This window comes from Streptomyces lunalinharesii, from assembly GCF_039532155.1.
Taxonomy (GTDB): domain Bacteria; phylum Actinomycetota; class Actinomycetes; order Streptomycetales; family Streptomycetaceae; genus Streptomyces; species Streptomyces lunalinharesii.
In genome coordinates this window covers 55,882-113,552 of the sequence record NZ_BAAARK010000011.1, presented here as the reverse complement: position 1 = coordinate 113,552, position 57,671 = coordinate 55,882, and the positions used below count along the sequence as shown (strand labels likewise).

Here is a 57,671-nt window from a genome sequence, read left to right as displayed (position 1 = left end):
CGTAGCGCGCCGCGCCCAGTCGCTCCCGGGCCTGTTGCTCGCACAGCGCGTGCGGCTGGTCGAAGTGCCGCGAGCCGAACAGCGGCAGCCCCACCGAGCCCCAGAGCCGGCCCGCCGCGCCCTGGAGCACCGCGGCCTCCGCCGCGTCGCCCTCGCCCAGCGTCACCAGGGCCAGCAGCTCGATCGCCAGCACCGCGCCCAGCAGGTCGTGGAAGGAATGGTCGATCGCCAGCGCCTCCGTGAGCAGTTCGCGGGCCCGACCGCCCTCCCCGCGTGACCACGCCGCGTACCCCAGTACGAACAGGGCGTACGCCAGGGTCCAGCGCTCCCCGTGGTCCCCGCACACCTCCCGGACGTCCTCGCACAACCGCACCGCGTCGTCCAGCTCGCCCTGGAAGGCCACCGCCATCGCCAGCTCGACCTGTCCCATGAGCACGTTGCTGTTGAGCTCGCCGATCTCCCGGTAGCGGTGCAGGGCCCCGCGCAGCAGCGTCTCGGCGCGCGGCATGTCGTCGCAGACCAGCGCCAGGCAGCCGGTGCGGTGCAGCGCGTAGGCGGCGGCCGTGGCGTTGCCGGTCCGTTCGGCCTCCTCGCGGCACTCCTGGAGCATGCCCAGCGCCCCCACCGTGTCGCCCTGGAGCACCGCCACGTAGCCGGCCACCCACAACGCCTTCAGGCGGGCGTCGTCGTGGCCGCCGTCCAGTTCCAGCGCCCGGTCCAGCCAGTACCTGCCTTCGGACAGGCGACCGCAGCCCACCCAGTAGAACCACAGCGTGCCGGCCAGGTACTGGCCGAGGTGGGTGTCCCGGGGGCTCTCCAGGCTGTGTTCCAGCGCGACCCGCAGATTGGGCAGGTCGGCGTCGATCCGGGCGGCGATCTCGGCCTGCCGGGCACTGAACCAGTCCAGCTCGCACCAGGTCGCCAGCCCCAGGTACCAGTCGCGGTGCCGGTGGCGCAGCCGTTCGCCGTCCCCCGCCGCCGCCAGCCAGTCCGAGCCGTACGCCCGCACGGTGTCCAACATCCGGTAGCGCACCCCGGCCGCGGCCTCCTCCCGGACGAGCACCGACTGGGCGACCAACTCGCCGATGACGTCGAGGAGTTCGTCGACCGGAAGCTCCGGTCCCGAGCAGACGTACTCGGCCGCCTCCAGGTCGAACGGCCCGGCGAACACCGACAGCCGCGTCCACAGCAACCGCTCGGCGGGGGTGCACAGCTCGTGGCTCCAGCCGATCGCGGTGCGCAGCGTCCGGTGGCGCGCCGGCGTCCCGCGGGCGGTGCCGATCAGCAGCCGGAAGCGGTCGTCGAGCCGCTGCACCACCTGCTCCAGCGAGAGCGCCCGCAGTCGCCCGGCGGCCAGTTCCAGTGCCAGCGGGATGCCGTCCAGGCGGCGGCACAACTCGCTGACCGCCGGCTCGTCGGCGGGCCCGACGGTGAAGCCGGTCAGCACGGCGGCGGCCCGGTCGGCGAAGAGCGCGGCGGCGTCGGACCCGCCCATCGGCGGCACCGACAGGGTCTGCTCGCCGGGCAGTTCCAGCGGGCGGCGGCCGGCGGCCAGCACCCGCAGCCCGGGGGCCCGCCGCAGCAACTCGGCGGTCAACTCGGCGCAGTCGTCGACCAGGTGCTCGTAGCCGTCGAGGACGAGCAGCGCCTCGCGGTCGGCGAGGTGGGCGCCGAGCGCCGTGCGCACCGGTCGGCCGGAGTGGTCGGCCAGCGCCAGGGCCTCGGCGACCGCGTGGTCCAGCAGGTGTGCCTCGTGCAGCGTGGACACCTCCACCAGCCACACTCCGTCGCAGAAGCGATCCTGCAAGATCGCTGCGCTGTGTCGGGCGAGCCGGGACTTGCCCACGCCGCCCACGCCGATGAGGGTGACGAGCCGGCCGGTGGACAGATGCCGGTCGAGCGCGGCGAGTTCGTCCGCGCGGCCGACGAAGCGGTTCAACTCGGCGGGGAGGTTCCCGCGGGCCCGCGGGCGCGGGGCGGAGCGGCGGGCGGTGGGGCCAGGGCGCGTGAGGCGTCGCATGGCACACGGAGCGTACTCGTGGCGATGCAGACCGTACAATCACCCCTTCCGGTGCCCCGGTCCGGACCGGGAGCACGGTACGGACGGACAGTCACGGCGCGATAAGGTCAAGGTTGCCGTTCGAGCAGGACGAGACCAGACCAGAGCAGACCAGTCGGAGTGTGGTGCCAGCGTGTCCGGTGGAGAGGTGGCCGGGATCCTCGTGGCCGTCTTCTGGGCGATCCTCGTGTCGTTCCTCGCCCTCGTGCTGGTGAGGCTCGCACAGACCCTCAAGGCGACCACGAAGATGGTGACCGAGGTGTCCGAGCAGGCGGTTCCGCTCCTGGCCGACGCGTCCGCGACCGTCCGCTCCGCGCACACCCAGCTCGCCCGCGTCGACGCCATCGCCGCCGACGTGCAAGAGGTCACCGCCAACGCCTCCGCGCTCTCCTCGACCGTCTCCACCGCATTCGGCGGACCGCTGGTCAAGGTCGCGGCGTTCGGCTACGGCGTGCGACGGGCGATCGGCAAGAAGGGCCTGCCCGAGCCGGACCGCACCGTCGTCGGCCGCACCCTGCCCGGCGCCCGCCGCGGCCGGCGCCGCTCCCGTCGCTCCAAGGACTGATCACCGCGATGTTCCGCCGCGCATTCTGGTTCACCACCGGCGCCGCCGCCGGGGTGTGGGCCACCAACAAGGTCCACCAAAAGCTGCGCAAGCTGCAGCCCGACAGCCTCGCCGCGCAGGCCGCGGACAAGGCCGTCGAGACCGGAAACCGGTTGCGTCAATTTGCATTGGACGTACGGGCCGGAATGGCGGACCGTGAAGAGCAACTGCACGACGCCCTCGGGCTCGCGGAGCCCGCCGAGGCGCGCGAGCTGCCCGCACCGCGCCGCGCGGTGCTCCACACGTCGTACCGAACCACGAGAACCCCCGGGCTGACCGGACCGACCGGAAATGAGGACCACTGATGGAGTCGGCTGAAATCCGCCGCCGCTGGCTGCGCTTCTTCGAAGAGCGCGGGCACACCGTCGTGCCGTCGGCGTCGCTCATCGCGGACGACCCGACGCTGCTCCTGGTCCCGGCGGGCATGGTCCCCTTCAAGCCGTACTTCCTCGGCGAGGTCAAGCCCCCGTTCAAGACCGCCACCAGCGTCCAGAAGTGCGTGCGCACGCCGGACATCGAAGAGGTCGGCAAGACCACCCGGCACGGCACGTTCTTCCAGATGTGCGGCAACTTCTCCTTCGGCGACTACTTCAAGGAAGGCGCGATCAAGTACGCCTGGGAGCTGCTGACGTCTCCCGTGGCGGAGGGTGGTTACGGCCTGGAGCCCGAGAAGCTCTGGATCACCGTCTACCTGGACGACGACGAGGCCGAGCGGATCTGGCACGAGGTCGTCGGGGTGCCCAAGGAGCGCATCCAGCGTCTGGGCAAGAAGGAGAACTACTGGTCGATGGGCGTCCCGGGCCCCTGCGGCCCCTGCTCGGAGATCAACTACGACCGGGGCCCCGAGTTCGGCGTCGAGGGCGGCCCGGCCGTCAACGACGAGCGCTACGTGGAGATCTGGAACCTGGTCTTCATGCAGTACGAGCGCGGCGCCGGCATCGGCAAGGAAGACTTCGAGATCCTCGGTGACCTGCCGTCGCAGAACATCGACACGGGCCTCGGTCTCGAACGTCTCGCCATGATCCTGCAAGGCGTCCAGAACATGTACGAGACCGACACCCTCCGGGTGGTCATCGACAAGGCCGGTGAACTGACCGGCGTCCGCTACGGTGCCGCCGCCGACTCCGACGTCTCGCTGCGCGTGGTCGCCGACCACATGCGCACCTCCACGATGCTCATCGGCGACGGCGTCACCCCCGGCAACGAGGGCCGCGGCTACGTCCTGCGCCGCATCATGCGTCGCGCCATCCGCAACATGCGGCTGCTGGGCGCCACCGGCCCGGTCGTCGCCGACCTGCTCGACGTGGTCATCCGGGCGATGGGGCAGCAGTACCCGGAGCTCCTGGAGGACCGCAAGCGGATCGAGACGGTCGCCCTCGCCGAGGAGGTCGCCTTCCTCAAGACGCTGAAGGCCGGCACCAACATCCTCGACACCGCGGTGACCGACACCAAGGCCGGCGGCGGCACGGTGCTCTCCGGCGACAAGGCGTTCCTGCTCCACGACACCTGGGGCTTCCCGATCGACCTCACCCTCGAAATGGCCGCCGAGCAGGGCCTGTCGGTGGACGAGGACGGCTTCCGCCGCCTGATGAAGGAGCAGCGGGACCGCGCCAAGGCCGACGCCCAGGCCAAGAAGCACGGCCACGCCGACATGTCGGCGTACCGCGAGATCGCCGACAGCTCCGGCTCCTCGATCTTCACCGGCTACACCGACACCGAGGGCGAGTCCGCCGTCGTCGGCCTGGTGGTCAACGGCGCCTCGGCGCCGGCCGCCCACGAGGGCGACGAGGTCGAGGTCGTGCTGGACCGCACCCCGTTCTACGCCGAGGGCGGCGGCCAACTCGCCGACACCGGCCGGATCAAGCTGGACAGCGGCGCCGTCGTCGAGGTGCGCGACGTCCAGCAGCCGGTCCCCGGCGTCATCGTCCACAAGGGCGTGGTGCAGGTCGGTGAGGTGGTGCTCGGCTCCGCCGCGTACGCCGTCATCGACATCCAGCGCCGCCGGGCCATCGCCCGGGCCCACAGCGCCACCCACCTCACCCACCAGGCGCTGCGCGACGCCCTGGGTCCGACCGCCGCCCAGGCCGGTTCGGAGAACTCCCCGGGCCGCTTCCGCTTCGACTTCGGTTCGCCGGCCGCCGTGCCGGGCTCGGTCCTCACCGACGTCGAGCAGAAGATCAACGACGTCCTGTCCCGTGAACTCGACGTGCACGCCGAGGTCATGAGCATGGACGAGGCCAAGAAGCAGGGCGCCATCGCCGAGTTCGGCGAGAAGTACGGCGAGCGGGTCCGCGTGGTCACCATCGGGGACTTCTCCAAGGAGCTGTGCGGCGGCACGCACGTGCACAACACCGCCCAGCTGGGCCTGGTGAAGCTGCTCGGCGAGTCCTCCATCGGCTCCGGCGTGCGCCGCGTCGAGGCGCTGGTCGGCGTCGACGCGTACCGCTTCCTGGCCCGCGAGCACACGGTCGTCTCGCAGCTCACCGAACTCGTCAAGGGTCGTCCGGAGGAGCTGCCCGAGAAGATCTCCGGGGTCCTGGCCAAGCTGAAGGACGCCGAGAAGGAGATCGAGAAGTTCCGCGCGGAGAAGGTGCTGCAGGCCGCGGCCGGCCTGGCCGAGGGCGCCAAGGACGTCCGCGGGGTGGCCCTGGTCGCCGCCCAGGTCCAGGACGGCACCTCCGCCGACGACCTGCGCAAGCTGGTCCTCGACGTGCGGGGCCGGATCCAGGGTGACCGCGCCGTGGTCGTGGCCCTCTTCACCGTGGCGGGCGGCCGCCCGCTGACCGTCATCGCCACCAATGAGGCCGCCCGCGAGCGCGGCATCAAGGCCGGCGACCTGGTCCGCACCGCTGCCAAGACGCTCGGCGGTGGTGGCGGCGGCAAGCCGGACGTCGCCCAGGGCGGCGGTCAGAACGCTGCCGCGGTGCCCGAGGCCGTCGGGGCCGTCGAGCGCCTCGTGGCCGAGGCGGCCTGACGCCCGTGAGTGAGATGCGACGCGGCCGCCGCATCGCCGTGGATGTCGGGGACGCCCGGATCGGGGTCGCCTCGTGCGACCCCGACGGGGTCCTCGCCACCCCCGTCGAGACCGTGCCGGGGCGGGACGTCCCGGCGGCGCACCGACGGCTCAAGGCGATCGTCGAGGAGTACGAGCCGCTCGAAGTGGTGGTCGGCCTGCCCCGCTCCCTCAGTGGGGGAGAGGGGCCGGCCGCGGCCAAGGTCCGGGCCTTCGCCCAGGAACTCGCCCGGAACGTCGCCCCCGTCGGGGTCCGCTTGGTCGACGAGCGGATGTCGACGGTCACCGCGACCCACGGGCTGCGGGCCTCCGGCGTCCGCAGCAAGAAGGGCCGCTCGGTGGTGGACCAGGCCGCCGCGGTGGTCATCCTCCAGAGCGCACTGGAAACCGAACGCACGTCCGGGCGGCCGCCTGGGGAGCACGTCGAAGTGGTCATCTGATCGCGGTACGGTAACGTTCCGCGCGTTGTGGCGGCGGTTCGAACAGCCGCGCGTGCAAGTAGAGGCGGATCGGTATGTCAGGCGCCACCCGGACGGTGCGCCCCGCCTCTCGGCTCTAGGGGATCGATGACCGAGTATGGCCGGGGCTACGGCTCCGAACCGTGGCATCCCGACGACCCGCTCTACGGAGACCGTGGTCCGTACGGAGGCCAGGAGCAGCAGCCGCAGTGGGGCGGACAGCAGCCCACCGGGTATCCCCAGCAGCAGTACCCCCAGCACCCGCAGCACGACCGGCACCCGCAGCAGCAGTACCCGCAGCACGACCAGCACCCCCAGCATCCTCAGCAGCAGTACCCGCAACAGCAGCAGTACCCCGCGGGCCACGGCGGCTGGGACGGCAACCAGCCGCCGGGCGGTGGGCCGGCGTACGACCCGTACGACCCCTACGGGCAGCAGCAGCCGGCCGACCCGTACCTGCAGCCGGGCCAGGAGTACCCGCCCCCGCATCAGACCGGCCAGAACTACGCGGGTCAGGGGCACGACTACTACGGTGCGCCGGACGGCTACGGTCTCCACGAGACCCACCAGATGCCGGCCCAACCACCCGCCCCGCAACACCACGGGATGTCGGAGCAGGCGCCGACCGACCCGCACCAGCAGCAGTACGGGCAGCCGCCGCACCCGCACCGTCCGGGCGACTACCCGCCGGGGTCCGTCCCGCACCAGCACCCGCCGGCCGGGGCGCCCTTCGAGGAGCCGGCCCCCGAGGGCGACGACTGGCGGGCGACGCCGGACGCCGACGAACCGGAGCCGCGCAAGCGGGAACCGGACCACCCGTTCTTCGCCGACGAACCGGACTCCGCGGACGACGGCTACGACGACGAGGACGGCGGCCGATCGGGCCGCGAGCGCCGGGGTCGGAAGAACAAGAACAAGAAGCGCCGCAGCGGTACCGCCTGCCTGGTCGTGACCCTGGCGCTGGCCGGTGTCGTCGGCGGCGTCGGGTACTTCGGCTACGACTTCATCATGCGCCACTTCTCCTCGCCCCCCGACTACGAGGGCGAGGGCGGCGGGGCCGTGCAGGTCGACATCCCCGACGGCTCCACCATCTTGCAGATGGGCCTGATCCTGAAGCGCGAGGGCGTGGTCAAGAGCGCCGACGCGTTCTCCGAAGCGGCGGTCGACAGCAAGAAGGACAAGCTCCTCCAGCCCGGTTCGTACTCGCTGCGCAAGCAGATGTCCGCGGCCTCGGCCGTGGCCCTGATGTCGGATCCGCGCAGTCGCAACGGCCTGACGGTCCAAGAGGGGCTACGGGCCGGCGCCGTCTACACGCTGATCGACAAGAAGCTCAAGCTCGCGGCGGGCACCACCAAGGAGATCGCGCACAGCCAGGCGAAGAACCTCGGACTGCCGTCCTGGGCCGACGACTCCCCGAAGATCAAGGACCCGCTGGAGGGCTTCCTCTACCCCTCGACGTACAGCGTCGGCGATCACGCCAAACCCGCCGACGTGCTCCGGCAAATGGTCTCGCGGGCCACTCAGGAATACCAGAAGTACGATCTCGAATCGAACGCCAAGAAATTCCATCTGGATTCTCCGCTGCAGCTCATCACCGTCGCGAGCCTCACCCAGGCCGAGGGCATGACGCACGATGACTTCCGGAAGATGGCGGCCGTCGTCTACAACCGACTGGCGCCGACCAACACGGCCACGAACCAGAAGCTGGAATTCGACTCGACGTTCAACTACCTCAAGAACCAGAGCAAGATCAATATCAGTACGCAGGAGATCCGGCACTACGACGATCCCTACAACACGTACTTCTACCGGGGACTTCCGCCCGGTCCGATCGGAAATCCCGGCGCGGACGCGCTCAAGGCCACGATCAACCCGGACAACTCCGATAAGTGGCTCTACTTCATCTCGGTGGACGGCAAGAAGACGGACTTCACCACCAACTACGCCGCCCACGAGAAGCTCGTCCAGGAATTCAACAAGCGGCAACAAGAGCAGAAGCAGAACGGAAACTGAAGGCCAGCCGGTGTCCCACAGTCCTGAGCACAAGAAGGCGGCGGTCCTCGGATCGCCCATCGCGCACTCCCTCTCGCCGGTGCTGCACCGCGCCGCCTACGACGAACTCGGGCTGACCGGCTGGGAGTACGGCCGGCACGAGGTCGACGAGGCGGGGCTCCCCGGGTTCCTGGCGGGGCTCGGCCCGGAATGGGCCGGCCTGTCGCTGACCATGCCGCTCAAGCGCGCGGTGATCGGGCTGCTGGACGAGATCAGCCCCACCGCGGCCTCCGTCGAGGCGGTCAACACCGTCGTGTTCACCCCCGACGGGCGCCGGCGCGGCGACAACACCGACATCCCGGGCATGCTCGCCGCGCTGCACGAACGCGGCGTCCAGCAGGTCGAGCGGGCCGCCGTGCTCGGCGCCGGCGCCACCGCCTCCTCGGCGCTGGCCGCGCTCGCCCGGATCTGCACCGGCGAGGTCACCGCGTACGTCCGCAGCGCGGCACGGGCCGACGAGATGCGCGGCTGGGGCGAGCGCCTCGGGGTCCCGGTCCGCACCGCCCCCTGGGACGAGGCCGCCGCGGCCTTCACGGCCCCGCTGGTCATCGCGACCACCCCGGCGGGCAGCACCGACCCGCTCGCCGCCGCCGTCCCCGACCGGCCCGGCACCCTCTTCGACGTGCTCTACGAGCCCTGGCCGACCGCGCTGGCCACCGCCTGGGCCGACCGCGGCGGCGCCGTCGTCGGCGGCCTGGACCTCCTGGTCCACCAGGCCGTCCTCCAGGTCGAGCAGATGACCGGGCGGGCGCCGGCGCCGCTGGCCGCGATGCGCCGGGCCGGCGAGACGGCCCTCGCGACCCGCTGAACGGCCCCCTCCGCCCGCTGGGTGGTCCCCGCGGTCCGCACCCTGGACGGCGCGCCGCCCGACCCGCGCGGCGTGGGAGGATCAGAGGAGACCGTACGCGGATGAGCAGCACATGAGCAGTACTGAGGAGCACCGTTGAGCAGGTTGCGCTGGCTGACGGCGGGGGAGTCGCACGGCCCCGCACTCGTGGCGACGCTGGAGGGCCTTCCCGCCGGCGTGCCGATCACCACGGAGATGGTGGCGGACGCCCTGGCCCGCCGCCGGCTCGGCTACGGCCGCGGTGCCCGGATGAAGTTCGAGCAGGACGAGGTCACCTTCCTCGGCGGTGTGCGGCACGGCCGTTCAATGGGTTCCCCCGTGGCGATCATGGTCGGCAACACCGAGTGGCCCAAGTGGGAACAGGTCATGGCCGCCGACCCGGTGGACGAGGCGGAGCTGGCCGAGCTGGCCCGCAACGCCCCGTTGACCCGCCCCCGCCCCGGCCACGCCGACCTCGCCGGCATGCAGAAGTACGGCTTCGACGAGGCCCGCCCGATCCTGGAGCGCGCCTCCGCCCGCGAGACCGCGGCCCGGGTCGCCCTGGGCGCCGTCGCCCGCTCCTTCCTGAAGGAGACGGCCGGCATCGAGATCGTCTCGCACGTCGTCGAGCTGGCCGCGGCCAAGGCCCCGTACGGCGTCTACCCCACGCCCGCCGACGTCGAGAAGCTGGACGCCGACCCGGTGCGCTGCCTGGACGCGGACGCGTCGAAGGCGATGGTCGCCGAGATCGACCAGGCCCACAAGGACGGCGACACGCTCGGCGGCGTCGTGGAGGTCCTCGCCTACGGCGTGCCGGTCGGCCTCGGCTCGCACGTCCACTGGGACCGCCGGTTGGACGCCCGGCTGGCCGCCGCCCTCATGGGCATCCAGGCCATCAAGGGCGTCGAGGTCGGCGACGGCTTCGACCTGGCGCGGGTGCCCGGCTCGAAGGCGCACGACGAGATCCTCGCCACCGACGACGGCATCAAGCGCGCCTCCGGTCGCTCCGGCGGCACCGAGGGCGGCCTGACCACGGGTGAACTCCTGCGCGTGCGGGCCGCGATGAAGCCGATCGCGACCGTGCCGCGGGCGCTGGCGACGATCGACGTCGCCACCGGCGAGGCCGCCAAGGCGCACCACCAGCGCTCCGACGTGTGCGCGGTGCCGGCCGCCGGCATCGTCGCCGAGGCGATGGTGGCGCTGGTGCTGGCCGACGCGGTGGTGGAGAAGTTCGGCGGCGACAGCGTGCCGGAGACCCGCCGCAACGTCCGCAGCTTCCTCGACAACCTGGCGATCAAGTGACCGCGCCCGTCGTCGTCCTGGTCGGCCCGCCCGGGGCCGGCAAGTCCACCGTGGGCGCGCTGCTGGCCGACCGGCTGGACGTCGGCTACCGCGACACCGACGCCGACATCGTCGCCACCGCCGGCAAGCCGATCGCCGAGATCTTCATCGACGAGGGCGAGCCGCACTTTCGCGCGCTGGAGCGGGCGGCGGTCCGCGCCGCCCTCGACACGCACCCCGGGGTGCTCGCCCTCGGCGGCGGCGCGATCATGGACGACGCCACCCGGCAGCTGCTGACCGGCCGGCCGGTGGTCTTCCTGGACGTCGAACTCGCCGACGCCATCAAGCGGGTGGGGCTGGACGCGCCCCGTCCGCTGCTCGCGGTCAACCCGCGCAAGCAGTGGCGCGAACTGATGGAGCGGCGCCGCCCGCTCTACACCGAGGTCGCCCGGGCCGTGATCGCCACCGGGGGCCGCACCCCCGAGGACGTCGCCGACGCGATCGTGGACGCTTTGGAGCTACGGCCGGCCGCGGACGCCGTGCGGCCCGCCGGCAGGGAGGAACAGGCATGACGGAGCAGGCCACCCGCATCCAGGTCGGCGGTACCGCCGGCACCGATCCGTACGAGGTCCTCGTCGGACGGCAGCTGCTGGGCGAACTCCCCGGCCTGATCGGCACCGCGGCCAAGCGCGTCGCCGTGCTGCACCCGGAGGCGCTGGCCGCCACCGGCGAGGCGCTGCGCGAGGACCTGGCCGCCCAGGGCTACGAGGCGATCGCCATCCAGCTGCCCAACGCCGAGGAGGCCAAGACCGCCGAGGTCGCCGCCTACTGCTGGAAGGCGCTGGGCCAGACCGGCTTCACCCGCACCGACGTGATCGTCGGCGTGGGCGGCGGCGCCACCACCGACCTGGCCGGCTTCGTCGCCGCGACCTGGCTGCGCGGGGTGCGCTGGATCGCCGTCCCGACCACCGTGCTGGGCATGGTGGACGCCGCCGTCGGCGGCAAGACCGGCATCAACACCGCCGAGGGCAAGAACCTCGTCGGCGCCTTCCACCCGCCGGCCGGGGTGCTCTGCGACCTGGCCGCCCTGGACACCCTCCCGGTCCACGACTACGTCTCCGGACTGGCCGAGGTCATCAAGGCCGGTTTCATCGCCGACCCGGCGATCCTGGAGCTGATCGAGGGGGACCCGGAGGGCGCCAAGCGGCCCGACGGCCCGCACACCTCCGAGCTGATCGAGCGGGCGATCCGGGTCAAGGCCGACGTGGTCTCCGCGGACCTCAAGGAGTCCGGTCTGCGGGAGATCCTCAACTACGGCCACACCCTGGCGCACGCCATCGAGAAGAACGAGCGCTACAACTGGCGGCACGGCGCCGCGGTCTCCGTCGGCATGGTCTTCGCCGCCGAACTCGGCCGGATCGCCGGCCGGTTGGACGACGCCACCGCCGACCGGCACCGCGCCGTCCTGGCCTCTGTCGGGCTGCCCCTGACCTACCGCGGCGACCAGTGGCCCAAGCTGCTGGAGACCATGAGGGTCGACAAGAAGTCCCGCGGCGACCGGCTCCGCTTCATCGTCCTGGACGGCCTGGCGAAGCCGACCGTCCTGGAGGGCCCGGACCCGGCGATGCTGCTCGCCGCGCACGCGGAGATCGCCTCGTGAGTCGCAGGGTGCTGGTCCTCAACGGCCCCAACCTCGGTCGGTTGGGCTCCCGCGAGCCGGACGTCTACGGCGCCACCTCCTACGCCGGGCTGGTCGCCGAGTGCGCCCGGCTCGGCAAGGAGCTGGGCTTCGCGGCGGAGGTGCGGGAGACCAACGACGAGGGCGAGATGGTCCGCTGGCTGCACGAGGCCGCCGACGGCTCGATCCCGGTGGTCATCAACCCCGGGGCCTTCACGCACTACTCGTACGCGATGCGGGACGCGGCGGCCCAGCGCACCGCCCCGCTGATCGAGGTGCACATCTCCAACCCGTACGCCCGCGAGGAGTTCCGCCACACCTCCGTCATCGCGGCCGTCGCCAGCGGCACCGTCGCCGGTTTCGGCATCGGCTCGTACCGCCTGGCGCTCCGTGCCCTCGCCGAGGAACTGGACGGCTGATCGGCACGGTCGCCACCCGCCCGTACCCTCGGCCGTTCATTCGACGTGCGCCGGGGGTAGGGAGACCTCCTGGCAGCTGCCGGGGGAGTACGGTTCACCGCAGCACCACCCGGCGGTGGGACGGCAACGACCCGTACCCGCCCCGCAGTTGTCGTCACGGCGCACCGGGCCACCCCGCCCGGTGCGCCGCCCCGCACCACGTCGACCGCACGAGACGGAGAGCCACCGGATGCAGTACGCAGTGGGGGCTCCGCTGCCACCGCCCCGCGGCCCGCTTCACCCCCAAGGCGCCGGCACGACCATGAACTGGACGCCGCACCCCGGCCAGCCCCAGCCGCCCGGCGCGCCGCACACCCCCGCGGCCCCGCCCCCGCCGCCCGCCCCGCCGGCACACCCCGCCCCGGGCCAGGGCTGGCACGCCCCCGCTCCGCAGCAGGCCCCGCCCGCCCCGCACAGCAACGACATCACCGGCCACGTCCAGCTGCCCCCCGGCGCCCCCGTCGCGCTGCCCAGTCCGCCGCCCGGCAACGCCGCCCCGGACGCCGCGCACGCCGCCGTCGCGGTGCTGCTGATCGGCCCGGCCGGCGCCGGCAAGACCAGCGTCGCCCGGCACTGGGCCGACAGCCGGCGGGTGCCGACCGCGCACATCAGCCTCGACGACGTCCGCGAGTGGGTCCGGTCCGGCTTCGCCGACCCGCAGGCCGGCTGGAACGACAACTCCGAGGCGCAGTACCGCCTGGCCCGCCGCACCTGCGGCTTCGCCGCGCGCAACTTCCTCGCCAACGGCATCTCCTGCATCCTCGACGACGCGGTTTTCCCGGACCGCCCGGTCGTCGGCCTCGGCGGCTGGAAGCGCCACGTCGGCCCCGGCCTGCTGCCGATCGTGCTGCTCCCGGGCCTGGAGGTCGTCCTGGAGCGCAACGCCCGCCGCAGCGGCAACCGCCGGCTCTCCGACGAGGAGGTGGCCCGCATCCACGGCCGGATGGCCGGCTGGTACGGCTCCGGGCTGCCGATCGTCGACAACTCCCAGCACGACGTCGCCACCACCGTGCGGGCGCTCGACGAGGTCGTCGCCCGCAGCCTCGCCAGTCCGCCCAGCTGGTAGCCGCCCCGTCCCCCGGCCGGCCGCCTCGAACGGCCGGCCCGGGAGAGCGGTCGTACGCTGACGGTATGTCCGAGTTGTACGCGGTTCGACGCACGCAGCTGCGCGACCGCTGCGCCGCAACCGGAAGCACCGCCGCACTGATCTCGCGCCCCGCCAACGTCCGCTACCTCACCGGCTGCGCCCCGCCCGGCGCGGCCCTGCTGCTGGGCCCCGGCGACGACGTCCTGGTCTGCGGCCGGCCGCTCACCGGTGACCCCACCGAGGGGCGTCCGTCCGACGACGTACGGGTCTCGGTGCTGCCCACCCGGGGCGGCGACCCCGTGGTGACCGCCGCCGGCCTGGCCGCCAAGGCGGGTGCGCAGGCCCTCGCGGTGGAGGAGCACCACCTCACCGTCACCCGGCACCGGGCGCTGTCCCAGATCACCCCCCGGATGCGCCTCGCCGACCTGGCCTGCGCCGTCGAGGCGCAGCGGCTGGTGAAGGACGACGACGAGATCGCCTGTCTGCGGATCGCCGCCGAGATCAGCGACCAGGCGCTGGGCGAACTCCTGGAGTCGATCCTGGTCGGCCGCACCGAACGGCACCTCGCGCTGGAACTGGAGCGCCGCCTGGTCGACCACGGCGCCGACGGACCGGCCTTCCCCACCTCGGTCGCCACCGGCCCGAACTCCGGGCGCGCCGGCCACCTGCCCACCGACCGCCGGGTCGAGGAGGGCGACTTCCTCACCGTCGGCCTGGGCGCGAACTACCGCGGCTACCGCTGCGAGATCGGCCGGACCTTCGTCATCGGCACCACCCCGGCGGACTGGCAGATCGACCTCTACGACCTGGTCTTCGCAGCCCAGAAGGCCGGTCGTGAGGCGCTGGCGCCGGGCGTGGAGTGCCACGAGGTGGACCGGACGACCCGCCAGATCCTGGAGCGGGCGGGGCACGGTGAGGGCCTCGGACCATGGACCGGGCACGGTGTCGGACTGGAAATCGACGAGGACCCTCAGTTGTCACCCGGCGCCATGGGTAAACTGGACGCTTGCGTGCCGGTCACCGTCGAGCCGGGGGTTCACATCCCGGGCCGTGGGGGTGTCCGCATCGATGACACCCTCGTCGTCCGCCCCGAGGCGGACGGCGGACCCGAGCTACTCACGATCACGACCAAGGAGCTGCTCGCCCTGTGAGCCACTGGGCTCGCTGCGGGCGGTTCCTCGGTTTCCACCACCTGTAGTCCAGGAGATTCCGCAACCGTGGCTTCCACGAACGACCTCAAGAACGGCATGGTGCTCAAGCTCGAAGGCGGCCAGCTCTGGTCCGTCGTCGAGTTCCAGCACGTCAAGCCCGGTAAGGGCCCGGCCTTCGTCCGTACCAAGCTCAAGCACGTGCTCTCCGGCAAGGTGGTGGACAAGACCTTCAACGCCGGCACCAAGGTCGAGACGGCCAACGTCGACAAGCGCGGCATGCAGTTCTCGTACATGGACGGCGACTACTTCGTCTTCATGGACATGGACACCTACGACCAGCTGCACATCGACCGCCAGACCGTCGGTGACGCCGCCAACTTCCTGCTCGAGGGCTTCGAGGCCGTCGTCGCGCAGAACGAGGGCCAGGTCCTCTACGTCGAGCTGCCGGCCGCCGTCGAGCTGGTCATCAAGGAGACCGAGCCCGGCCTCCAGGGCGACCGCTCCACCGGCGGCACCAAGCCCGCCACGCTGGAGACGGACTACGAGATCCAGGTCCCGCTCTTCATCACCACCGGTGAGAAGATCAAGGTCGACACCCGTACCGGCGACTACCTCGGCCGGGTGAACAGCTAACCGTGGCTGCCCGCACCAAGGCCCGTAAGCGCGCCTTCCAGATCCTCTTCGAGGCCGACCAGCGCGGTGCCGACGTGCAGTCCGTGCTCGCGGACTGGATGCGCCTCGCCCGGACCGACCCCCGCCAGCCGCCGGTGCACGAGTACACCCTGGAACTGGTCGAGGGGTACGCGGAGCACGTCGCCCGTATCGACGAGCTGATCTCCACCTACTCCGTGGACTGGGACCTGGACCGGATGCCGGCGGCCGACCGCTCCATCATCCGGCTCGGGGCCTACGAACTGCTCTGGGTCGACGGCACGCCGGACGCGGTGGCGATCGACGAGGCCGTTCAGCTGGCCAAGGAGTTCTCCACGGACGACTCGCCGTCGTTCGTCAACGGCCTGCTCGCCCGGTTCAAGGAGCTCAAGCCGGGGCTGCGCCGGGAAGAGACCCGCTGATCCGGCCGCGCGGCCGCTGACCGGCGGAAGTACCGAGGCACGGAACGGGCCCGGAGCGATGCACATCGCTCCGGGCCCGTTGCCGTCGGCATCTGGTTACACGGCCGTGCGGCGGCCCAGCCGCCCGTCCACCGGCCGGTGACCGTGGCACCGTCCCCCTAACGCCGACCGCCGCCCCGGGCAGCCCGGAGCGGCGGTACGTTTCTGCGTGTGGAGCGCGGGCTTCGGGCCCGTCAGATCTCGTCGTGCTGCACGGCACGGCGGGCGTCCGCGTCCAGCACGCCCCAGCTGATCAGCTGCTCGGTGAGCACCGAGGGCGACTGGTCGTAGATCACTGCGAGCGTGCGGAGGTCGTCCTGACGGATCGAGAGGACCTTGCCGTTGTAGTCACCGCGCTGGCTCTGGATGGTGGCGGCGTAGCGCTGGAGCGGGCCGGCCTTCTCCTGCGGGACGTGCGCCAGACGCTCCAGGTCCAGCACGAGCTTCGGCGGCGGCTCGGCGGCGCCGCCCGGTGTGGTGCCCGGCAGCAGCTCCTGCACCGGCACGCCGTAGAAGTCCGCCAGTTCGGCGAGGCGCTGTACGGTCACGGCGCGGTCGCCGCGCTCGTACGACCCCACGACCACGGCCTTCCAGCGGCCCTGGGACTTCTCCTCGACGCCATGGAGAGAGAGGCCCTGCTGGGTACGGATGGCGCGGAGCTTGGCCCCGAGCTGTTTAGCGTATTCGCTGGACATAAAGCTCCCCAGACGGCTGTATCGACATGCGGCTCCGCCGCGTGGCTGGTAACTCACTGTGAGGTTACGCAGCGTAATCTGACTTCGTCAAGCCGAATGGGCCAGACCCTCACCCGTCAGGGGGGCGTGCGGGTCCCGAAGGGCCTCCTGATAGCCTGAACCCCGTAATTCCGACGTCCTTTAAAGTCCGTCCCGTGAGGCGGAGAAGGAGGTCCGTTTCGTATGGACGCACGTAGTTCCGCATCAGCGAATCAAGCTCCCGCCAGGCCGGTGCTCGAAGGCCCCGACATCGCGCGGATGCTGACCCGTATCGCTCACGAAATCGTCGAGCGCGCCAAGGGCGCCAACGACGTGGTGCTGCTGGGAATCCCCACCCGCGGCGTCTTCCTCGCCCGGCGACTGGCCGCCAAGCTCGAAGAGATCACCGGCAGCGCCATTCCGGTCGGCTCGCTCGACATCACGATGTACCGCGACGACCTGCGCCTGGGCCCGGCCCGCACGCTGGCCCGCACCGAGATCCCCGCCGACGGCATCGAGGGCCGCCTCGTCCTCCTCGTCGACGACGTCCTCTTCTCCGGGCGCACCATCCGTGCCGCGCTGGACGCCCTGGGTGACATCGGCCGTCCGCGCGCCGTACAGCTCGCCGTCCTGGTCGACCGCGGCCACCGCGAGTTGCCGATCCGCGCCGACTACGTGGGCAAGAACCTCCCCACGTCGCTGCGCGAGGCGGTCAAGGTCCAGTTGACCGAGGAGGACGGGCGCGACGCCGTGCTGCTCGGCATGGGCTCCACGCCGTCCCGCCCCGGCTCCGAGGCTGCGGCTTCGACGGCCCCGGCGGGCGAGCCGACAGCCCCGGCCGGCGAGCGCTAGCGCACGCGCGTACGGACCCGGTGACCCCGGGCCCGCACCCATGCCTGCTCAACGGACATTCCCGTACACCTCCCTCACTCCCGGAGAAAACCGGATGAAGCGCCACCTCATCTCGGCCGCCGATCTCACGCGGGACGACGCCGTGCTCATCCTCGACACCGCCGAGGAAATGGCCCGGGTCGCCGACCGGCCGATCAAGAAACTGCCCGCCCTGCGCGGACGGACCGTCTGCAACCTCTTCTTCGAGGACTCGACCCGCACCCGGATCTCCTTCGAGGCCGCCGAGAAGCGGCTCTCCGCGGACGTCATCAACTTCGCCGCCAAGGGCTCCAGCGTCTCCAAGGGCGAATCGCTCAAGGACACCGCCCAGACCCTGGAGGCGATGGGCGTGGACGCCGTCGTCATCCGGCACGGTGCGTCCGGCGCCCCGTACCGGCTGGCCACCTCCGGCTGGATCGACGCCCCCGTGATCAACGCCGGTGACGGCACCCACCAGCACCCCACTCAGGCCCTGCTGGACGCCTTCACCATGCGGCGCCGGCTCGTCGGCCCGGACGCCGGGCTCGGCCGGGACCTCGACGGGAAGCGGATCACCCTCGTCGGCGACGTGTTGCACAGCCGCGTCGCCCGCTCCAACGTCGACCTCCTGCACACCCTGGGCGCCGAGGTCACCCTGGTCGCGCCGCCCACCCTGGTGCCGGTCGGCGTCGAGAGCTGGCCGTGCGAGGTCTCCTACGACCTCGACGCCGTGCTGCCCAAGTCCGACGCCGTGATGATGCTGCGGGTGCAGCGCGAGCGGATGAACGCCGCCTTCTTCCCGACCGAGCGCGAGTACTCGCGGCGCTACGGCCTGGACGCCGACCGGATGGGCCGGATGCCCGGGCACGCCATCGTGATGCACCCCGGTCCGATGGTCCGCGGCATGGAGATCACCGCCGAGGTCGCCGACTCCGACCGCTGCACGGCCGTGGAACAGGTCGCCAACGGCGTCTCCGTCCGCATGGCCGTCCTCTACCTGCTGCTCGGCGGCAACGAGCCCGCCGTCACCCACCCCCGTACCGAGGAGAAGTAACACCATGAGCAAGATCCTGATCCGCGGTGCGAAGGTGCTCGGCGGCGCCCCGCAGGACGTGTTGATCGACGGGGAGTTCATCGAGGCGGTCGGCACCGACCTGTCGGCCGAGGGCGCCGAGGTCGTCGAGGCCGCCGGGAAGGTCCTGCTGCCGGGCCTGGTCGACCTCCACACCCACCTGCGCGAGCCGGGCCGGGAGGACTCCGAGACGGTCCTGACCGGCACCAGGGCGGCGGCCAGCGGCGGCTACACCGCGGTGTTCGCCATGGCCAACACCTTCCCGGTGGCCGACACCGCCGGCGTCGTCGAGCAGGTCTACCGGCTGGGCAAGGAGCACGGCTACTGCGACGTCCAGCCGATCGGTGCCGTCACCGTCGGCCTGGAGGGCAAGAAGCTCGCCGAGCTGGGCGCGATGCACGAGTCGGCGGCCGGCGTCACGGTCTTCTCCGACGACGGCAAGTGCGTCGACGACGCGGTGATCATGCGTCGGGCCCTGGAGTACGTGAAGGCGTTCGGCGGGGTCGTCGCCCAGCACGCCCAGGAGCCGCGGCTGACCGAGGGCGCCCAGATGAACGAGGGCGTCGTCTCGGCCGAGCTGGGGCTCGGCGGCTGGCCGGCGGTGGCCGAGGAGTCGATCATCGCCCGGGACGTGCTGCTCGCCGAGCACGTGGGCTCCCGGGTCCACATCTGCCACCTCTCCACCGCGGGCAGCGTCGAGATCGTCCGCTGGGCCAAGTCCCGCGGCATCGACGTGACCGCCGAGGTCACCCCGCACCACCTGCTCCTCACCGACGAGCTGGTGCGCAGCTACAACCCGGTCTACAAGGTCAACCCGCCGCTGCGCACCGAGCGCGACGTGCTGGCGCTGCGCGAGGCCCTGGCTGACGGCACGATCGACATCGTCGCCACCGACCACGCCCCGCACCCGCACGAGGACAAGGACTGCGAGTGGGCCGCGGCGGCCATGGGCATGGTGGGCCTGGAGACCGCGCTGTCGGTCGTCCAGCACACCATGGTCGAGACCGGGCTGCTGGACTGGGCCGGCGTCGCCGACCGGATGTCCGCCACCCCGGCGCGGATCGGGCAGCTGGCCGGCCACGGCCGCCCCGTCTCAGCCGGCGAGCCCGCCAACCTCACGCTGGTCGATTCCGCTTACCGTGGAGAGGTGGACCCCGCCGGTTTCGCCTCCCGCAGCCGCAACACCCCCTACGAGGGCCGTGAGCTGCCGGGACGCGTCACCCACACCTTCCTGCGGGGCCGCGCAACGCTCGTCGACGGGAATCTGGCGTGACTTCTTCACTCATCCACTTGGCTGCGGCACCGCACTCCGCCCCGGTCACCGACTGGGCCGGACGGATCGCCTGGGTGGTCGGTCTGCTGGTCTTCGTCGTCTTCGTCTACTGGCTGATGCGCCAGGGCTGGAAGTGGCGCGGCACCCTCCAGGGCGACCTGCCCGAGCTGGCGTCCGCCCCCGCCGACGCGGGCGAGGCCCGGCTGTCCCTCACCGGCCGCTACCACGGCTCGACCACCGCCGGACAGTGGCTCGACCGGATCGTCGCCCGCGGTCTGGGCACCCGCAGCCGGGTCGAAATGGCCCTCACCGACCGGGGCCTGGACGTCGTGCGGCCGGGCGCCACGGACTTCTTCGTACCGGCCGCCGCCCTGCGCGGCGCCCGCCTGGACAAGGGCATCGCCGGCAAGGTCCTGCCCGAGGGCGGCCTGCTCATCGTCACCTGGGAACACGGCGGCAAGCAGATCGACTCCGGCTTCCGCTCCGACCGGGCGGCCGAGCACCCCGCCTGGGTCGAGGCCATCAACCAGCTCAGCAGCACCGAGCACACCACCGAGCACACCGAAACGGAAGGCGCACGATGACGACCTCCACCAAGGGGACCGCCAAAATCCCCGCCGTACTCGTCCTGGAGGACGGCCGCACCTTCCGCGGCCGTGCCTACGGGGCCGTGGGGGAGACCTTCGGCGAAGCGGTGTTCTCCACCGGCATGACCGGCTACCAGGAGACGCTGACCGACCCCTCGTACCACCGTCAGGTCGTCGTCATGACCGCCCCGCACGTCGGCAACACCGGCGTGAACGACGAGGACGCCGAGTCCGCGCGGATCTGGGTCGCCGGTTACGTCGTCCGTGACCCCGCCCGCGTCCCGTCCAACTGGCGCTCCCGGCGCTCCCTCGACGAGGAGCTGCGCCAGCAGGGCGTCGTCGGCATCAGCGGCGTCGACACCCGGGCGCTCACCCGCCACCTGCGCGAGCGCGGTGCGATGCGGGTCGGCATCTTCTCCGGCAACGCGCTGCCCGACGAGGGCACGATGCTCGCCGAGGTGCGCCAGCAGCCCGAGATGCAGGGCGCCGACCTCTCCGCGCAGGTCGCCACCAAGGAGGCGTACGTCGTCCCGGCGATCGGTGCGAAGAAGTTCACCGTCGCCGCCGTCGACCTGGGCATCAAGGGCATGACCCCGCAGCGGATGGCCGAGCGCGGCATCGAGGTGCACGTCCTGCCGGCCACCGCGACCGCCGAGGACGTGTACGCGGTCGAGCCCGACGGCGTGTTCTTCTCCAACGGGCCGGGCGACCCGGCCACCGCCGACCACGCGGTCGGCGTGATGCGCGAGGTGCTCTCCCGAAAGACCCCGCTGTTCGGCATCTGCTTCGGCAACCAGATCCTGGGCCGGGCGCTGGGCTTCGGCACGTACAAGCTCAAGTACGGGCACCGCGGCATCAACCAGCCCGTGCAGGACCGGACGACCGGCAAGGTCGAGGTCACCGCGCACAACCACGGCTTCGCCGTCGACGCGCCCCTGGACAAGGTCTCCGACACCCCCTTCGGCCGCGCCGAGGTCTCCCACGTCTGCCTCAACGACGACGTGGTGGAGGGGCTCCAGCTCCTCGACCAGCCGGCGTTCAGTGTCCAGTACCACCCCGAGGCCGCCGCCGGCCCGCACGATGCCGCGTACCTCTTCGACCGGTTCGTCGCGCTCATGCGAGACAACAACCAGCACAGCGTTTCCCTGATGGAGGGCCAGCGTGCCTAAGCGCACCGATATCCAGTCCGTCCTGGTCATCGGCTCCGGCCCGATCGTCATCGGTCAGGCCGCCGAGTTCGACTACTCCGGCACCCAGGCTTGCCGGGTCCTCAAGTCCGAGGGCCTGCGCGTCATCCTGGTCAACTCCAACCCGGCCACGATCATGACCGACCCGGAGATCGCCGACGCGACGTACGTCGAGCCGATCACCCCGGAGTTCGTCGAGAAGATCATCGCCAAGGAGCGTCCCGACGCCCTGCTGCCGACCCTCGGCGGCCAGACGGCGCTCAACACCGCCATCTCGCTGGACGAGGCCGGCACCCTCGCCAAGTACGGCGTCGAGCTGATCGGCGCCAACGTGGAGGCGATCCACAAGGGCGAGGACCGCGACCTGTTCAAGGACGTCGTCAAGGCGGTCAACGCCAAGATCGGCCACGGCGAGTCCGCCCGCTCGGTGATCTGCCACTCCATGGACGACGTCCTGGCGGGCGTCGAGGAGCTCGGCGGCTACCCGGTCGTCGTCCGCCCGTCCTTCACCATGGGCGGCGCCGGCTCCGGCTTCGCCCACGACGAGGAGGAGCTGCGCCGGATCGCCGGCCAGGGCCTGACGCTCTCGCCGACCACCGAGGTGCTCCTGGAGGAGTCCATCCTCGGCTGGAAGGAGTACGAGCTGGAGCTGATGCGCGACAAGCACGACAACGTCGTGGTGGTCTGCTCCATCGAGAACTTCGACCCGATGGGCGTGCACACCGGTGACTCGATCACCGTCGCCCCGTCGATGACCCTCACCGACCGCGAGTACCAGGTCCTGCGGGACATCGGCATCGCGGTGATCCGCGAGGTCGGGGTGGACACCGGCGGCTGCAACATCCAGTTCGCGGTCAACCCCGACGACGGCCGGGTCATCGTCATCGAGATGAACCCCCGGGTCTCCCGCTCCTCCGCCCTGGCCTCCAAGGCCACAGGCTTCCCGATCGCGAAGATCGCCGCGAAGCTGGCCGTCGGCTACACCCTCGACGAGATCCCGAACGACATCACCCGGGAGACCCCGGCGTCGTTCGAGCCGACCCTCGACTACGTCGTCGTCAAGGTGCCGCGGTTCGCCTTCGAGAAGTTCCCGGCCGCCGACGCCACGCTGACCACCACCATGAAGTCGGTCGGCGAGGCGATGGCCATCGGCCGCAACTTCACCGAGGCGCTCAACAAGGCGCTGCGGTCGCTGGAGAAGAAGGGCAGCCAGTTCGCCTTCACCGGCGAGCCGGGCGACAAGGCCGAGCTGCTGGAGCGGGCCAAGGTCCCCACCGACGGGCGGATCAACACCGTCATGGCGGCGATCCGGGCCGGCGCCACCCCGCAGGAGGTCTTCGACGCCACGAAGATCGACCCGTGGTTCGTCGACCAGCTCTTCCTGATCAAGGAGACCGCGGACGAGATCGCGGCCGTCGACACGCTCGAACCCGACGTCCTTGCGGAAGCAAAGCGCCACGGCTTCTCCGACGCCCAGATCGCGGCCATCCGCGGCCTGCGCGAGGACGTCGTCCGCGAGGTCCGGCACGCGCTCGGCCTGCGCCCCGTCTACAAGACGGTCGACACCTGCGCGGCCGAGTTCGCGGCCCGGACCCCGTACTTCTACTCGTCCTACGACGAGGAGAGTGAGGTCGCGCCCCGCGAGAAGCCCGCGGTGATCATCCTCGGCTCCGGCCCCAACCGCATCGGCCAGGGCATCGAGTTCGACTACTCCTGCGTCCACGCCTCGTTCGCGCTCAGCGACGCCGGCTACGAGACCGTGATGGTCAACTGCAACCCGGAGACCGTCTCCACCGACTACGACACCTCCGACCGCCTGTACTTCGAGCCGCTCACGCTCGAGGACGTGCTGGAGATCGTGCACGCCGAGTCCCAGGCGGGCCCGGTCGCCGGCGTCATCGTCCAGCTCGGCGGCCAGACCCCGCTGGGCCTGGCCCAGGCCCTCAAGGACAACGGCGTGCCGGTCGTCGGCACCTCGCCCGAGGCGATCGACCTCGCCGAGGAGCGCGGCGCGTTCGGCCGGGTGCTGACCGAGGCCGGGCTGCCGGCCCCGAAGTACGGCACCGCCTTCTCCTTCGAGGAGGCCAAGAACATCGCCGCCGAGATCGGCTACCCGGTCATGGTCCGCCCGTCCTACGTGCTGGGCGGCCGCGGCATGGAGATCGTCTACGACGAGCCCTCGCTGGCCGGGTACCTGGAGCGGCACGCCGGCCTGATCGAGCAGCACCCGGTCCTCATCGACCGGTTCCTCGACGACGCCATCGAGATCGACGTGGACGCCCTCTACGACGGCCACGAGCTCTACCTCGGCGGCGTCATGGAGCACATCGAGGAGGCCGGCATCCACTCCGGCGACTCCGCCTGCGCGCTGCCCCCGATCACCCTCGGCGGCTTCGACATCAAGCGGCTGCGCGCCTCCACGGAGGCCATCGCCAAGGGCGTCGGCGTCCGCGGCCTGATCAACATCCAGTTCGCGATGGCCGGGGACATCCTCTACGTCCTCGAAGCCAACCCGCGCGCCTCGCGGACCGTGCCGTTCACCTCGAAGGCCACCGCGGTCCCGCTGGCCAAGGCCGCCGCCCGGATCTCGCTGGGCGCCACCATCGCCGAACTCCGTGCCGAGGGCATGCTGCCCAAGACCGGGGACGGCGGCACGCTGCCGCTGGACGCGCCGATCTCCGTCAAGGAGGCGGTCATGCCCTGGTCGCGCTTCCGGGACGCCTCGGGCCGCGGCGTGGACACCGTCCTCGGCCCGGAGATGCGCTCCACCGGCGAGGTCATGGGCATCGACTCGGTCTTCGGCACGGCGTACGCCAAGTCGCAGGCCGGCGCCTACGGGGCGCTGCCCACCAAGGGCCGCGCGTTCGTCTCCGTCGCCAACCGCGACAAGCGCTCGATGATCTTCCCGGCCCGCGAGCTGGTCGCCCACGGCTTCGAGCTGCTGGCCACCTCCGGCACCGCCGAGGTGCTGCGCCGCAACGGCATCAAGGCCACCGTGGTGCGCAAGCAGTCCGAGGGCGAGGGCCCGAACGGCGAGAAGACCATCGTCCAGCTGATCCACGACGGCCAGGTCGACCTGATCGTCAACACCCCCTACGGGACCGGCGGTCGGCTCGACGGCTACGACATCCGCACGGCCTCCGTGGCCCGCGGCATCCCCTGCCTGACGACGGTCCAGGCACTGGCCGCCGCCGTCCAGGGCATCGAGGCGGTGTCCCGCGGCGATGTCGGGGTGCGCTCCCTCCAGGAGCACGCCCGACATCTGACCGCGGCCCGCGAGGAGTAGGCCCGAGAGGGGGACACCGGCCGGTGTCCCCCTCTTCATGAGCCCACCGAACCCCTCGCGCAAAGGTCCGTCCACCATGTACCGCCTGTTCTTCCAGCTGATCTTCCAGCGCATGGACCCCGAGAAGGCCCACCACACGGCCTTCCGCTGGATCCGCCTGGCCGCGCGCACCCCGGTGCTGCGCACCTTCGTCGCGGCCGCCCTCGCCCCCCGCCACGAGGAACTGCGCACCGAGGCCCTGGGCCGCCGGATGCACGGCCCGTTCGGCCTGGCCGCCGGCTTCGACAAGAACGCCGTCGCCATCGACGGCATGGCCATGCTCGGCTTCGACCACGTCGAGATCGGCACGGTCACCGCCCAGCCGCAGCCCGGCAACCCCAAGAAGCGGCTGTTCCGGCTGGTGCCGGACCGGGCGCTGATCAACCGCATGGGCTTCAACAACGACGGCTCGGCGGCGGTCGCCGCCCGGCTGGCCGCCCGCAACCCCGTCTTCCGGACCACGGTCGGCGTCAACATCGGCAAGACCAAGGTCGTGCCGGAGGCCGAGGCGGTCGCCGACTACGTCGCCTCAACCGAGCGCCTGGCCCGGCACGCCGACTACCTGGTCGTCAACGTCTCCTCACCGAACACGCCGGGGCTGCGCAACCTCCAGGCCACGGACCACCTGCGGCCGCTGCTCACCGCGGTCCGCGAGGCCGCCGACCGCACGGTGACCGACCGCCGGGTCCCGCTGCTGGTCAAGATCGCCCCCGACCTCGCCGACGAGGACGTGGACGCGGTCGCCGACCTCGCCTTGGAACTGGGCCTGGACGGCATCATCGCCACCAACACCACCATCGCCCGCGAGGGCCTCGGCCTGACCTCCGACCCGAAGCTGGTCGCCGAGACCGGCGGCCTGTCCGGCGCCCCGGTCAAGGAGCGCTCCCTGGAGGTCCTGCGCCGCCTGTACGCCCGCGTGGGCGACCGGATCACCCTGATCGGCGTCGGCGGCATCGAGACCGCCGACGACGCCTGGCAGCGCATCCTCGCCGGCGCCACGCTCGTCCAGGGCTACAGCGCCTTCATCTACCAGGGCCCGTTCTGGTGCCGGGCGATCCACAAGGGCCTCGCCGCGCGCCTGCGCAACAGCCCGTACGCCACCCTCGCCGACGCGGTCGGCGCCGACCACACGAAGGTGACCGGATGAGCCTCGAACCCTTCGGCGCCCGCCTGCGCCGCGCCATGGACGAGCGCGGCCCGCTCTGCGTCGGCATCGACCCGCACGCCTCGCTGCTGGCCGACTGGGGCCTGAACGACGACGTGGCCGGCCTGGCCCGGTTCACCCGGACCGTGGTGGAGGCGCTCGGCGAACAGGTCGCGGTCTTCAAGCCGCAGTCGGCCTTCTTCGAGCGGTTCGGTTCGCGCGGCGTCGCCGTGCTGGAGACCGCCGTCGAGGAGGCGCGGGAGCGCGGTGCCCTGATCCTCATGGACGCCAAGCGCGGCGACATCGGTTCCACGATGGGCGCCTACGCCGAGGCGTTCCTGCGCCCGGACTCGCCGCTGTTCTCCGACGCGCTGACGGTCTCCCCCTATCTCGGCTTCGGCTCGCTGAAGCCCGCCGTGGAGCTGGCGCGGGAGAGCGGCGCCGGCCTCTTCGTGCTCGGCCTGACCTCGAACCCGGAGGGCGCGGAGGTCCAACGGGCGGTCCGCGAGGACGGCCGCACCGTCGCCGCCACCGTGCTCGGCCACCTCGCCGCCGAGAATGCCGGTGCGGAGCCGCTGGGGTCGTTCGGCGCGGTCGTCGGCGCCACGCTCGGCGATCTCTCCGCCTTCGACCTGGCGATCAACGGCCCACTGCTGGCCCCCGGCATCGGTGCGCAGGGCGCCACCCCCGCCGACCTGCCCACCGTCTTCGGCGGGGCGGTTCGCAACGTGGTGCCGAGCGTCAGTCGGGGCGTGCTCAAGCACGGACCGGACACCGGCGCGCTGCGCGCCGCGGCGGCCCGCTGTGCCGACGAAGTGCGTGCAGCCCTCACGTAACGCGGTCATTTGGTCCCGAAATGTCCTGGTCGGCTGAGTCTGACCAGGACTTTTCGTCTGTTCTCGCTGACTCCAGCGCGATCGGCCGCTAGTCTCCGTCGAGAGCACTGCACGTAAGCGCGTTGCTCGTTGCTCCGCTGATGCGGGGCGACTAGGTTCCACACCGGTCCGTATCCGACAGTTCGACATCCGAGGTGACGTAGGCGTGGCTCTTCCGCCCCTTACCCCTGAACAGCGCGCTGCCGCGCTCGAAAAGGCCGCCGCGGCTCGCCGGGAGCGCGCCGAGGTCAAGAATCGGCTCAAGCACTCCGGAGCCTCCCTCCACGAGGTCATCCAGCAGGGCCAGAAAAACGATGTCATCGGCAAGATGAAGGTCTCCGCCCTTCTGGAGTCCCTGCCGGGCGTGGGCAAGGTCCGCGCCAAGCAGATCATGGAGCGGCTCGGCATTTCCGAGAGCCGCCGGGTGCGTGGTCTGGGCTCCAACCAGATCGCATCCCTGGAGCGTGAGTTCGGCAGCACGGGTTCCTGAGTTTCTCGGCACTGCCGGGAAGCTGGAATAATCGCTGCATGAGTTCTGCAGTCTCCCGGGGGAGCACCCCCGTCTCCCCGGCCAGACAACCGCGCCTGACCGTGCTCTCCGGCCCTTCGGGGGTCGGCAAGAGCACGGTCGTCGCGCATCTGCGCAAGGTCCATCCGGAAATCTGGCTCTCGGTCTCGGCCACCACCCGCAAGCCGCGCCCCGGGGAGCGCCACGGCGTTCAGTACTTCTTCGTCGAGGACGAGGAATTCGACAAGCTGATCGCCAACGGTGAGCTGCTGGAATGGGCCGAGTTCGCCGGCAACCGCTACGGCACCCCGCGCCAGGCGGTGCTGGACCGGCTGGCGGCCGGCGAGCCGGTCCTCCTGGAGATCGATCTGCAGGGCGCCCGTCAGGTGCGCGAGTCCATGCCGGAGGCGCACCTGGTCTTCCTGGCCCCGCCGAGCTGGGACGAGCTGGTCCGCCGGCTCACCGGCCGCGGCACGGAGGCCCCGGAGGTCATCGAGCGGCGCCTGGAGGCGGCCCGGATCGAGCTCGCGGCGGAGAAGGAGTTCGACGTGACGCTCGTCAACACCTCCGTCGAGGACGTCAGCCGTGAGCTGCTAGCCTTGATGCTGCGCCGCCCTGAAGACCGGACCTCCGGCGACTGACTCCGGTCCCGACCGCGGCGCCAAGGATTTCGGCGCCTGTGCGCCCCCACCTGCTTCATCCCCTTTCGGAAGGTAGAGCGTGTCCTCTTCCATCACCGCACCCGAGGGCATCATCAACCCGCCCATTGATGAGCTGCTCGAGGCCACCGACTCGAAGTACAGCCTTGTGATCTACGCCGCCAAGCGCGCGCGCCAGATCAACGCGTACTACTCCCAGCTCGGCGAGGGCCTGCTGGAGTACGTCGGCCCGCTGGTCGACACCCACGTGCACGAGAAGCCGCTGTCGATCGCGCTCCGCGAGATCAACGCCGGTCTGCTGACCTCGGAGGCCATCGAGGGCCCGGTCGGCCAGTAAGCGGCACTGTTGCCCTCACCAAGGGCCCGGCAGGTGATTCTCCCGACGCGAAGTCGGGGGTGCCTGCCGGGCCCTTGGTGCGTCACGAGGGCATAGGTTGAGGGACATGCGTGCGGTCCGAGGCTCGGGGAGCGGGGAAACGATGGACAAGCGGGAGCGGCCCAGGGTCGTCCTGGGGGTCAGTGGCGGGATCGCCGCCTACAAGGCGTGCGAGCTGCTGCGCCGGCTCACGGAGTCCGGCCACGACGTGCGCGTGGTGCCGACCGCCTCGGCCCTGCACTTCGTCGGCGAGGCCACCTGGTCGGCGCTGTCCGGCAACCCGGCCGGCACCGAGGTCTGGGAGTCCGTCCACGAGGTCCCGCACGTCCGCATCGGCCAGGCCGCCGACCTCGTCGTGGTCGCCCCGGCCACCGCGGACATGCTGGCCAAGGCGGCCCACGGCCTCGCCGACGACCTGCTGACCAACACCCTGCTCACTGCCCGCTGCCCGGTGGTCTTCGCGCCCGCGATGCACACCGAGATGTGGGAGAACCCCGCCACCCAGGAGAACGTCGCCACGCTGCGGCGCCGCGGCGCGCTGGTCATCGAGCCCGCCGTGGGCCGGCTCACCGGCGTCGACACCGGCAAGGGCCGCTTCCCGGACCCGGTGGAGATCTTCGACCTGTGCCGCCAGGTGCTGGCCCGGGGAGCCGAGGGCCTGACGCAGGACCTCACCGGCCGGCACGTCGTGGTCAGCGCGGGCGGCACCCGGGAGCCGCTGGACCCGGTGCGCTTCCTGGGCAACCGCTCGTCCGGCAAGCAGGGCTACGCCCTCGCCCGGACCGCCGCCGCCCGGGGCGCCCGGGTCACGCTGGTCGCCGGTGACACCGCGCTGCCCGACCCGGCCGGCGTGGACGTGGTCCACATCGGCACCGCCCGGCAGCTGCGCGAGGCCGTGCTGAAGGCCGCGGCGGACGCCGACGCGGTGGTGATGGCCGCCGCGGTGGCCGATTTCCGGCCCGCCGTCTACGCCACCGGCAAGATCAAGAAGCGGGAGGGGCAGGAGCCGGAACCCGTCACCCTGGTACGGAATCCGGACATCCTTGCGGAGCTTTCCGCGGACCGGGCCCGCCCCAACCAGCTGGTCGTCGGTTTCGCCGCCGAGACCGACGACGTCCTCGCCAACGGCCGGGCCAAGCTCGCCCGCAAGGGCTGCGATCTCCTGGTCGTCAATGAGGTCGGTGAGCACAAGACCTTCGGTTCGGCCGAGAACGAGGCCGTGATCCTGGCCACGGACGGCACCGAGACCCCCGTGCCCCACGGTCCGAAGGAAGCCCTCGCCGACACCGTGTGGGACCTGGTCATCGCCCGTTTGGACCAGCCCCGATCCTGATCGGTCCCCCCGCTTCAGGAGCCCCGGATCGGGGCGCCGAGGCTCCTCGCCGGCCCCTCAAAATCGGCGTGCCCCCTTGACCCGGCTGATTCTCAAGGTGATCGTCGCTACCGTGAGGCACTGGTGTCCCAGGTCACGGGGGTTCCATAAATCGAGACTGGGTGCCCGAGCGCCACGTTCGACCGATAAACTGGCAGTGGATTTGGCCGAGCGCAGCTCTCGGCCGTTCCGCTAAATGATCAGCCAGCAGCCGCTGCAACCCCAGGGAGCGATGTGTCCCGCCGCCTGTTTACCTCGGAATCCGTCACCGAGGGCCACCCCGACAAGATCGCTGACCAGATCAGCGACACCATTCTCGACGCACTCCTCAAGGAGGACCCGACTTCCCGGGTCGCCGTGGAGACGTTGATCACCACCGGCCTGGTGCACGTGGCCGGCGAGGTGACGACCAAGGCGTACGCCGACATCCCCAACCTCGTCCGGAACAAGATCCTGGAGATCGGCTACGACTCCTCGAAGAAGGGCTTCGACGGCGCCTCCTGCGGCGTCTCGGTGTCCATCGGGGCCCAGTCGCCGGACATCGCCCAGGGTGTCGACACCGCTTATGAGAACCGCGTCGAAGGCGACGACGACGAGCTGGACCGGCAGGGCGCGGGCGACCAGGGCCTGATGTTCGGGTTCGCCTGCGACGAGACCCCCGAGCTGATGCCGCTCCCGATCTACCTGGCGCACCGCCTCTCGCGCCGGCTGTCGGAGGTCCGCAAGAACGGGACCATCCCCTACCTCCGTCCCGACGGCAAGACCCAGGTGACCGTCGAGTACGACGGCAACAAGGCCGTCCGCCTCGACACCGTGGTGGTCTCCTCCCAGCACGCCAGCGACATCGACCTGGACTCGCTGCTCGCGCCCGACATCCGCGAGTTCGTCGTCGAGCACGTCCTCAACCAGCTGGTCGAGGACGGCATCAAGCTGGACACCGACGACTACCGCCTGCTGGTCAACCCGACCGGGCGGTTCGAGATCGGTGGCCCGATGGGCGACGCCGGACTGACCGGCCGCAAGATCATCATCGACACCTACGGCGGCATGGCCCGCCACGGTGGCGGTGCGTTCTCCGGCAAGGACCCGTCCAAGGTCGACCGCTCCGCGGCGTACGCGATGCGCTGGGTGGCGAAGAACGTCGTCGCCGCCGGCCTCGCCTCGCGCTGCGAGGTCCAGGTCGCCTACGCGATCGGCAAGGCCGAGCCGGTCGGTCTCTTCGTGGAGACCTTCGGCACCAACGCGGTCGACACCGAGAAGATCGAGCAGGCCATCGGCGAGGTCTTCGACCTCCGCCCGGCTGCGATCATCCGCGACCTCGACCTGCTCCGCCCGATCTACTCCCAGACCGCCGCCTACGGCCACTTCGGCCGTGAGCTGGAGGACTTCACCTGGGAGCGCACCGACCGGGTGGACGCCCTCCGCAAGGCCGCGGGCCTGTAAAAGAAGGCACCGCACCGCCAGGGCTTTCCCCCGAGGGCCCCGGACCGCTGGACGGTCCGGGGCCCTCGGGCTTTCCCGGGCGCCGGCCGCTGTCGGTGCCGTCTGCTAAGACTGGATGCTGTGAGCAGGGAGAACGGGCGGGATCCGGGGGAGCAGGGCGAGCAGCTGGCCCTGATCCGGGAAGCCGTGCGGGAGACGAAGGCGGAGCGGGCCAAGCCGCGCACGTGGCGGGGGGCCGCGTTGGCGCCGGAGCTGCCGGTGGCGCGGGTCCTGGTGGACAAGGGCCTGGTCCACCTCGACCGGTTCTTCGACTACGCGGTGCCGGCCGCGATGGACGCCGAGGCCCGGCCCGGGGTGCGGGTCCGGGTGCGGTTCGGTGCGGGGGAGAAGGGCGGTCGGCGCGAGGGTGGCCGACTGGTCAGCGGCTTCATCGTGGAGCGGGTGGCCGAGAGCGAGTTCCGGGGGGTGTTGGCGCCGATCGCTCAGGTGCTCTCCCCGGAGCCGGTGCTGACCGCGGAGCTGCTGGCGCTGTGCCGGGCGGTCGCCGACCGCTATGCCGGGTCGCTGGCGGACGTGGTGCAGCTGGCGGTGCCGCCGCGCCGGTCCCGGGTCGAGGCCGAGTCGTCGCCCGCCCCGCTGCCGCCCAACGCCCCACCGGATCCCGGGAGTTGGGAGCGCTACGGGGCCGGTCCCGGTTTCCTGACGGCGCTGGCGCAGGGGGACGCGCCGCGGGCGGTGTGGACGGCGCTGCCCGGACCGACCTGGCCCGACGAACTGGCGCGGGCGGCGGCCGCGGCGCTCGCCGGCGGGCGCGGGGCCCTGGTGGTGGTGCCCGACGGCCGCGCCGCGGCCCGGGTGGACGCGGCGCTCGGCGCCCTGGTCGGGCCCGGCCGGCACGTGGTGCTGACGGCCGAGTGCGGCCCCGAGGAGCGGTACCGGCGCTGGTTGGCGGTCAGCCGGGGCTCGGTGCGCGCGGTGGTCGGGACGCGGGCCGCGATGTTCGCACCGGTGGCCGGCCTGGGGCTGGTCGCGCTCTGGGACGACGGCGACGGCAGCCACAGCGATCCGCACGCCCCCCAGCCGCACGCCCGGGAAGTGCTCCTGCAACGTGCGGTCGGCGAGCGGGCCGGATTCCTGCTCGGCGGGCTGAGCTGCACGGTCGAGGCGGCGCAGCTGGTCGAGACCGGCTGGGCCCGGCCGCTGGCCGCCGACCGGGAACGGGTGCGGGCCGCCGCCCCTCTGGTGCGCACGATCGGCGACGGCGACGAGGCCCGGGACGCCGCGGCGCGTGCCGCCCGGCTGCCGTCGATGGCCTGGCAGTTGGTGCGGGACGGCCTCACCCGCGGTCCGGTGCTGGTGCAGGTGCCGCGGCGCGGTTACGCCCCCCGGCTGGCCTGCGAACGGTGCCGGGAACCAGCCCGCTGTCGGGCCTGCGCCGGCCCGTTGGAGGCGCGCGCCGCGGGCGACTTGGCCTGTGCCTGGTGCGGCCGCGAGGAGTCGGACTGGATGTGCGCGGAGTGCGGCGGGGCCCGGCTGCGGGCGCAGGTCGTCGGGGCCCGACGGACGGCGGAGGAGCTGGGCCGCGCCTTCCCGGCGGTTCCGGTGCGCACGTCGGGGCGCGACCACGTCCTGGCGTCGGTGCCCGCCACCCCGGCGCTGGTGGTGAGCACGCCCGGCGCCGAACCGGTCGCCGAGGGCCAGGGTTACGCCGCCGCGCTGCTGCTGGACGGCTGGGCGCTGCTGGGCCGGCCGGACCTGCGGGCCGGGGAGGAGGCGCTGCGCCGCTGGCTGGGGGCGGCCGCCCTGGTCCGTGGCCAGGCGGCGGGCGGGGCGGTCGCGGTGATCGCCGAGCCGACGTTGCGGCCGGTGCAGGCGCTGGTGCGCTGGGACCCGGTCGGCCACGCGGTGCGCGAGTTGGCGGAGCGGGCGGAGCTGGGGTTCCCGCCGGTGTCGCGGATGGCTGCGGTGGCGGGGCGGTCCGACGACGTGGCCGGTCTGCTGCGGGCTGCCGAACTCCCCGCGGGGGCCGAGGTGCTGGGCCCGGTGCCGCTGCCGGTGCCGGATCCCGGGCGACCGCGGCGGCCGGGGGATCCTCCCCCGGGCGAGGTGTGGGAGCGCGCGCTGGTCCGGGTGCGTCCTGGGCAGGGCGCCGCGCTGGCGGCGGCGCTGAAGGCCGCGCGGGCGGCCCGGCTGGTCAAGCGGGAGGGCGAGGCGGTGCGGGTGCGGATCGATCCGCCGGACCTGGGCTGATCCGGTCCGCGGGGCCCGTGCTGCTGGGCCGTTCGGGGCGCGGGCCGGGTGCCCGCGTGTCGGCGGTGCGCGTCGCCCCGGGACCGTGGTCGGCGGGCGGTCCCGGGTTCCGGGGCGGGGCGACGTCGGGGGAGTCCGGGGAGCGGCGTCAGCCGTTGCGGGGGCCGGGGAAGGCGCCGGGGCGGGCCTCTTCACGGGAGGCGGCGGAGGGCTGGGTGGGCATGGTGCGGGCGGCCGGGACGGCCGGCGTGCCGGTCAGGCCGCCGGCCATGCTGATCGCGCGGGCGGCCGGGGCGTCGGAGGGGCGCACCGCGCTCTCGCCGGCGTCGCCGGACTGCTGGGCGGTGGCCCGCCGGGCGCCGTAACGGCGGTGCACCGCCTGCTTGGTGACGCCGAGTGCGGAGCCCACCGCGTCCCAGGAGAAGCCCAGCGAGCGGTCGAAGTCGACGGCCGCGGTGACTAGCGTTTCGACGCTGTCGCGCAGCTCTTGGGCGAGCCGCACAGTGGGGGCGGGCGCCCGTCCGTAGACGACGAAGCCCGCGGAGGGGCCCGTGCGGCGCGGTCGGTAGACGTTGCCGAGCTGTGCGGTGAGCGTGCGCAGGGCGTCCACCTGCCGGCGGACCCGCTCGATGTCCCGCACCAGGAGATGCAGGCTGGCGCGCGCCTGGGCGTCGTGGGTTGCGTGGTCGGCCATGAGCAAGCCTCTCGAACCGGCGTGGAAAGGATGGGTGAAAGCGTTCGGGCCGCCAAAGCGGCCCGGAAGCGGTCAATGCTGTTTGACCAACGCGCCAGGAGCGGCTCTGGTCACGGTGCAGGGGCGTACGAGCGTGTGCGCGGGGCGCGGGTGACTTCGCACGCCCCCCGGTGTTCCGGCCCATGACCTGCGTCAAGGCCCCTAGACTGGTGTGTCGTTCCGCAGCGTGTGAGAGGTAGTCCGTCACCCATGAGGCTTGTCTTCGCCGGCACCCCCGAGGTCGCCGTACCCGCCCTCGATGCCCTGATCGCCTCGGACCGGCACGAGGTGGTGGCCGTCGTGACCCGGCCCGACGCGCCGGCCGGGCGGGGCCGCCGGTTGGTGGCCAGCCCGGTCGCGGAGCGCGCGGAGGAGGCGGGCATCGAGGTGCTCAAGCCCGTCAAGCCGCGGGACGAGGACTTCCTGGCCCGGCTGCGCGAGATCGCGCCGGACTGCGCTCCGGTGGTCGCCTACGGGGCGCTGCTGCCCCAGGTGGCGCTGGACGTGCCGACCCACGGCTGGGTCAACCTGCACTTCTCGCTGCTGCCGGCGTGGCGGGGCGCGGCGCCCGTCCAGCACGCGGTGCTGGCCGGGGACGAGATCACCGGCGCCACCACCTTCCAGATCGAACGCGGGCTGGACTCCGGCCCGGTGTACGGGGTGCTCACCGAGGAGGTCCGGCCGACGGACACCAGCGGGGACCTGCTGACCCGGCTGGCGTTCGCCGGTTCCGGGCTGCTCGTCGCCACGATGGACGGCATCGAGGACGGCAGCCTCAAGCCGGTGCCGCAGCCGGCGGAGGGGGTCACCCTGGCCCCGAAGATCGAGGTCGCGGACGCCCGGATCGACTGGACCGCTCCGGCCCTGCGGGTGGACCGGGTGGTCCGCGGTTGTGCGCCGGCGCCCGGTGCCTGGACGGTCTTCCGCGGCGAGCGGCTCAAGGTGATGGCGGCCGCCCCGGTCGCCGGGTACGACGGGTCTGCCCTGCCGGCGGGCGAACTCGCCGTCACCAAGAAGTCGGTGCACGTGGGCACCGGCAGCCACCCCGTGCAGCTGCTCTGGGTTCAGCCGCAGGGCAAGAAGCCGATGCAGGCGGCGGACTGGGCGCGCGGGGTGCGGATCGCCGACGGGGAGCAGCTGGGCGACTGACCGGCGGACGGCGCGTGCGCGGGCGCGGGCCGGCCGCGTGCATGGCGCGGGTGCGGGCCCGCGTAGGCTGGGGAGCATCCCCGTCCCGTACATCCGGAGCACCTTTTCTGTGAGTCAGCAGCCGCCGCGTCGCCACGGCACCCGCAAGCCCTACCGCCGCCCGATGAAGGACCCGGTCCGGGTCCTCGCGTTCGAGGCACTGCGGGCGGTGGACGAGCGGGACGCCTACGCCAACCTCGTCCTGCCACCGCTGCTGCGCAAGGCGCGGGCGGCCGGCGACTTCGACGCCCGGGACGCGGCGCTGGCCACCGAGCTGGTCTACGGGTCGCTGCGCCGCCAGGGCACCTACGACGCGATCCTGGCGCAGTGCGTGGACCGGCCGCTGCGCGAGGTGGACCCGCCGGTGCTCGACGTGCTGACGCTCGGTGCGCACCAACTGCTCGGTACCCGGATCCCGCCGCACGCCGCGGTCAGTGCCACCGTCGACCTGGCCCGGGTGGTGCTGGGTGACGGCCGGGCGAAGTTCGTCAACGCGGTGCTGCGCAAGCTCACCGCGCACGACCTGGACGGTTGGCTGGAGCGGGTCGCGCCGGAGTACGACGAGGACCCCGAGGACCACCTGGGTGTCGTCCACGCCCATCCGCGCTGGGTCGTCTCCGCGCTCTGGGACGCCCTCGGCGGTGGCCGTGCGGGCATCGAGGATTTGTTGGCGGCCGACAACGAGCGCCCCGAGGTGACGCTGGTGGCACGGCCCGGTCGGTCCACCGCCGAGGAGCTGCTGGCCGCCGCCGGCGAGGACGGTGCGCTGCCCGGCCGGTGGTCGCCGTACGCGGTCCGGTTGGCCGAGGGCGGCGAGCCGGGTGCGTTGGACGCGGTGCGCGAGGGGCGCGCCGGTGTGCAGGACGAGGGCAGCCAGCTGGTCGCGCTGGCGTTGGCCGCCGCGCCGCTGGACGGCCCGGACCGCACGTGGCTGGACGGCTGCGCGGGCCCGGGCGGCAAGGCGGCGCTGCTGGGCGCGTTGGCGGCGCAGCGGGGCGCGGCGCTGGTGGCGTCGGAGAAGCAGCCGCATCGGGCGCGGTTGGTGGCCCGGTCGCTGGACGGCAACCCCGGTCCGTACGCGGTGATCGCCGCCGACGGCACCCGTCCGGCGTGGCGGCCGGGGGCCTTCGACCGGGTGCTGGTGGACGTGCCGTGCACCGGTCTGGGTGCGCTGCGCCGTCGGCCCGAGGCGCGTTGGCGGCGCCGCCCGGAGGACCTGGACGGCTTCGCGCCGCTCCAGCGGGAGCTGCTGCGGCAGGCGCTGGTGGCGGTGCGGGTCGGCGGCGTGGTGGGCTACGCGACCTGCTCGCCGCATCCGGCGGAGACCCGGGCCGTGGTGGAGGACGTCCTGAAGGGCCGCGGGGGCCCGGCGGCCGAGGCCGAGTGGATCGACGCACGCCCGCTGATGGCGGGCGTGCTCGCGCTCGGCGACGGGCCGGACGTCCAGCTGTGGCCGCACCTGCACGGGACCGACGCGATGTACCTGGCGCTGCTGCGCCGGACCGCCTGACGTGCGGGCGGCCGCGCTGGCGTCGTGAGTGGTCTCCTGCCCGCCGACGTGGCCGAGGTGCTCGTGCGCTGATCGGTGGCGACGACCCCGTGCACGTGGCGCTGCGGGACCAGCTGCCTCGGCTGCGCGTGTACGGGCGGTGCGAGTGCGGGTGCGGCACGGCCTACTTCGGGGTCGACGACACCGCGGTCCGGGCGGCGCCGTCCGGACCGGGTACGAAGGTGGTGGCCTCGGCCACGATCCGGACCGCATTCGGCGAGTTCCCCGGCGAGGTGGTGCTCTTCGCCCAGGCCGGCTACCTGTCGTGGCTGGAGGTCTGCTCCTGGAGCGACGACATCGAGGTGACGCGGACCTGGCCCGACGGGCGCTGCGCGGCTGACGTCGTTCAGCGGGTGGCGTCGAAGGCGCGCACCACCTGCGGCAGGGCCTTGAGGACGGTCGTGGAGTGGTCGAGCTGCCCGACGTCGGTGAGTCGTTGGTCGGCCCCGTGGGACGTCAGCTGTCGTTGGCAGTGCAGGGAGTTGGCGAAGGCGACGTCCTTGTCGCCCTTGGCGTGGAAGAGGCGGACCGGGACTTCGGGCCGCCAGTCACAGGTGTTGTCCATCACCCGCAGCTTCCGTTGCAGCGTCCCCGTGGGGTTGCGCACCTTGTTGAGGAACGCCTCGGTGAACAGGCGCTTCGAGGTCGGGGGCAGTGCGGCGGCGATCTGCGACGCCTGGTGGTCGCCGTCGAAGAGCGTCTCCACCGTCTTGTCGTAGGGCGCGCGGAACGCCTGGTCGGTCGTGGCGTAGAGGCCGTACATCCGGTTCCAGGCGGTGACGAAGTAGGCGAGGTAGAGCGAGGATCGGGCGACCTTGTCGGCCGCCGCGGCGGCTTCGAAGCCGCTCAGGTCGAACGGGCCGGCGATCGGGGCCAGTAGACCGGGACGGAAATGCTGATCGACGCCCTGTTGCAGGGCCCGGCCGACCAGCATCGTGGCGGGTCCGCCCTGGGAGAACCCGCTGACCAGCACGCGTTCGTCGAGGTCGTGACCGTCCCGCTGGGCGAAGCTGCGGGCCGCCCGCAGCGCGTCCACCGAGGCGTTGACGGTGGCCTCCGGGTCGCCGTACGGATGGATGCCGGGGCCCTTTCCGAGGCCGAGGTAGTCCGGTGCGGAGACGGCGTGGCCGGTCGAGGCGAACAGCAACGCCGTGGTGCGGTCGGGGGACGCGTCGTTCACCGAGGCCACCTCTCCCCGGTACACCTCCGTGCCGTGCAGCCAGGACACCACCCGGAGGTCGCGGTCGTCGTTCTTCGGCAGCGCGACCAGCTCGCTGGCCGTGGTGGGTTTCCCCGTGCCGTCCAGGGTGCGGTACACGATCCGGTGGGCGCGCACGCCGAAGCGGGCCCGGGCCGGGTCGATGCCGGCCTTCGTCAGGCGGGCCACGACCTCGTGGGCGTCCAGGTCCGCCACGGGGGTCGCCGAGACCACCGCACCGCGTGCCGCGGGTGGCCGGGACCCGGCCGGTGCGGCGGGGGTGGCGGGGGCGTCGGAGCGCTGACGGCCGTCGCCGCACCCTGCCGCCGCCAGTACGGTCACGGCGCAGACGAGGGCGAGGGCAACGGGCTTGGTCGATCTCTTGCGGAGTCGGGAAACGTTCATGTCGGCACTCTGTCGTTCCCGGCAGGCCCGGCGCATTGGGACCAACACCCGCTTCCGCAGGGGGATTTCCCCACCTTCGATCGTGGGGCGGGCCGGGCGGCGTCAGCCGGGGCGGGGGAGGCCGTCAGGGGTGCCACGACGTGCCGAAGGTGCGGCGAAGGACGTGGCGGGGAGGCGGAAGGGTGGTGGAAGGGTGGCACGCGCTGCGCGTGAAAACCGCGTCAATTTCAGTCAACTGCGCTGTCAGGGCGCGGTGGAAACGACAACCGGCCGGCTGGCCGTTGGTCGTGGCCTTCGTGACGTCCGGGGCGGCAGAGGTGAAATGACTTTTTCGTTTCGGTGGTTCCGCTGCGGCCCCGGGGGACCGGAACCGCGGTCTCGCGGAAGGTGCGGGCGGGCGTCCCGTTCGTCGTGCGGATTGGCCGGTGCGTGCAGGATGACCTGGCGTTCTTGCGGCCTTCGGCCCGTGGTCGTCCGCGCCCTCGTTCTCGCGCTGCGGCGCGACGGTGGTGGTCCGGAGTAGACCCGACGGGCGTGATCCTGACGGCTAGGGGCATTCATGACGGTTCCCTGGACGTGCTTTTGCCCATTCGTTGCTGCCCTTTGAGGCAACTCTGATGAGCTGTCGCAGATATGACCAGGGGGAATGCGCATGGCGATCGAGCTGCCGGACGAGGTGGTGACGTTCCTTCAGTTCATCGGGGTGAACTGGCCGAGCGTCAATGAGGACAAGGTCCGTGAATTCGCGTCCCACGTAAGGGATTTCGCGCAGAAGCTGGACGAGACGCACAAGGACTCGACGTCGACGGTCCACCAGCTGGCCGAGGTGTACCAGGGGGCGTCGTACGACGCGTTGCTGGCCAAGTGGGGGCAGCTGTCGGACGGCCACATGAAGGAGCTGGTCAACGCCTGCCAGACGGTGGCGACCGCGCTGGACCTCGCGGCGGACACGATCGTGGCGATGAAGGTCGAGGCGATCGCCGAACTCGTGGTGCTGGCCATCACGTTCGTGGCCGACCAGGCCGCTGCGGTGCTGACGTTCGGGATCGCGGAGGCGGCCGAGGCCCTGGTCATCGCGGCCGGCAAGAAGCTCATCAGCTTCCTTGAGGACCAATTGGAGCAGTACGTCATCGGCCAGGTCATCGAGGCCGCGATCAACCCCCTGGTGGAGGTGGTCGGCAAGGCGGTGAGCGGGATGGTCTTCCAGGCCGCCGAGTCCGCGCTCGGCGTCTCCGGCGGCGGGGGCGGCGGGGGCGGTGCGGGGGAGGGCTTCTCCATCCATCCGGAGGAGTTGCACAAGCGCGCCGAGGTGTTGCGCGGACATGCGCAGACGGTGGCGTCGCACGCCGCCGACTTCGAATCGAAGGCTGCGGGGGTGAGTTTCGAGTGAGCAACCGGATCGTCAAGGCGCTGGAGGACGGCGCCCAGAAGCTGGGCAAGACCATTGCCAAGGACGCGAGCAAGGCCGTCCAGGACCTGTACCACGATGCCGGGGGCCGGCTGAAGAAGGTCGCCACCAACCACGCCGAGAACGACGCCAAGCACGCCTCCGAACTCGACAAGCTCCTCAAGGGCGGCAAGGAGGACATGCCGCGCGCCCCGCACACCACGGGGGGCGGCGGCCGCTCCGGCGGCCCCAAGTCGCCCGGTGGCCGCGGCCGAGGACGTCAGCAGACGGACAACCCGCGCGAAGCCGGTCGCCCGAAGGACTCCGTGTGCCAGGGCGGCGAGCCGGTCGACATGGCGACGGGGCGGATGTTCATCGAGCAGACGGACGTGTCGCTCCCCGGCGCGCTGGCCCTGCTGTTCACGCGCTCCTTCGAGTCGGGCTACCTGGCCGGACGGTGGATGGGGCCGCGCTGGGCCTGCACCTTCGACGAGCGGTTGGAGATCGACGAGGACGGCGTGGTCCACCTGAGCGCCGACCGCACGGCGCAGGCGTACCCGCACCCGACCGCCGACGAACCCACCCAGGCGTCCGCCGGTGCCCGCCTCGACCTCGACGTCGACGAGGTGACCGGCGACTACTGCCTGACGGACGTCACCACCGGCCTGGTCCGCGAGTTCACCTGCCGGCCCGACGGCGAGACGGCCCTGCTGACCGCGATCCGCGACCAGGCGGACCATCGCGTCGACTTCGCCTACGACGCCGACGGGACCCCGTCGAGCATGACCCACTCCGGCGGCTACCGCCTCCTGGTCACCACCGACGCGGGCCGGATCACCGCGCTGCACCTGGCCGGGGCGGGCGAGGACGGCGAGGACGTCCTGCTGACCCGCTACGGCTACGTCGACGGCCACCTGACCGAGGTCTACAACTCCTCCGGCCGGCCGCTGGTCTTCGCCAACGACGCCCAGGGCCGCATCCTGTCCTGGACCGACCGCAACGGCACCCGCTACCTCTACACCTACGACGCGCTCGACCGGGTCGTGGAGGAGGGCGGGGCGGACGGTTCGCTCAAGTTCCGCTTCGCGTACGGCGAGCCCGACCCGGTCACCGGCCTCAAGGTCCACTCCGAGACCGACGCGCTCGGCCACACCACCCGCTACGAGATCAACGAGCACGCCCAGGTCGTCGCCGAGACCGACCCGCTCGGCAACACCACGCGCTTCGAGCGGGACGCGTTCGACAACCTGGTGTCCCGGACCGACCCGCTCGGGCGCACGACCCGTTTCGAGTACGACGAGACGGGCAGTCCCGTCGCCGTCACCCGCCCGGACGGCGAGCGGTCCACCGCCAGCTACTTCGGTGCGGCGAACCTCCCGACGCTGGTCACCAGGCCGGGCGGGGTGACCTGGCGGCAGACCTTCGACGAAGCCGGGCGACGCACCTCGCACACCGACCCCAACGGCACCACCACGCGCTACGGCTACGACGCGTCGGGGCACCTGGCGTCCGTCACCGACGCCCTCGGCCACTCCACCCGGATCCGCTGCAACGCGGCCGGCCTGCCCGTCGAGGTCACCGACCGGGCCGGCGCCACCAGCCGCTACGAGCGCGACGCCTTCGGCCGGGTCATCGCCATCACCGACCAGTTGGGCAGCGTCACCCGGCTGACCTGGAGCGTCGAGGGAAGCCTCACGTCGTACGCGGCTCCGGACGGCAGCACCGAGTCGTGGGCCTACGACGACGAGGGCAACCTCCTCGTGCACACCGATCCGCTCGGCCGGCGCACCACCTTCGCGTACACGCCGTTCGAGACCCTCGCGGCCCGCACCCACTCCGACGGCACCCGCCTCACCTTCAGCTACGACGCCAACATGCAGCTCGTCGGCGTCACCAACACGCTGGGCCAGACCTGGGAGTACGTCTACGACGCCGCCGGTCAGCTGACAGCCGAGACCGACTTCCACGGGCGCAGCGTCAGCTACCGGCTGGACGCCGCGGGCCAGTTGGTCTCCCGGACCAACCCGCTGGGCCAAGAGGTCGCGTTCCGCTACGACGTCCTCGGCCAGTTGGTGGAGAAGGACGCCGCGGGGGCCGTCACCAGCTACGCCTACGACCCCGCCGGTCACCTGCGCCGCGCCAGCAGCCCCGACGTGGAACTGCTCCGCACCGTCGACGCCGTCGGCAACCTGGTCAGCGAGACCGTCGACGGCCGCACCCTCACCCACACCCGCGACGGCCTCGGCCGACGCACCGGGCGGACGACCCCGGGCGGCCACTCCAGTTCCTGGACCTACGACCGGGCCGATCGCCGCACGTCCCTGACCACCTCGGCCGGCCGGCTGGAGTTCGCCTACGACGCCGCCGGCCGCGAGATCGAGCGCACGTTGGGCGAACGCCTCACGCTGGCCAACTCCTGGGACGCCGAGCACCGCCTCACCGGCCAGGTCGTCCGCTCCCCGGGGTCGGTGCTCCAGCGCCGGAGCTACACCTACCGTGCCGACGGCATTCTCACCGGCGTCGACGACCAGCTCAACGGGCCCCGTTCCTTCGACATCGACCCGGGCGGCCGCGTCACCGCCGTGCAGGCCGCCGAGTGGACCGAGCGGTACGCCTACGACCCCGCAGGCAACCTCACCGAGGCGAACTGGCCCGCGTCCGGCTCCCGCGAGGCGGCGGTCGGCACCCGGACGTACGAGGGCACGCAGCTCACCTCCGCCGGCCGGGTCCGCTACGAGTACGACGCCGCCGGGCGCACCACGCTCCGCCAGGTCACCCGCCTGTCGAAGAAGCCGGCCACGTGGCGCTACGCCTGGGACGCGGAGGACCGCCTCGTCCACGTCACCACCCCCGACGGCGCCCACTGGCGGTACCGCTACGACCCGTTCGGCCGGCGCACCTCCAAGGAGCGGCTGGGCGCGGACGGGAGCAGCGTGGAGGAGCGCACGCACTTCACGTGGGACGGCCCGAACCTCGCCGAACAGACGACGCACGCGCCCTCCCTGCCCGGCCCGTACACCATGAGCTGGGACCACCGGGGGCTGCACCCGCTCGCCCAGACCGAGACCATCACGCGGAGCGCGACGGCCGAGGCGCCGCAGGACGAGATCGACCGTCGGTTCTTCGCCATCGTCACCGACCTCGTCGGCACCCCGACCGAACTCGTCGACACGGCCACCGACGCGATCGCCTGGCGGACGGTGCCCACCCTGTGGGGCAACACCAGTTGGGCGGCGGACAGCACCACCAACACCCCGCTGCGCTTCCCCGGCCAGTACTTCGACCGCGAGACGGGCCTGCACTACAACCTCAACCGCTACTACGACCCCGAGACCGCCCGCTACGTCACCCCCGACCCGCTTGGTCTCAGTCCCGCTCCCAACCCCGACGCCTACGTGCACAACCCCCACACGTGGTGCGACCCGCTCGGCCTCAAGCCGTCCGGGAGCGACGGGCCCAAGAAGGAGCTGATGGACCTGGGGAAGCAGCGGGTCCAGCACGTGAGCGACAACCTGCCCGAGGGGCAGGATGCGCCGGGCGCCTACGCCGTGGGCAAGGACCGGACCACCGGTAAGATCTACTACGGCGACAGCGGTTCCGACACGGGTCACGAGCAGGCGGTGACCGACGCGATGCCCAAGGAGTCCCACCACCCGACCGGCCGCCCGCCGGGGATGTGCGCCGAGCCGCGGATGTTCACCAACGCGATCAAGGACGGCGCCGATCCCAAGAACGTCGACCTGGTGACGGTCAACCCCAAGGGAAAGAAGTTCAAGATGTGCGCCAACTGCCAGACGTGGGTGCCCGACTTCGGAGGAGAGGTCCTGACGGGGTGAGCGAGAACACCGCCCGGCCCGGGCTCGAAGAACTGCGGGACTCCCTCGCGGACCGGGCGCGCTTCGAGATCCACCCGTCGGACGTCGAGCAGGCGCGGCAGCGGTACGAGGAGGAGGGGTTCGAGTTCACCGCGGGCCTGCGGGAATTCCTCCAGACCTACGGCGAGTTCACCGTCACCTGGTCCTACCGCTTCGGCGAGACGTTCCTGACGACCTCGGCCGAGGAGACGATGGACTCGGCGCACTCGCTGCCGCGGAGCATCGGGATCTTCGGCAAGCGGATCGGTTCTCCGGTCCTGCTCGTCGGCACGGCCTTCGATACGCAGGAGGCCGTCCTGCTGGCCGACGACGGCGACGTCTACCTGGCCGGCGACGCCGGAATCCAGCGGGTCGCCAACGGCTTCGGCGACGCGGTCCGGGCGCTCGTCGAGGGCGCGTGGGACAAGACGTTCTTCTGAGTCGGCGTCCGCCCCGGCGACCACCGGGGCGGACCGCGTCGGCGGAGTCCGCGAAGTCCACGGGTCGTGCCCGGCGCGCGGTGGCCGGTTCTCGTGATAGGAGGGCCGGACCGCCCGGGGAGCGGGCCGGTGCACGAGATATCTTGATGTCGAGCAATGTTGATATCTTGATGTCGAGCAATATTTGAGACGTGGATGGAGCGGAGTACCCGGTGACTGACTCGACCATCATTTACACCCACACTGACGAGGCCCCGGCCCTGGCGACGTACTCGTTCCTGCCGGTGGTGGAGGCGTACGCCTCGACGGCCGGGGTGACGCTGGAGACCCGCGACATCTCGCTGTCCGGCCGGATCATCGCCAGTTTCCCGGAGCGCCTGAAGGAGGACCAGCGGATCGCCGACGCCCTCGCGGAGCTCGGCGAGCTGGCCAAGACGCCCGGCGCGAACATCATCAAGCTGCCGAACATCTCGGCCTCCATCCCGCAGCTGAAGGCGGCCGTCGCCGAGCTCCAGGAGCAGGGCTACGCGCTGCCGGACTACCCGGACGACCCGAAGACCGACGAGGAGCGCGACGTCCGCGCCCGCTACGACAAGGTCAAGGGCAGCGCCGTCAACCCCGTGCTGCGCGAGGGCAACTCGGACCGCCGCGCGCCCGCGTCGGTCAAGAACTACGCCAAGGCGCACCCGCACCGCATGGGTGCCTGGTCCGCCGACTCCAAGACCAACGTCGCGACCATGGGCGCCGACGACTTCCGCTCGACCGAGAAGTCCGCGGTGATCGCCGCGGACGGTGCGGTCCGCATCGAGCTGGCCGGCGACGACGGCACCACCACCGTGCTGCGCGCGTCGGTGCCGGTCCTGGCCGGTGAGGTCGTGGACGCCTCCGTGATGCGGGTCGGTCCGCTGCGCGAGTTCCTGGCCGCGCAGGTCGCGAAGGCCAAGGCCGAGGGCGTGCTGTTCTCCGTGCACCTGAAGGCCACGATGATGAAGGTCTCCGACCCGATCGTCTTCGGCCACGTCGTGCGCGCCTTCTTCCCGAAGACCTTCGCGCAGTACGGCGAGGCGCTGGCGACCGCCGGGCTGACCCCGAACGACGGCCTCGGCGGCATCTACAAGGGCCTTGAGGCCCTGCCGAACGGCGCCGAGATCAAGGCGTCCTTCGACGCCGAGCTGGCCGCCGGTCCGGAGCTGGCGATGGTCGACTCCGACCGCGGCATCACCAACCTGCACGTCCCCAGCGACGTCATCGTGGACGCGTCGATGCCGGCCATGATCCGCACCTCCGGCCACATGTGGGGCCCGGACGGCCAGGAGGCCGACACCCTCGCGGTGCTCCCCGACAGCAGCTACGCCGGCGTCTACCAGGCCGTCCTCGACGACTGCCGGGCGCACGGCGCGTTCGACCCGGCCACCATGGGCTCGGTGCCGAACGTCGGCCTGATGGCGCAGAAGGCCGAGGAGTACGGCAGCCACGACAAGACCTTCGAGATCCCGGCCACCGGCACGGTGCGGGTCCTCGACGGTGCGGGCAACGCCGTCCTGGAGCAGACCGTGGGCGCCGGCGACATCTTCCGGATGTGCCAGACCAAGGACGCGCCGATCAAGGACTGGGTCAAGCTCGCCGTCACCCGCGCCCGCGCCACCGGTGACCCGGCGGTGTTCTGGCTCGACGCGACCCGCGCGCACGACGCCCAGCTGATCGAGAAGGTCAAGGCGTACCTGCCGGAGCACGACACCGAGGGCCTGGACATCAAGATCCTCGCCCCGGTCGAGGCGACCGCCTTCTCCCTGGAGCGGATCCGCCGCGGCGAGAACACCATCTCGGTCACCGGCAACGTCCTGCGCGACTACCTGACCGACCTGTTCCCGATCCTGGAGCTGGGCACCAGCGCCAAGATGCTCTCGGTCGTCCCGCTGATGAACGGCGGCGGCCTGTTCGAGACCGGCGCCGGTGGCTCCGCGCCCAAGCACGTCCAGCAGCTGGTCAAGGAGAACTACCTGCGCTGGGACAGCCTCGGCGAGTTCCTCGCGCTCGCGGTGAGCTTCGAGCACCTGGCGACGACCACCGGCAACGCCCGCGCCCAGGTCCTCGCCGACACCCTGGACCGCGCGACCGGCTCGTTCCTGAACGAGAACAAGTCGCCGAGCCGCAAGCTGGGTGGCATCGACAACCGCGGCAGCCACTTCTACCTGGCGCTGTACTGGGCCCAGGAGCTGGCCAAGCAGACCGATGACGCGCAGCTCGCGGAGGCGTTCGGTCCGCTGGCCAAGACGCTGGCCGAGCAGGAGCAGGCCATCGTCGACGAGCTGATCGCGGTGCAGGGCTCCCCGGTCGACATCGGTGGCTACTACCGCCCCGACGCGGCCAAGGCGTCCGCGGTGATGCGTCCGTCGAAGACGCTGAACCAGGCGCTCGCGACCCTCAAGGGCTGAGCACCGCACAGCGAGCACCACGTCCGCCCCGGCCGGGCCGCGCGTCCGGCCGGGGCGGTCCGGTGCGCGCCCGCGGGCGGGGTGACGGGGCTCTCGCCGCCCGGGCGCGGTCGGCCCGCGCACGGACCGCCATACTGGGGGCATGGCCTTGATCAACCCCAGCATCCTGTCCGCCGACTTCGCCCGCCTCGCCGAGGAGGCGAAGGCCGTCGAGGGCGCCGACTGGCTCCACGTCGACGTGATGGACAACCACTTCGTCCCCAATCTCACCCTCGGCGTGCCGATCGTCGAGTCGTTGAGCAAGGCGACGGACACCCCCCTCGACCTGCACCTGATGATCGAGGACCCGGACCGCTGGGCGCCGCAGTACGTGGAGGCCGGGGCCGGTTCGGTCACCTTCCACGCGGAGGCGGCCGGGGCGCCGGTGCGGCTGGCGCGGGAGATCCGGGCCAAGGGTGCGCGGGCGTCGATGGCGCTCAAGCCGGCCACCCCGATCGAGCCGTTCGAGGACCTGTTGCCCGAGCTGGACATGCTCCTGATCATGACCGTCGAGCCCGGCTTCGGCGGTCAGGCGTTCCTGGACATCATGCTGCCGAAGATCCGTCGCACCCGGGAGCTGATCTCGCGCCACGGCCTGCAGATGTGGCTCCAGGTGGACGGCGGCGTCTCCGCGGAGACCATCGAGCGGTGCGCGGAGGCCGGCGCCGACGTGTTCGTCGCGGGGTCCGCGGTCTACGGCGCCGACGATCCCGCCAAGGCCGTCCGCGACCTGCGGGAGAAGGCCGAGGCGGCGACGGCCGTGAGTTGGGGCTGCGCCCACTGAGCGGGGCGGACCGCTCCGTACGGGGACCGGAAGCAGTGCGTCCGCTGTGCCCCGTGCCCTTGGTTGACCTGGCGGCCACCGAGCGTTCACGCCCGGCGTGCCGCTCGTGGTCCCCGTACACCTCGGGTTTCTGAAAGGATGAGCAAAGACTCGATCAGATGCGCAAAAGGGGAGAATTTCGTGGTAGCCAGCCGCCCGCAGTCCGGAATGGGCCCCGCCGAGCTGGTGCAGGCTGCGGCCATGGCCCGCCGCTTCTATCTCGAGGGCAAGTCCAAGATCCAGATCGCGGAGGAGTTCGGCGTCAGCCGCTTCAAGGTCGCCCGCGTCCTGGAGACGGCCCTGGAGCGTGATCTCGTACGGATCGAGATCCGGGTGCCCTCCGAACTCGACGCGGAGCGCTCCGACGCCCTGCGCGCCCGCTACGGCCTGCGGCACGCGGTCGTCGTCGAATCGCCCGCGGACGCCTCCGAGGACGCCGCCGACCCGGAGAACCTCGGCGAGGTGGCCGCCGACCTGCTCGGCGAACTCGTCGCCGAGGGCGACGTGCTGGGCCTGGCCTGGGGCCGCTCGACGATCCACATGGCCGCCGCCCTGCACCAGCTGCCGCCGTGCACGGTCGTGCAGTTGACCGGGGTCTACGACGCCGGCACCGCCGACCGCGGCTCGGTCGAGGCGGTCCGCCGCGCGGCCGACGTCTCCGGCGGCGAGGCGCACCCGATCTACGCGCCCATGCTGCTGCCCGACTCGGCGACCGCCGCCGCGCTGCGCGGCCAGACCGGCATCGCCCGCGCCTTCGAGTACTTCGACAAGGTCACCGTCGCCTGCGTCTCCATCGGCTCGTGGGAGCCGGGCGTCTCGACCGTCTACGACATGCTGTCCGAGGAGGAGCGCGAGCACTACGCCTCGCTGGGCGCGGCCGCCGAGATGTCCGCGCACCTCTTCGACGCCGAGGGCCGGCGGATCGGCCGGGACCTGGGCGAGCGGTGCATCACCGTCGAGGCGGACCGGCTGCGCCGCATCCCCGAGGTGGTGGCGATCGCCGGCGGCCGTCGCAAGGCCGCGGCCATCGGCGCGGTGCTGCGCTCCGGACTGGTGACGAGCCTGGTGACGGACACCGCCGCCGCCGACCACCTGCTGCTGGAGACCGGCCCCGGTCCGCGGCCGGCCCTGGACCGGGCGGACCCCGACGGCAAGTGAGCGGGCCCGGCGCGTTCGTCGGCGGGCAGCCGGCGCGTGGCTGTGACAGCATCGGCGCATGCTGATCCACACCGCCCCGCGCCGGGCCGCCGCCGTCCTCGGCGCGCTGCTCGCCGGGCTGCTTCTCGTCCTGACCGGTTGTTCCACCGGCGGTGACGGCAAAGGGAGTTCGGCCGGCACGCACCGGCCGTCCGCGACCAGTACGGCCGGCGGCCGGTCGTCCGGCGACGGCGCCGCACCGGGCTGGGCGAAGGGCCTGCCGACCGTGCCGGCGGGCCGGCTGCCCGCCGAGGCGCGGCACACCCTGAAGCTGATCGACGCCGGCGGGCCGTTCCCGTACCCCAAGGACGGCACCGTCTTCGGCAACTACGAGAAGCAGCTGCCGAAGGAGTCGCGCGGCTACTACCACGAGTACACGGTCGACACCCCGGGTGCCCGCAACCGTGGTGCCCGCCGCCTGATCACCGGCAAGCACCACGAGTTCTTCTACACCGACGACCACTACAAGAGCTTCAAGGCGGTGCTCCGGTGAGCCCCGAGGTGCCCCCGGCGCTGGCCGCGGTCCTCGACGGGCGGACGCCCGCGGGGGTGCTGCCCTGGCCCGCCGACCGTCCGATCGCCGACGCGCTGGCCGCCGCCCGCGACGCGGGGTGGACCGGTGCCGCGCTCGACCTCGCCGGCGTCACCGACAAGGCCGACTTCCTCCAGCGGTGCGCGGCGGCCCTGGACTTCCCCGCGTACTTCGGCCACAACTGGGACGCGCTGGCCGACTGCCTCACCGATCTGTCCTGGTGCCCCCCGGCGCGCGGCCGGCTGCTGGTCATCACCGGCTGGCAGGGGTACGCGGCCGCCGTGCCGGAGGACTGGGGCGTGGTGGAGGGCGTGCTGGCGGACGCCGTCGGGCACTGGCGGGACACCGACACCGGCCTCGTGGTGATCATGGCCGGCGGGCGGGGACGGCAGGGGGCGTAGGGCGGTGCCGCCCCCTGTGGGGGCGGCGCTCTGCGACGTTCCGCGTGCGGCGCGTGAGGTGGCGGTCCGGTGGGTGGACGGCGGGTTGGCGGATCACACACACGGCTCGCGCGCCCGTAGGACTATCACATGAGTCCTGGTCAGGGCCCGTATCCTGGCGGTATGCGATTCCTCAATCCGAAGAACGGCGCCCTCGAAGAGAGTTCTTCGGTGCCCTACGACCTGACCTACGACGATGTGTTCATGGTGCCCAGCCGCTCGGCGGTGGGCTCCCGCCAGGCCGTGGACCTCGCCTCGCGCGACGGCTCCGGCACGACCATCCCGCTCGTGGTCGCCAACATGACGGCGATCGCCGGCCGCCGCATGGCCGAGACCGTGGCCCGCCGCGGTGGTCTGGTCGTCATCCCCCAGGACATCCCGATCGACGTCGTCACCGACGTCGTCACCTGGGTCAAGCAGCGCCACCTGGTGCTGGACACGCCGATCGTGCTGTCCCCCGTCTCGACCGTGGCGGACGCGCTGTCGCTGCTGCCGAAGCGGGCGCACGGCGCGGGCATCGTCGTCGAGGGCGGCCGCCCGATCGGCGTCGTCACCGAGCACGACCTGGCCGGCGTGGACCGCTTCACCCAGGTGTCCGAGGTCATGTCCAAGGACCTGCTGGTCCTGGACGCGGACATCGATCCCCGCGAGGCGTTCAACCGCCTCGACGCCGCCAACCGCAAGCTGGCCCCCGCGGTCGACGCGGACGGCAGGCTGGTCGGCATCCTGACCCGCAAGGGCGCGCTGCGCGCGACCCTCTACAGCCCCGCCACCGACGACGCCGGCAAGCTGCGCATCGCGGCCGCCGTGGGCATCAACGGCGACGTGGCCGGCAAGGCCAAGGCGCTGCTGGACGCCGGGGTGGACACCCTCGTCGTGGACACCGCGCACGGTCACCAGGAATCGATGATCAGCGCGATCAAGGCGGTCCGGGCGCTGGACCCGCAGATCCCGATCGTCGCGGGCAACATCGTCGCCGCCTCCGGCGTGCGCGACCTCATCGAGGCCGGCGCGGACATCATCAAGGTCGGTGTCGGTCCCGGCGCGATGTGCACCACCCGGATGATGACCGGCGTCGGTCGGCCGCAGTTCTCCGCGGTGCTGGAGTGCGCCGCCGAGGCCCGCAAGTACGGCAAGCACGTCTGGGCCGACGGCGGCGTGCGGCACCCGCGCGACGTGGCCATGGCGCTGGCCGCCGGGGCGTCCAACGTCATGATCGGTTCGTGGTTCGCCGGCACCCTGGAGTCGCCGGGCGACCTCCAGCACACCGCCGACGGCCGGCCGTACAAGGAGAGCTTCGGGATGGCCTCGGCGCGTGCGGTGCGCAACCGCACCAGCGAGGAGTCGGCCTACGACCGCGCCCGCAAGGGGCTGTTCGAGGAGGGCATCTCCACCTCCCGGATGTTCGTCGACCAGGCCCGTCCCGGCGTCGAGGACCTGATCGACTCGATCATCGCGGGCGTCCGCAGCTCCTGCACGTACGCCGGCGCCGCCTCCCTGGCGGAGTTCACGCAGAAGGCCGTGGTCGGGGTGCAGAGCGCCGCCGGTTACGCCGAGGGGAAGCCGCTGCACGACAGCTGGAGCTGACCCGCCAAGCCCGCTGACGGCTTCGCACGCGCCGCCCACCGGCCCCGCACCGACCTGGTGCGGGGCCGGTGGCGTTATGCGGGGAACGGCGTGATTGACTGCAACGGAGCGCAACGTTCCGCCGCCCTTCGCCGCCGTGCGCAACGAACCACCGTGGTTGCGCAAGGATCCTGCATTACGGCAGGTCAACGAGGGGCCGTAAGGTCAAGCGCTGTACGTGGAGTGGCGGAGACCGCCTGCTCGGCGGTCTCCTGCTGCAGGCTGGTTCGTCCGGCCTGCCCGACTGCTGCGGTCTTCTCCCTGGAATGTGCCGGAACGTGTCAATCTGACCGGCAGCGATGAAGGAGCCCCCAGTGTTGGAGAACGGCGCCGTCCCACCCCCAGGGGGCAGCTCTTCCCCGCCGCCCGCCGGCGGACTCGGCGCTCGGCTGATGCGCCGCAAGCCGGTCGAGCGGCTGGTCGCCGAGGGCGGCCAGGGCGAGGGGGGAACGCTCCGCCGCTCGATGGGCGTCTGGCAGCTGACCATGATCAGCATCGGTGCCACGCTCGGCACCGGCATCTTCGTGGTGCTCGGCCAGGCGGTCCCGGAGGCCGGCCCGGCGGTCGTGCTCTCGTTCGTCATCGCCGGCATCACGGCCCTGTTCTCCGCGCTCTCCTACGCGGAGCTGGCCGGCACCATCCCGGTCGCCGGCTCGTCCTACTCCTACGCCTACGCCACCCTCGGCGAGCTGATCGCCTGGGTCTGCGGCTGGTGCCTGATCCTGGAGTACGGCGTCTCGGTGGCCGCCGTCGCGGTCGGCTGGGGCCAGTACCTCAACGAGTTCCTCAACGGCACGCTGGGCGTCACGATCCCGGCCGCGCTCTCCGCGCCGCCGGGCCAGGGCGGCTACTTCAACCTGCCCGCGCTGCTGGTCGTGCTGCTGGCGATGGTGTTCCTGCTGGGCGGCGCCAAGGAGAGCGCCCGGGCCAACACCATCATGGTGATCGTCAAGATCCTCACGCTGCTGCTCTTCTGCGGCGTCGCGATCCAGGGCGTGAAGTCCGGCAACTACGCCAACTTCATGCCGATGGGCATGGCGGGGGTCAGCGCCGCCGGCGCCACCCTGTTCTTCTCCTACATCGGCTTCGACGCCGCCTCCACGGCGGGGGAGGAGGCCAAGAACCCGCAGCGCGACCTGCCCCGCGCGATCATGCTGTCGCTGGTGATCGTCACCGCCCTGTACTGCCTGGTCGCGGCCATCGCGGTGGGCGCCCTGCCGTGGCAGGAGTTCAAGGGTTCGGAGGCGGCGCTGGCCGGCATCCTCAAGACCGTCACCGGTCAGGGCTACTGGTCGGTGCTGCTGGCCTTCGGCGCCGTCGTCGCCATCGCGAGCGTGGTGCTGACCGTGCTCTACGGCCAGACCCGGATCCTGTTCGCGATGTCCCGGGACCGCCTGGTGCCCAAGGTGTTCTCCAAGGTTCACCCCAAGAGCGGCGTGCCCCGGGTGAACACCGTCCTGGTCTCCCTCTTCTGCGGGGTGCTGGCCGCCGCGGTGCCGCTCGGCGAGCTGGCCGACGCCACCAGCATCGGCACGCTCTTCGCGTTCGCGCTGGTCAACGTGGCCGTGATCGTGCTGCGCCGGACCCGGCCGGACATGCCGCGGGCCTTCCGCACGCCGTTCGCGCCGGTCTTCCCGGCGATCGGTTTCCTGCTCTGCCTCTACATGATGGGCAGCCTCGGCCCGGTGACCTGGGTGGTCTTCGGTGTCTGGATGGCGGTCGGCCTTGTGATCTACTTCGGATACGGCATGCGCCGTTCCCGATTGGCCACCGCAGAGAAGTGACCCACCCGCAGTGCGACTGAACGATCTCGACGAACGCATCGTCCACGCCCTCGCCGAGGACGCCCGCCGCAGCTACGCGGACATCGGCCAGGAGGTCGGGCTGTCCGCCCCGGCGGTCAAGCGCCGGGTGGACCGGCTGCGGGCGGACGGCGCGATCACCGGATTCACGGTCCGCGTCGACCCCGCGGCCCTCGGGTGGGAGACCGAGGGGTTCATCGAGATCTTCTGTCGCCGCAACACCTCGCCCGACGCGATCCACCGCGGTCTGTCGCGCTATCCCGAAGTGGCGTCCGCCTCCACCGTGACCGGTGAGGCGGACGCCCTCGTGCAGGTCTTCGCGTCCGACATGCGGCACTTCGAGCGGGTCCTGGAGCGGATCGCCGGCGAACCGTTCGTCGAACGCACCAAGTCCGTCCTGGTCCTCTCCCCGCTGCTGCGCCGGTACGGGGCGGGCGCGCCCAGCTAGGGCGCTTTTGACGCCCTGGGCACGGCCCCGCCCGTTCCTAGGCGGCCTCCACCGGGCCCCGGTCCGGCGGCAGGTGCGGCGGGGTGCCCTGCGTCCAGGCGATGCGCAGCGCGGACGTGGCGATCCGCCAGCCGTCCGGGGTCCGCACCAGGGTGTTGTCGGCACGACCGCCCGAGAGGAAGAGGGCCCCGGTGCCGTCCGCCAGGACGTGGGTGCTCAGTTGGGCCCCGTGGACGGTGGCCCGGTCGCCGTCGACCTCGATGACGGGGTTGCCGCCCAGGTGCACGGTGCGGTCGAACAGGGCCATCCCCTCCCGGATCCGCCGCACCACCGCGTCCCGGCCCCGGACGGTGCCGATGGGCATCTCGGCGGTGGCGTCCTCGGTGTAGAAGGCGCGCCCCCACGCCTCGTCCACGACCCCCTCGTCGAGCGAGCGCAGGTAGCGGTCCAACAGGTCGGTGATCTCGGCGCGGTCGGTGAGGTGCTGGAGCTGCCGCGCCGTGCGGAGCGCGGTGGCCTCGGCAGTCGGATCGGTGGTGGTGGGAGTGGCGGCAGGGGTGGCGGTGGCCTCGTTTGGGATCATGCGACGATCCTGCGACCTCAAGTTGACTTGAGGTCAAGGGGTGGCGGGGCGAGCACGTCCGACCGGGGCGACGGGGTGTCGGCGCCGCGCCGCCGGGCCCGGAGCCCGACCGTCACGGCGACGCCCACGACCAGCACCACCGCGGCCGCGATCCGGTAGCCCAGCGCCGCGGCGTCGGCGAACGCGACCGCCGCGGAACTCCCGTGTGCGGTGCCCGCCGCGTAGCGGACCGACAGCGCGGTGCCCACCACGGCGATGCCCAGCGCCGCGCCCAACTCCCGTGCCGCGCCCTGGAGTCCGGAACCCATGCCCGCCTGGTGGGCCGGCACGGACGCCACGATCGCGTGGGACAGCGTCGGCATCGCCAGGCCCGCGCCGGCCGCCAGCACCAGCAGGTACGCCAAGTAGCGCGGGTAGGGGGTGCCGGCGTCGGAGGTGGCGAGCAGCAGCAGGCCGGCGGCTATCAGCAGCAGCGCCACGCCGGCGGTCCGGGCCTCGCCGATCCGCCGGGCCAGGCGCATGCCGTACCGCGTCAGCACCATCATCCCGAACGCCATCGGGACCAGCGCGAAGCCCGTCCGCAGCGCCGAATAGCCCTTCACGTACTGCAGGAACTGCGCGTTGACGTAGAATAGCGCGAACATCCCGAAGAAGCCGACGGCGATCCCGGCGCTGCCGGCGCGCAGCCGCGGCAGCCGGAACAGCCGGGGGTCCAGCACCGGGTGCGCGGACCGCAGGCCGTGGCGCACGAAGACCGCGAAGAGCACCAGCGCCAGCACGAAGGAACCGAGCACCGGGGTCGAGGCCCAACCCAGCCCGGGGCCCTCGATGATGCCGAAGAGCAGCGCGAAGGAGCCCACGACCAGCAGCGCCGAGCCCGGCAGGTCCAGCGCCGCGGTCTGTCGCGGCACCCGCGGCGCGGACCGCGCCACCCAGCCGAACAGGACCAGCGCCAGCGGCACGTACCCCCAGAACAGCCCCTGCCAGGGCAGGTATTGGAGGATCAGCGCGCCGCCCGCGTTGCCGGCCATCCCGCCGACGCCCATCGCCGTGCTCCACGCCGCGATCGCCGTCGCCTTCCGGTCGGGCGGGGACGCGTACAGCAGCACCGACATGGTGGCCGGTACCAGGAGCGCGGCGCCGGCGCCGGAGACCGCGCGGCCCGCCAGCAGCACGGGGAGGGTCGGCGCGAGTGCGCTCAGCAGCGCGCCGGTGCCGAAGACGGCGAGGCCGGTGAGCAGGGTGCCCTTGCGGCCGAACCGGTCGCCGAGCGCGCCGGCCGGGATCAGCAGGCCGGCGAAGACCAGGACGTAGGTGTCGACGACCCAGAGCAGTTGGGCGGGGGTGGGGTGCAGGTCGCTCGCGGCGATCTTCGGGATGGCCAGGTTCATCGCGGCCACCAGGGACTGGGCCACCAGGACGCCGGCGCACATCGCGGCGGTGACGGAGCGCCGACCGGCCCGTCGGGGCGAGGGGCCGCCGGGCGGCGGCGGTGCTGACGTGGTCATGCCCCGGACGCTAGGGTGCCGTTCAGTTGATCTCAAATGCAAGGTATGCACTCCATGATTGCGCGAAACGCAAACATCGACTTCAACCTGTTGACCGCCCTGGACGCGCTCCTGGAAGAAGAGAGCGTCACCGCCGCCGCGGACCGGCTCGGGCTCTCCGGGCCGGCCATGAGCCGGGCGCTCGGCCGGATCCGGCGGACCATCGGCGACCCGATCCTGGTCCGGGCCGGCCGCCACATGGTGCCGACGCCCCGCGCGCTGGAGATCAAGGCCGAGGTGCGCCGGCTGGTGGAGGCGGCGCAGGGGGTGCTGTCCCCGTCCGTCCCGGCCGATCCGGCGCAGCTCACCCGGGCCTTCGCGCTGCACACCGGCGACCTGTTCGTCACCGCCCTCGGACCGGCGCTGGTCGCCCGGGTCGCCCGCGAGGCGCCCGGGGTGGTGCTGCGCTTCCTCGGCGAGAGCCACGTCGACGTCCCCGTGCTCCGGGACGGGGCGGCCGACCTGGAACTGGGCGTGATCGACAGCCGCGAGCCGGAGATCCGCACGGCCCGGCTGTACGACGACCACGCGGTCGCGGTCGTCCGCGCGGGCCACCCGCTGACCGACCGGTCCCTGACCGCCCGCCGGTTCGCCGCCGCCCCGCACCTCAACTTCTCCCGGCGCGGCCGGCTGACCGGCCCCATCGACGCCGCGCTGGCCCACCACGGGCTGCGCCGTCAGGTGGTCGCCACCGTGCCGACCGTGACGGCGGCGCTGATGATGGTGCGGGACAGTGACGTGGTGGGCATGGTGCCGGAGCGGACCGCGGCCTCGTTGATCCGCGACCTGGGCCTGTGCGCCCTGCCCATCCCGTTGGACCTGCCGCCGATGCCGATGGCGATGGCCTGGCACCCGCGCCAGGACGCCGACCCCGGCCACCGGTGGCTGCGCGGCCTGGTGCGCGCGACGCTGGCCGCCGTGGTGGCCTGAATCACCCCGTCGGGACCCACCCGACCTGGCCGGATGCCCCGTGCAACGAATCGCCGCGGTAGCCCTTGAACGCGCAACGAATCGTTCCTCGGCACGCAACGGTGGCGCCTTGTCCCATATCGGCACCGGACCGTACCGTCATTGCGTCCCACCCGAACCGCCACCGCCGAGGGGTCCCATGTCGCCGCTGCACACCGCCCTGCTCCAGAGTTCGGGACGGCCCGGCGACGTCGCGCACAACCTGCGGGTGCTCGCCGACGCGGCCCGCTCGGCCGCCGCGACCGGCGCCCGGCTGCTCGCCTGCCCCGAGCTCTTCCTCACCGGCTACGCGATCGGCGGCGACGTGCACCGCCTCGCCGAGCCGGCCGACGGCGACAGCGCCCGGGCGGTGGGCCGGATCGCCGCCGAACACGGCATCGCGGTGCTCTACGGCTACCCCGAGCGCGACCCCGAGGCGGCCGGCACGGTCTACAACTCCGCCCGGCTGATCGGCCCCGACGGCACGCCGCTCGCCAACTACCGCAAGACCCACCTCTTCGGCTGCTTCGAGCGCGAGTGGTTCACCCCGGGGGAGCGCACGGTCGTCCAGGCCGAACTGGACGGGATCCGGATCGGCCTGTTGATCTGCTACGACGTGGAGTTCCCGGAGAACGTCCGGGCGCACGCGCTGGCCGGGACCGACCTGCTGCTGGTGCCCACCGCGCAGATGCACCCCTTCCAGATCGTGCCGGAGCAGGTGATCCCGGTGCGCGCCTTCGAGAACCAGATGTACGTCGCCTACGTCAACCGGGTCGGCGCGGAGGGCGAGTTCGAGTTCGTCGGTCTCAGCTGCCTGGCCGGCCCGGACGGCGTCGTGCGCACCCGCGCCGGACGCTCCGAGCAACTGGTGCAGGCCGTGGTCGACCCGGCCTTCCTGAAGGAAGCCCGGGAGCAGAACCCCTACCTGCACGACCGGAGGCCGGAGCTCTACACCGACCTCGTCTGACGGGCCCGCCGCCGACGACGGCCCCGCCCGCCCCGTGGTGACGGGCGCCGTCGCGCCCCGCACCGCGCCACCGCGCACGCCCGCGCCCCGGCACGCC

General features: G+C 72.2%; 49 protein-coding genes (1 of these 49 running past the window's edge). 43 read left to right on the top strand and 6 right to left on the bottom strand.

Going from position 1 to position 57,671, the window contains the following annotated elements:
- Positions 1-2,020, bottom strand: partial view of an ATP-binding protein gene (locus ABD385_RS18970; protein ID WP_344577331.1) — the 5' portion only. Its footprint begins 170 nt before the window's first position; only the first 2,020 of its 2,190 coding nucleotides appear in the window; it begins with the start codon at positions 2,018-2,020; its stop codon lies off the left edge, out of view.
- Positions 2,021-2,192: 172 nt separating this feature from the next.
- Here ABD385_RS18970 and ABD385_RS18965 point away from each other — a divergent pair, with 172 nt between their 5' ends.
- The 14 genes from ABD385_RS18965 to nusB all read left to right on the top strand — a co-directional run bounded on the left by ABD385_RS18965 (position 2,193) and on the right by nusB (position 15,740).
- A complete protein-coding gene (locus ABD385_RS18965; RefSeq protein ID WP_233659714.1) occupies positions 2,193-2,624 on the top strand; it encodes a DUF948 domain-containing protein in 432 nt (143 codons plus the stop codon).
- An 8-nt stretch (positions 2,625-2,632) separates the two neighbouring features.
- Positions 2,633-2,968, top strand: a complete 336-nt coding sequence (locus ABD385_RS18960; protein ID WP_344577328.1) for a DUF6167 family protein — start codon at positions 2,633-2,635, stop codon at positions 2,966-2,968.
- Positions 2,968-5,637, top strand: coding sequence for an alanine--tRNA ligase (alaS, locus tag ABD385_RS18955; protein WP_344577326.1), 2,670 nt, complete (start codon positions 2,968-2,970; stop codon positions 5,635-5,637). Before ABD385_RS18960 ends, alaS begins: the two co-directional genes overlap by 1 nt.
- 14 nt (positions 5,638-5,651) lie before the next feature.
- Positions 5,652-6,116, top strand: a complete 465-nt coding sequence (gene ruvX / locus ABD385_RS18950) for a Holliday junction resolvase RuvX (RefSeq protein WP_344577594.1) — start codon at positions 5,652-5,654, stop codon at positions 6,114-6,116.
- 126 nt (positions 6,117-6,242) lie between these two features.
- Positions 6,243-8,147 (top strand): endolytic transglycosylase MltG, encoded by a 1,905-nt coding sequence (gene mltG / locus ABD385_RS18945; protein ID WP_344577324.1) that lies wholly within the window; start codon positions 6,243-6,245, stop codon positions 8,145-8,147.
- Positions 8,148-8,157: 10 nt separating this feature from the next.
- Positions 8,158-8,994 carry a shikimate dehydrogenase gene (locus ABD385_RS18940; RefSeq protein ID WP_344577322.1) on the top strand — a complete coding sequence of 279 codons (837 nt, stop codon included), beginning with the start codon at positions 8,158-8,160 and terminating at the stop codon, positions 8,992-8,994.
- Positions 8,995-9,129: 135 nt separating this feature from the next.
- The gene (aroC, locus tag ABD385_RS18935; RefSeq protein WP_344577321.1) at positions 9,130-10,314 is read left to right on the top strand and encodes a chorismate synthase; all 1,185 of its coding nucleotides are present in this window, start codon (positions 9,130-9,132) and stop codon (positions 10,312-10,314) included.
- Positions 10,311-10,865: a shikimate kinase gene (locus ABD385_RS18930; RefSeq protein WP_344577319.1), complete on the top strand. Its 555-nt coding sequence runs from the start codon at positions 10,311-10,313 to the stop codon at positions 10,863-10,865. Before aroC ends, ABD385_RS18930 begins: the two co-directional genes overlap by 4 nt.
- Positions 10,862-11,953 (top strand): 3-dehydroquinate synthase, encoded by a 1,092-nt coding sequence (gene aroB, locus ABD385_RS18925; RefSeq protein ID WP_344577318.1) that lies wholly within the window; start codon positions 10,862-10,864, stop codon positions 11,951-11,953. Before ABD385_RS18930 ends, aroB begins: the two co-directional genes overlap by 4 nt.
- A complete protein-coding gene (aroQ, locus tag ABD385_RS18920; protein ID WP_344577317.1) occupies positions 11,950-12,390 on the top strand; it encodes a type II 3-dehydroquinate dehydratase in 441 nt (146 codons plus the stop codon). The genes aroB and aroQ overlap by 4 nt, the downstream gene beginning before the upstream one ends.
- A 229-nt stretch (positions 12,391-12,619) precedes the next feature.
- Positions 12,620-13,495 carry a Pro-rich N-terminal domain-containing protein gene (locus ABD385_RS18915; protein WP_344577315.1) on the top strand — a complete coding sequence of 292 codons (876 nt, stop codon included), beginning with the start codon at positions 12,620-12,622 and terminating at the stop codon, positions 13,493-13,495.
- A gap of 65 nt (positions 13,496-13,560) precedes the next feature.
- Entirely contained in the window at positions 13,561-14,667 is a 1,107-nt protein-coding gene (locus ABD385_RS18910) for a M24 family metallopeptidase (RefSeq protein ID WP_344577313.1), read from the top strand.
- Positions 14,668-14,733: 66 nt separating this feature from the next.
- Entirely contained in the window at positions 14,734-15,300 is a 567-nt protein-coding gene (efp, locus tag ABD385_RS18905) for an elongation factor P (RefSeq protein ID WP_344577311.1), read from the top strand.
- 2 nt (positions 15,301-15,302) lie between these two features.
- Entirely contained in the window at positions 15,303-15,740 is a 438-nt protein-coding gene (gene nusB, locus ABD385_RS18900; protein ID WP_344577310.1) for a transcription antitermination factor NusB, read from the top strand.
- 233 nt (positions 15,741-15,973) lie between these two features.
- On the opposite strand, the gene bldD is transcribed toward nusB, so the two are convergent.
- Positions 15,974-16,474 (bottom strand): transcriptional regulator BldD, encoded by a 501-nt coding sequence (gene bldD, locus ABD385_RS18895; protein WP_016572354.1) that lies wholly within the window; start codon positions 16,472-16,474, stop codon positions 15,974-15,976.
- Positions 16,475-16,696: 222 nt separating this feature from the next.
- On the opposite strand from bldD, the gene pyrR reads away from it, so the two are divergent.
- The 14 genes from pyrR (at position 16,697) to ABD385_RS18825 (ending at position 33,433) form a co-directional block, all read left to right on the top strand.
- Positions 16,697-17,344: a bifunctional pyr operon transcriptional regulator/uracil phosphoribosyltransferase PyrR gene (gene pyrR / locus ABD385_RS18890; RefSeq protein WP_344577309.1), complete on the top strand. Its 648-nt coding sequence runs from the start codon at positions 16,697-16,699 to the stop codon at positions 17,342-17,344.
- Between the two features lie 94 nt (positions 17,345-17,438).
- Positions 17,439-18,416, top strand: a complete 978-nt coding sequence (locus ABD385_RS18885) for an aspartate carbamoyltransferase catalytic subunit (RefSeq protein WP_344577307.1) — start codon at positions 17,439-17,441, stop codon at positions 18,414-18,416.
- Positions 18,417-18,420: 4 nt separating this feature from the next.
- Positions 18,421-19,707: a dihydroorotase gene (locus tag ABD385_RS18880; protein WP_344577306.1), complete on the top strand. Its 1,287-nt coding sequence runs from the start codon at positions 18,421-18,423 to the stop codon at positions 19,705-19,707.
- A complete protein-coding gene (locus ABD385_RS18875) occupies positions 19,704-20,291 on the top strand; it encodes a PH-like domain-containing protein (protein WP_344577305.1) in 588 nt (195 codons plus the stop codon). Before ABD385_RS18880 ends, ABD385_RS18875 begins: the two co-directional genes overlap by 4 nt.
- On the top strand, positions 20,288-21,463 hold the full coding sequence (carA, locus tag ABD385_RS18870) for a glutamine-hydrolyzing carbamoyl-phosphate synthase small subunit (protein ID WP_344577304.1): 1,176 nt from the start codon (positions 20,288-20,290) through the stop codon (positions 21,461-21,463). The genes ABD385_RS18875 and carA overlap by 4 nt, the downstream gene beginning before the upstream one ends.
- Complete coding sequence (gene carB, locus ABD385_RS18865) at positions 21,456-24,767, top strand: carbamoyl-phosphate synthase large subunit (protein ID WP_344577303.1); 3,312 nt, start codon at positions 21,456-21,458, stop codon at positions 24,765-24,767. Before carA ends, carB begins: the two co-directional genes overlap by 8 nt.
- A gap of 76 nt (positions 24,768-24,843) precedes the next feature.
- Positions 24,844-25,953, top strand: a complete 1,110-nt coding sequence (locus tag ABD385_RS18860; RefSeq protein ID WP_344577302.1) for a quinone-dependent dihydroorotate dehydrogenase — start codon at positions 24,844-24,846, stop codon at positions 25,951-25,953.
- On the top strand, positions 25,950-26,786 hold the full coding sequence (gene pyrF / locus ABD385_RS18855; protein WP_344577301.1) for an orotidine-5'-phosphate decarboxylase: 837 nt from the start codon (positions 25,950-25,952) through the stop codon (positions 26,784-26,786). The genes ABD385_RS18860 and pyrF overlap by 4 nt, the downstream gene beginning before the upstream one ends.
- A gap of 205 nt (positions 26,787-26,991) precedes the next feature.
- Positions 26,992-27,315, top strand: a complete 324-nt coding sequence (locus ABD385_RS18850) for an integration host factor (RefSeq protein WP_016572363.1) — start codon at positions 26,992-26,994, stop codon at positions 27,313-27,315.
- Between the two features lie 38 nt (positions 27,316-27,353).
- Positions 27,354-27,974, top strand: a complete 621-nt coding sequence (gene gmk / locus ABD385_RS18845) for a guanylate kinase (RefSeq protein ID WP_044373781.1) — start codon at positions 27,354-27,356, stop codon at positions 27,972-27,974.
- Between the two features lie 79 nt (positions 27,975-28,053).
- Entirely contained in the window at positions 28,054-28,329 is a 276-nt protein-coding gene (gene rpoZ / locus ABD385_RS18840) for a DNA-directed RNA polymerase subunit omega (RefSeq protein ID WP_016572365.1), read from the top strand.
- A 142-nt stretch (positions 28,330-28,471) separates the two neighbouring features.
- Positions 28,472-29,701, top strand: a complete 1,230-nt coding sequence (gene coaBC / locus ABD385_RS18835) for a bifunctional phosphopantothenoylcysteine decarboxylase/phosphopantothenate--cysteine ligase CoaBC (protein ID WP_344577300.1) — start codon at positions 28,472-28,474, stop codon at positions 29,699-29,701.
- 273 nt (positions 29,702-29,974) lie between these two features.
- Positions 29,975-31,183 carry a methionine adenosyltransferase gene (metK, locus tag ABD385_RS18830; protein ID WP_016572367.1) on the top strand — a complete coding sequence of 403 codons (1,209 nt, stop codon included), beginning with the start codon at positions 29,975-29,977 and terminating at the stop codon, positions 31,181-31,183.
- A 120-nt stretch (positions 31,184-31,303) separates the two neighbouring features.
- Entirely contained in the window at positions 31,304-33,433 is a 2,130-nt protein-coding gene (locus ABD385_RS18825; protein WP_344577297.1) for a primosomal protein N', read from the top strand.
- Positions 33,434-33,581: 148 nt separating this feature from the next.
- On the opposite strand, the gene ABD385_RS18820 is transcribed toward ABD385_RS18825, so the two are convergent.
- Entirely contained in the window at positions 33,582-34,127 is a 546-nt protein-coding gene (locus ABD385_RS18820; protein WP_344577296.1) for a hypothetical protein, read from the bottom strand.
- A gap of 249 nt (positions 34,128-34,376) precedes the next feature.
- On the opposite strand from ABD385_RS18820, the gene fmt reads away from it, so the two are divergent.
- Positions 34,377-35,315 (top strand): methionyl-tRNA formyltransferase, encoded by a 939-nt coding sequence (fmt, locus tag ABD385_RS18815; protein WP_344577295.1) that lies wholly within the window; start codon positions 34,377-34,379, stop codon positions 35,313-35,315.
- 109 nt (positions 35,316-35,424) lie between these two features.
- Positions 35,425-36,864 (top strand): RsmB/NOP family class I SAM-dependent RNA methyltransferase, encoded by a 1,440-nt coding sequence (locus tag ABD385_RS18810; RefSeq protein ID WP_344577293.1) that lies wholly within the window; start codon positions 35,425-35,427, stop codon positions 36,862-36,864.
- A gap of 385 nt (positions 36,865-37,249) precedes the next feature.
- Here the strand turns inward: ABD385_RS18810 and ABD385_RS18805 are convergent, their stop codons facing one another.
- Entirely contained in the window at positions 37,250-38,506 is a 1,257-nt protein-coding gene (locus ABD385_RS18805) for an alpha/beta hydrolase family protein (protein WP_344577291.1), read from the bottom strand.
- A gap of 652 nt (positions 38,507-39,158) precedes the next feature.
- Between ABD385_RS18805 and ABD385_RS18800 the strand changes: the two genes are divergently transcribed.
- The 11 genes from ABD385_RS18800 (at position 39,159) to ABD385_RS18750 (ending at position 53,529) form a co-directional block, all read left to right on the top strand.
- A complete protein-coding gene (locus tag ABD385_RS18800) occupies positions 39,159-39,896 on the top strand; it encodes a WXG100-like domain-containing protein (RefSeq protein ID WP_344577289.1) in 738 nt (245 codons plus the stop codon).
- The gene (locus tag ABD385_RS18795; RefSeq protein ID WP_344577287.1) at positions 39,893-43,729 is read left to right on the top strand and encodes an RHS repeat-associated core domain-containing protein; all 3,837 of its coding nucleotides are present in this window, start codon (positions 39,893-39,895) and stop codon (positions 43,727-43,729) included. The genes ABD385_RS18800 and ABD385_RS18795 overlap by 4 nt, the downstream gene beginning before the upstream one ends.
- Complete coding sequence (locus tag ABD385_RS18790; protein WP_344577286.1) at positions 43,726-44,187, top strand: SUKH-3 domain-containing protein; 462 nt, start codon at positions 43,726-43,728, stop codon at positions 44,185-44,187. Before ABD385_RS18795 ends, ABD385_RS18790 begins: the two co-directional genes overlap by 4 nt.
- Before the next feature lie 212 nt (positions 44,188-44,399).
- Positions 44,400-46,622 carry an NADP-dependent isocitrate dehydrogenase gene (locus ABD385_RS18785; protein WP_344577284.1) on the top strand — a complete coding sequence of 741 codons (2,223 nt, stop codon included), beginning with the start codon at positions 44,400-44,402 and terminating at the stop codon, positions 46,620-46,622.
- A 142-nt stretch (positions 46,623-46,764) separates the two neighbouring features.
- The gene (gene rpe, locus ABD385_RS18780) at positions 46,765-47,445 is read left to right on the top strand and encodes a ribulose-phosphate 3-epimerase (protein WP_344577282.1); all 681 of its coding nucleotides are present in this window, start codon (positions 46,765-46,767) and stop codon (positions 47,443-47,445) included.
- A 207-nt stretch (positions 47,446-47,652) separates the two neighbouring features.
- On the top strand, positions 47,653-48,642 hold the full coding sequence (locus ABD385_RS18775) for a sugar-binding transcriptional regulator (protein WP_016570653.1): 990 nt from the start codon (positions 47,653-47,655) through the stop codon (positions 48,640-48,642).
- 58 nt (positions 48,643-48,700) lie between these two features.
- The gene (locus ABD385_RS18770) at positions 48,701-49,174 is read left to right on the top strand and encodes a guanyl-specific ribonuclease (protein WP_344577280.1); all 474 of its coding nucleotides are present in this window, start codon (positions 48,701-48,703) and stop codon (positions 49,172-49,174) included.
- Complete coding sequence (locus ABD385_RS18765) at positions 49,171-49,614, top strand: barstar family protein (RefSeq protein WP_344577279.1); 444 nt, start codon at positions 49,171-49,173, stop codon at positions 49,612-49,614. The genes ABD385_RS18770 and ABD385_RS18765 overlap by 4 nt, the downstream gene beginning before the upstream one ends.
- Before the next feature lie 162 nt (positions 49,615-49,776).
- Positions 49,777-51,240 carry a GuaB1 family IMP dehydrogenase-related protein gene (locus ABD385_RS18760; protein WP_344577278.1) on the top strand — a complete coding sequence of 488 codons (1,464 nt, stop codon included), beginning with the start codon at positions 49,777-49,779 and terminating at the stop codon, positions 51,238-51,240.
- Positions 51,241-51,593: 353 nt separating this feature from the next.
- The gene (locus ABD385_RS18755) at positions 51,594-53,063 is read left to right on the top strand and encodes an amino acid permease (RefSeq protein ID WP_425585432.1); all 1,470 of its coding nucleotides are present in this window, start codon (positions 51,594-51,596) and stop codon (positions 53,061-53,063) included.
- 10 nt (positions 53,064-53,073) lie between these two features.
- A complete protein-coding gene (locus ABD385_RS18750; RefSeq protein WP_016570648.1) occupies positions 53,074-53,529 on the top strand; it encodes an Lrp/AsnC family transcriptional regulator in 456 nt (151 codons plus the stop codon).
- A 37-nt stretch (positions 53,530-53,566) separates the two neighbouring features.
- On the opposite strand, the gene ABD385_RS18745 is transcribed toward ABD385_RS18750, so the two are convergent.
- Complete coding sequence (locus ABD385_RS18745; RefSeq protein ID WP_344577276.1) at positions 53,567-54,112, bottom strand: nuclear transport factor 2 family protein; 546 nt, start codon at positions 54,110-54,112, stop codon at positions 53,567-53,569.
- A gap of 17 nt (positions 54,113-54,129) precedes the next feature.
- Positions 54,130-55,620 carry an MFS transporter gene (locus ABD385_RS18740; protein ID WP_344577273.1) on the bottom strand — a complete coding sequence of 497 codons (1,491 nt, stop codon included), beginning with the start codon at positions 55,618-55,620 and terminating at the stop codon, positions 54,130-54,132.
- Positions 55,621-55,674: 54 nt separating this feature from the next.
- Here ABD385_RS18740 and ABD385_RS18735 point away from each other — a divergent pair, with 54 nt between their 5' ends.
- Positions 55,675-56,589: a LysR family transcriptional regulator gene (locus tag ABD385_RS18735; protein WP_344577270.1), complete on the top strand. Its 915-nt coding sequence runs from the start codon at positions 55,675-55,677 to the stop codon at positions 56,587-56,589.
- Between the two features lie 178 nt (positions 56,590-56,767).
- Positions 56,768-57,574 (top strand): carbon-nitrogen hydrolase family protein, encoded by an 807-nt coding sequence (locus ABD385_RS18730; RefSeq protein ID WP_344577267.1) that lies wholly within the window; start codon positions 56,768-56,770, stop codon positions 57,572-57,574.
- Positions 57,575-57,671: the final 97 nt, after the last annotated feature.

What these genes read in the sequence shown, in the direction of transcription:
- ABD385_RS18800 (WP_344577289.1), top strand. Translation starts at nt 39,159, where the DNA reads ATGGCGATCGAGCTGCCGGACGAGGTGGTGACGTTCCTTCAGTTCATC.
- pyrR (WP_344577309.1), top strand. Translation starts at nt 16,697, where the DNA reads ATGGACGCACGTAGTTCCGCATCAGCGAATCAAGCTCCCGCCAGGCCG.
- aroB (WP_344577318.1), top strand. Translation starts at nt 10,862, where the DNA reads ATGACGGAGCAGGCCACCCGCATCCAGGTCGGCGGTACCGCCGGCACC.
- ABD385_RS18960 (WP_344577328.1), top strand. Translation starts at nt 2,633, where the DNA reads ATGTTCCGCCGCGCATTCTGGTTCACCACCGGCGCCGCCGCCGGGGTG.
- ruvX (WP_344577594.1), top strand. Translation starts at nt 5,652, where the DNA reads ATGCGACGCGGCCGCCGCATCGCCGTGGATGTCGGGGACGCCCGGATC.
- gmk (WP_044373781.1), top strand. Translation starts at nt 27,354, where the DNA reads ATGAGTTCTGCAGTCTCCCGGGGGAGCACCCCCGTCTCCCCGGCCAGA.
- ABD385_RS18730 (WP_344577267.1), top strand. Translation starts at nt 56,768, where the DNA reads ATGTCGCCGCTGCACACCGCCCTGCTCCAGAGTTCGGGACGGCCCGGC.
- ABD385_RS18760 (WP_344577278.1), top strand. Translation starts at nt 49,777, where the DNA reads ATGCGATTCCTCAATCCGAAGAACGGCGCCCTCGAAGAGAGTTCTTCG.
- ABD385_RS18805 (WP_344577291.1), bottom strand. Translation starts at nt 38,506, where the DNA reads ATGAACGTTTCCCGACTCCGCAAGAGATCGACCAAGCCCGTTGCCCTC.
- ABD385_RS18770 (WP_344577280.1), top strand. Translation starts at nt 48,701, where the DNA reads ATGCTGATCCACACCGCCCCGCGCCGGGCCGCCGCCGTCCTCGGCGCG.
- ABD385_RS18910 (WP_344577313.1), top strand. Translation starts at nt 13,561, where the DNA reads ATGTCCGAGTTGTACGCGGTTCGACGCACGCAGCTGCGCGACCGCTGC.
- carA (WP_344577304.1), top strand. Translation starts at nt 20,288, where the DNA reads ATGACGACCTCCACCAAGGGGACCGCCAAAATCCCCGCCGTACTCGTC.
- ABD385_RS18880 (WP_344577306.1), top strand. Translation starts at nt 18,421, where the DNA reads ATGAGCAAGATCCTGATCCGCGGTGCGAAGGTGCTCGGCGGCGCCCCG.
- ABD385_RS18745 (WP_344577276.1), bottom strand. Translation starts at nt 54,112, where the DNA reads ATGATCCCAAACGAGGCCACCGCCACCCCTGCCGCCACTCCCACCACC.
- mltG (WP_344577324.1), top strand. Translation starts at nt 6,243, where the DNA reads ATGACCGAGTATGGCCGGGGCTACGGCTCCGAACCGTGGCATCCCGAC.
- ABD385_RS18820 (WP_344577296.1), bottom strand. Translation starts at nt 34,127, where the DNA reads ATGGCCGACCACGCAACCCACGACGCCCAGGCGCGCGCCAGCCTGCAT.
- ABD385_RS18775 (WP_016570653.1), top strand. Translation starts at nt 47,653, where the DNA reads ATGGGCCCCGCCGAGCTGGTGCAGGCTGCGGCCATGGCCCGCCGCTTC.
- ABD385_RS18885 (WP_344577307.1), top strand. Translation starts at nt 17,439, where the DNA reads ATGAAGCGCCACCTCATCTCGGCCGCCGATCTCACGCGGGACGACGCC.
- rpe (WP_344577282.1), top strand. Translation starts at nt 46,765, where the DNA reads ATGGCCTTGATCAACCCCAGCATCCTGTCCGCCGACTTCGCCCGCCTC.
- bldD (WP_016572354.1), bottom strand. Translation starts at nt 16,474, where the DNA reads ATGTCCAGCGAATACGCTAAACAGCTCGGGGCCAAGCTCCGCGCCATC.
- pyrF (WP_344577301.1), top strand. Translation starts at nt 25,950, where the DNA reads ATGAGCCTCGAACCCTTCGGCGCCCGCCTGCGCCGCGCCATGGACGAG.
- fmt (WP_344577295.1), top strand. Translation starts at nt 34,377, where the DNA reads ATGAGGCTTGTCTTCGCCGGCACCCCCGAGGTCGCCGTACCCGCCCTC.
- alaS (WP_344577326.1), top strand. Translation starts at nt 2,968, where the DNA reads ATGGAGTCGGCTGAAATCCGCCGCCGCTGGCTGCGCTTCTTCGAAGAG.
- ABD385_RS18740 (WP_344577273.1), bottom strand. Translation starts at nt 55,620, where the DNA reads ATGACCACGTCAGCACCGCCGCCGCCCGGCGGCCCCTCGCCCCGACGG.
- ABD385_RS18860 (WP_344577302.1), top strand. Translation starts at nt 24,844, where the DNA reads ATGTACCGCCTGTTCTTCCAGCTGATCTTCCAGCGCATGGACCCCGAG.
- coaBC (WP_344577300.1), top strand. Translation starts at nt 28,472, where the DNA reads ATGGACAAGCGGGAGCGGCCCAGGGTCGTCCTGGGGGTCAGTGGCGGG.
- ABD385_RS18915 (WP_344577315.1), top strand. Translation starts at nt 12,620, where the DNA reads ATGCAGTACGCAGTGGGGGCTCCGCTGCCACCGCCCCGCGGCCCGCTT.
- ABD385_RS18735 (WP_344577270.1), top strand. Translation starts at nt 55,675, where the DNA reads ATGATTGCGCGAAACGCAAACATCGACTTCAACCTGTTGACCGCCCTG.